The 54,467-nt window shown below is 68.0% G+C and carries 55 protein-coding genes and 1 other RNA gene (2 of these 56 cut by a window edge); 35 read left to right on the plus strand and 21 right to left on the minus strand.

The annotated features are described in order from the left end of the window. From J2W22_RS04680 to J2W22_RS04730, 11 genes are all read left to right on the plus strand, one after another. Window positions 1–373 carry the 3' portion of a PaaI family thioesterase gene (locus J2W22_RS04680; RefSeq protein WP_307117988.1) on the plus strand. The gene continues 53 nt to the left of window position 1, outside the view, so 373 of the gene's 426 nt are visible here — the last part of the coding sequence; its start codon lies off the left edge, out of view; it ends in the stop codon at window positions 371–373. Further along, a complete protein-coding gene (gene rbfA, locus J2W22_RS04685) occupies window positions 370–771 on the plus strand; it encodes a 30S ribosome-binding factor RbfA (RefSeq protein ID WP_307117098.1) in 402 nt (133 codons plus the stop codon). The genes J2W22_RS04680 and rbfA overlap by 4 nt, the downstream gene beginning before the upstream one ends. 30 nt (window positions 772–801) lie before the next feature. Further along, entirely contained in the window at window positions 802–1,485 is a 684-nt protein-coding gene (locus J2W22_RS04690; protein WP_307117099.1) for a hypothetical protein, read from the plus strand. A gap of 18 nt (window positions 1,486–1,503) precedes the next feature. Further along, window positions 1,504–2,079: a thymidine kinase gene (locus tag J2W22_RS04695; RefSeq protein WP_307117100.1), complete on the plus strand. Its 576-nt coding sequence runs from the start codon at window positions 1,504–1,506 to the stop codon at window positions 2,077–2,079. 69 nt (window positions 2,080–2,148) lie between these two features. After that, complete coding sequence (locus J2W22_RS04700; RefSeq protein ID WP_307117101.1) at window positions 2,149–2,556, plus strand: DUF6491 family protein; 408 nt, start codon at window positions 2,149–2,151, stop codon at window positions 2,554–2,556. 39 nt (window positions 2,557–2,595) lie between these two features. Then, the gene (gene truB / locus J2W22_RS04705; RefSeq protein WP_307117102.1) at window positions 2,596–3,606 is read left to right on the plus strand and encodes a tRNA pseudouridine(55) synthase TruB; all 1,011 of its coding nucleotides are present in this window, start codon (window positions 2,596–2,598) and stop codon (window positions 3,604–3,606) included. Window positions 3,607–3,626: 20 nt separating this feature from the next. After that, entirely contained in the window at window positions 3,627–3,896 is a 270-nt protein-coding gene (gene rpsO / locus J2W22_RS04710) for a 30S ribosomal protein S15 (protein ID WP_116839282.1), read from the plus strand. 174 nt (window positions 3,897–4,070) lie between these two features. Further along, window positions 4,071–6,452, plus strand: a complete 2,382-nt coding sequence (pnp, locus tag J2W22_RS04715; protein WP_307117103.1) for a polyribonucleotide nucleotidyltransferase — start codon at window positions 4,071–4,073, stop codon at window positions 6,450–6,452. A gap of 212 nt (window positions 6,453–6,664) precedes the next feature. Further along, a complete protein-coding gene (locus tag J2W22_RS04720) occupies window positions 6,665–7,246 on the plus strand; it encodes an outer membrane beta-barrel protein (protein ID WP_307117104.1) in 582 nt (193 codons plus the stop codon). Between the two features lie 186 nt (window positions 7,247–7,432). After that, window positions 7,433–8,983, plus strand: coding sequence for an outer membrane protein assembly factor BamB family protein (locus tag J2W22_RS04725; RefSeq protein ID WP_307117105.1), 1,551 nt, complete (start codon window positions 7,433–7,435; stop codon window positions 8,981–8,983). Window positions 8,984–9,119: 136 nt separating this feature from the next. After that, on the plus strand, window positions 9,120–10,130 hold the full coding sequence (locus J2W22_RS04730) for a sensor histidine kinase (protein WP_307117106.1): 1,011 nt from the start codon (window positions 9,120–9,122) through the stop codon (window positions 10,128–10,130). Here J2W22_RS04730 and J2W22_RS04735 read toward each other — a convergent pair. Beyond that, on the minus strand, window positions 10,127–11,023 hold the full coding sequence (locus J2W22_RS04735; RefSeq protein WP_307117107.1) for a LysR family transcriptional regulator: 897 nt from the start codon (window positions 11,021–11,023) through the stop codon (window positions 10,127–10,129). The genes J2W22_RS04730 and J2W22_RS04735 overlap by 4 nt on opposite strands. A gap of 106 nt (window positions 11,024–11,129) precedes the next feature. On the opposite strand from J2W22_RS04735, the gene J2W22_RS04740 reads away from it, so the two are divergent. Both J2W22_RS04740 and J2W22_RS04745 read left to right on the plus strand, forming a co-directional pair. Beyond that, complete coding sequence (locus tag J2W22_RS04740) at window positions 11,130–12,119, plus strand: aldo/keto reductase (protein WP_307117108.1); 990 nt, start codon at window positions 11,130–11,132, stop codon at window positions 12,117–12,119. A gap of 38 nt (window positions 12,120–12,157) precedes the next feature. Further along, a complete protein-coding gene (locus J2W22_RS04745) occupies window positions 12,158–13,225 on the plus strand; it encodes an NAD(P)-dependent alcohol dehydrogenase (protein WP_307117109.1) in 1,068 nt (355 codons plus the stop codon). A gap of 305 nt (window positions 13,226–13,530) precedes the next feature. On the opposite strand, the gene ssrA is transcribed toward J2W22_RS04745, so the two are convergent. After that, window positions 13,531–13,873: a transfer-messenger RNA gene (ssrA, locus tag J2W22_RS04750) on the minus strand. 61 nt (window positions 13,874–13,934) lie between these two features. On the opposite strand from ssrA, the gene J2W22_RS04755 reads away from it, so the two are divergent. Continuing rightward, window positions 13,935–14,366: an RrF2 family transcriptional regulator gene (locus tag J2W22_RS04755; RefSeq protein WP_183999403.1), complete on the plus strand. Its 432-nt coding sequence runs from the start codon at window positions 13,935–13,937 to the stop codon at window positions 14,364–14,366. A 144-nt stretch (window positions 14,367–14,510) separates the two neighbouring features. Here J2W22_RS04755 and mscL read toward each other — a convergent pair whose 3' ends face one another. Continuing rightward, window positions 14,511–14,942: a large conductance mechanosensitive channel protein MscL gene (mscL, locus tag J2W22_RS04760; protein WP_307117110.1), complete on the minus strand. Its 432-nt coding sequence runs from the start codon at window positions 14,940–14,942 to the stop codon at window positions 14,511–14,513. A gap of 158 nt (window positions 14,943–15,100) precedes the next feature. Here mscL and J2W22_RS04765 point away from each other — a divergent pair, with 158 nt between their 5' ends. The 5 genes from J2W22_RS04765 (at window position 15,101) to J2W22_RS04785 (ending at window position 18,245) form a co-directional block, all read left to right on the plus strand. Continuing rightward, window positions 15,101–15,682 carry a LemA family protein gene (locus tag J2W22_RS04765; RefSeq protein WP_307117989.1) on the plus strand — a complete coding sequence of 194 codons (582 nt, stop codon included), beginning with the start codon at window positions 15,101–15,103 and terminating at the stop codon, window positions 15,680–15,682. Window positions 15,683–15,789: 107 nt separating this feature from the next. After that, window positions 15,790–16,176, plus strand: coding sequence for a TPM domain-containing protein (locus J2W22_RS04770; RefSeq protein WP_307117111.1), 387 nt, complete (start codon window positions 15,790–15,792; stop codon window positions 16,174–16,176). Next, a complete protein-coding gene (locus J2W22_RS04775) occupies window positions 16,173–17,045 on the plus strand; it encodes a TPM domain-containing protein (RefSeq protein ID WP_307117112.1) in 873 nt (290 codons plus the stop codon). The genes J2W22_RS04770 and J2W22_RS04775 overlap by 4 nt, the downstream gene beginning before the upstream one ends. Window position 17,046: 1 nt before the next feature. Continuing rightward, on the plus strand, window positions 17,047–17,718 hold the full coding sequence (locus J2W22_RS04780) for a TPM domain-containing protein (RefSeq protein WP_307117113.1): 672 nt from the start codon (window positions 17,047–17,049) through the stop codon (window positions 17,716–17,718). A gap of 5 nt (window positions 17,719–17,723) precedes the next feature. Further along, entirely contained in the window at window positions 17,724–18,245 is a 522-nt protein-coding gene (locus J2W22_RS04785) for an NUDIX hydrolase (protein WP_307117114.1), read from the plus strand. Between the two features lie 103 nt (window positions 18,246–18,348). On the opposite strand, the gene J2W22_RS04790 is transcribed toward J2W22_RS04785, so the two are convergent. Together J2W22_RS04790 and hrpB are read right to left on the minus strand one after the other, a co-directional pair. Then, window positions 18,349–18,633, minus strand: a complete 285-nt coding sequence (locus J2W22_RS04790; protein ID WP_307117115.1) for an NADH dehydrogenase ubiquinone Fe-S protein 4 — start codon at window positions 18,631–18,633, stop codon at window positions 18,349–18,351. An 11-nt stretch (window positions 18,634–18,644) separates the two neighbouring features. Next, window positions 18,645–21,086 carry an ATP-dependent helicase HrpB gene (gene hrpB / locus J2W22_RS04795; RefSeq protein WP_307117116.1) on the minus strand — a complete coding sequence of 814 codons (2,442 nt, stop codon included), beginning with the start codon at window positions 21,084–21,086 and terminating at the stop codon, window positions 18,645–18,647. A 60-nt stretch (window positions 21,087–21,146) separates the two neighbouring features. Between hrpB and J2W22_RS04800 the strand changes: the two genes are divergently transcribed. After that, the gene (locus J2W22_RS04800) at window positions 21,147–21,365 is read left to right on the plus strand and encodes a hypothetical protein (RefSeq protein ID WP_180143588.1); all 219 of its coding nucleotides are present in this window, start codon (window positions 21,147–21,149) and stop codon (window positions 21,363–21,365) included. 3 nt (window positions 21,366–21,368) lie between these two features. Here J2W22_RS04800 and J2W22_RS04805 read toward each other — a convergent pair whose 3' ends face one another. Further along, window positions 21,369–22,382 (minus strand): polyprenyl synthetase family protein, encoded by a 1,014-nt coding sequence (locus J2W22_RS04805; RefSeq protein ID WP_183999413.1) that lies wholly within the window; start codon window positions 22,380–22,382, stop codon window positions 21,369–21,371. A 78-nt stretch (window positions 22,383–22,460) separates the two neighbouring features. On the opposite strand from J2W22_RS04805, the gene J2W22_RS04810 reads away from it, so the two are divergent. From J2W22_RS04810 to J2W22_RS04830, 5 genes are all read left to right on the plus strand, one after another. After that, window positions 22,461–22,745, plus strand: coding sequence for a chorismate mutase (locus tag J2W22_RS04810; RefSeq protein ID WP_307117117.1), 285 nt, complete (start codon window positions 22,461–22,463; stop codon window positions 22,743–22,745). Then, the gene (locus tag J2W22_RS04815; protein ID WP_307117118.1) at window positions 22,742–23,449 is read left to right on the plus strand and encodes a hypothetical protein; all 708 of its coding nucleotides are present in this window, start codon (window positions 22,742–22,744) and stop codon (window positions 23,447–23,449) included. Before J2W22_RS04810 ends, J2W22_RS04815 begins: the two co-directional genes overlap by 4 nt. Before the next feature lie 10 nt (window positions 23,450–23,459). Beyond that, window positions 23,460–24,581: a glycoside hydrolase family 130 protein gene (locus tag J2W22_RS04820; protein WP_307117119.1), complete on the plus strand. Its 1,122-nt coding sequence runs from the start codon at window positions 23,460–23,462 to the stop codon at window positions 24,579–24,581. A 145-nt stretch (window positions 24,582–24,726) separates the two neighbouring features. Next, complete coding sequence (locus J2W22_RS04825; protein ID WP_307117120.1) at window positions 24,727–26,298, plus strand: alpha-amylase family glycosyl hydrolase; 1,572 nt, start codon at window positions 24,727–24,729, stop codon at window positions 26,296–26,298. Further along, window positions 26,295–27,302: a glycosyltransferase family 4 protein gene (locus tag J2W22_RS04830; RefSeq protein WP_307117121.1), complete on the plus strand. Its 1,008-nt coding sequence runs from the start codon at window positions 26,295–26,297 to the stop codon at window positions 27,300–27,302. The genes J2W22_RS04825 and J2W22_RS04830 overlap by 4 nt, the downstream gene beginning before the upstream one ends. A 336-nt stretch (window positions 27,303–27,638) precedes the next feature. Here J2W22_RS04830 and J2W22_RS04835 read toward each other — a convergent pair whose 3' ends face one another. The 6 genes from J2W22_RS04835 to J2W22_RS04860 all read right to left on the minus strand — a co-directional run bounded on the left by J2W22_RS04835 (window position 27,639) and on the right by J2W22_RS04860 (window position 34,804). Next, on the minus strand, window positions 27,639–28,622 hold the full coding sequence (locus J2W22_RS04835) for a D-cysteine desulfhydrase family protein (RefSeq protein ID WP_307117122.1): 984 nt from the start codon (window positions 28,620–28,622) through the stop codon (window positions 27,639–27,641). A 132-nt stretch (window positions 28,623–28,754) separates the two neighbouring features. After that, entirely contained in the window at window positions 28,755–29,231 is a 477-nt protein-coding gene (locus tag J2W22_RS04840) for a hypothetical protein (RefSeq protein ID WP_307117123.1), read from the minus strand. Between the two features lie 99 nt (window positions 29,232–29,330). Further along, window positions 29,331–32,738 carry a chromosome segregation protein SMC gene (gene smc / locus J2W22_RS04845; RefSeq protein ID WP_307117124.1) on the minus strand — a complete coding sequence of 1,136 codons (3,408 nt, stop codon included), beginning with the start codon at window positions 32,736–32,738 and terminating at the stop codon, window positions 29,331–29,333. 29 nt (window positions 32,739–32,767) lie between these two features. Next, on the minus strand, window positions 32,768–33,526 hold the full coding sequence (locus J2W22_RS04850; protein ID WP_307117125.1) for a DsbA family protein: 759 nt from the start codon (window positions 33,524–33,526) through the stop codon (window positions 32,768–32,770). Window positions 33,527–33,548: 22 nt separating this feature from the next. Continuing rightward, window positions 33,549–34,271, minus strand: a complete 723-nt coding sequence (locus J2W22_RS04855) for a thioredoxin domain-containing protein (protein WP_307117126.1) — start codon at window positions 34,269–34,271, stop codon at window positions 33,549–33,551. After that, on the minus strand, window positions 34,271–34,804 hold the full coding sequence (locus J2W22_RS04860; RefSeq protein WP_307117127.1) for a DUF721 domain-containing protein: 534 nt from the start codon (window positions 34,802–34,804) through the stop codon (window positions 34,271–34,273). The genes J2W22_RS04855 and J2W22_RS04860 overlap by 1 nt, the downstream gene beginning before the upstream one ends. A 27-nt stretch (window positions 34,805–34,831) precedes the next feature. On the opposite strand from J2W22_RS04860, the gene J2W22_RS04865 reads away from it, so the two are divergent. From J2W22_RS04865 to nudC, 3 genes are read left to right on the plus strand one after another with little or no spacing between them, the layout of a single operon-like run. Then, window positions 34,832–35,887: an A/G-specific adenine glycosylase gene (locus J2W22_RS04865; protein ID WP_307117128.1), complete on the plus strand. Its 1,056-nt coding sequence runs from the start codon at window positions 34,832–34,834 to the stop codon at window positions 35,885–35,887. Further along, a complete protein-coding gene (locus J2W22_RS04870) occupies window positions 35,875–37,158 on the plus strand; it encodes a serine hydrolase domain-containing protein (protein WP_307117129.1) in 1,284 nt (427 codons plus the stop codon). The genes J2W22_RS04865 and J2W22_RS04870 overlap by 13 nt, the downstream gene beginning before the upstream one ends. A gap of 11 nt (window positions 37,159–37,169) precedes the next feature. Continuing rightward, entirely contained in the window at window positions 37,170–38,042 is an 873-nt protein-coding gene (nudC, locus tag J2W22_RS04875) for an NAD(+) diphosphatase (protein ID WP_307117130.1), read from the plus strand. On the opposite strand, the gene J2W22_RS04880 is transcribed toward nudC, so the two are convergent. The 3 genes from J2W22_RS04880 to J2W22_RS04890 form a co-directional block, all read right to left on the minus strand. Continuing rightward, window positions 38,039–38,542 carry a hypothetical protein gene (locus J2W22_RS04880; RefSeq protein ID WP_307117131.1) on the minus strand — a complete coding sequence of 168 codons (504 nt, stop codon included), beginning with the start codon at window positions 38,540–38,542 and terminating at the stop codon, window positions 38,039–38,041. The two genes, nudC and J2W22_RS04880, sit on opposite strands and share 4 nt — an antisense overlap. 14 nt (window positions 38,543–38,556) lie before the next feature. Beyond that, window positions 38,557–38,835 carry a helix-turn-helix transcriptional regulator gene (locus tag J2W22_RS04885; RefSeq protein ID WP_307117132.1) on the minus strand — a complete coding sequence of 93 codons (279 nt, stop codon included), beginning with the start codon at window positions 38,833–38,835 and terminating at the stop codon, window positions 38,557–38,559. An 84-nt stretch (window positions 38,836–38,919) separates the two neighbouring features. Continuing rightward, window positions 38,920–39,810, minus strand: coding sequence for a prephenate dehydratase (locus J2W22_RS04890; protein WP_307117133.1), 891 nt, complete (start codon window positions 39,808–39,810; stop codon window positions 38,920–38,922). Window positions 39,811–39,912: 102 nt separating this feature from the next. On the opposite strand from J2W22_RS04890, the gene J2W22_RS04895 reads away from it, so the two are divergent. From J2W22_RS04895 to J2W22_RS04910, 4 genes are all read left to right on the plus strand, one after another. Beyond that, window positions 39,913–40,584 carry a c-type cytochrome gene (locus J2W22_RS04895; RefSeq protein WP_307117134.1) on the plus strand — a complete coding sequence of 224 codons (672 nt, stop codon included), beginning with the start codon at window positions 39,913–39,915 and terminating at the stop codon, window positions 40,582–40,584. Between the two features lie 76 nt (window positions 40,585–40,660). Continuing rightward, window positions 40,661–41,578: a hypothetical protein gene (locus J2W22_RS04900; RefSeq protein WP_307117135.1), complete on the plus strand. Its 918-nt coding sequence runs from the start codon at window positions 40,661–40,663 to the stop codon at window positions 41,576–41,578. Window positions 41,579–41,680: 102 nt separating this feature from the next. Continuing rightward, window positions 41,681–42,766, plus strand: coding sequence for an HD-GYP domain-containing protein (locus J2W22_RS04905; protein ID WP_307117136.1), 1,086 nt, complete (start codon window positions 41,681–41,683; stop codon window positions 42,764–42,766). A gap of 13 nt (window positions 42,767–42,779) precedes the next feature. Further along, on the plus strand, window positions 42,780–43,175 hold the full coding sequence (locus tag J2W22_RS04910) for a nuclear transport factor 2 family protein (RefSeq protein WP_307117137.1): 396 nt from the start codon (window positions 42,780–42,782) through the stop codon (window positions 43,173–43,175). On the opposite strand, the gene J2W22_RS04915 is transcribed toward J2W22_RS04910, so the two are convergent. Both J2W22_RS04915 and J2W22_RS04920 read right to left on the minus strand, forming a co-directional pair. Next, complete coding sequence (locus J2W22_RS04915; RefSeq protein WP_307117138.1) at window positions 43,162–44,088, minus strand: LOG family protein; 927 nt, start codon at window positions 44,086–44,088, stop codon at window positions 43,162–43,164. The genes J2W22_RS04910 and J2W22_RS04915 overlap by 14 nt on opposite strands. 36 nt (window positions 44,089–44,124) lie before the next feature. Then, window positions 44,125–44,799 (minus strand): extensin family protein, encoded by a 675-nt coding sequence (locus J2W22_RS04920; RefSeq protein WP_307117139.1) that lies wholly within the window; start codon window positions 44,797–44,799, stop codon window positions 44,125–44,127. Between the two features lie 159 nt (window positions 44,800–44,958). On the opposite strand from J2W22_RS04920, the gene J2W22_RS04925 reads away from it, so the two are divergent. From J2W22_RS04925 to J2W22_RS04935, 3 genes are all read left to right on the plus strand, one after another. Continuing rightward, entirely contained in the window at window positions 44,959–46,119 is a 1,161-nt protein-coding gene (locus J2W22_RS04925; RefSeq protein WP_307117140.1) for a phosphoserine transaminase, read from the plus strand. A gap of 110 nt (window positions 46,120–46,229) precedes the next feature. Next, window positions 46,230–47,807: a phosphoglycerate dehydrogenase gene (gene serA / locus J2W22_RS04930; protein ID WP_307117141.1), complete on the plus strand. Its 1,578-nt coding sequence runs from the start codon at window positions 46,230–46,232 to the stop codon at window positions 47,805–47,807. Between the two features lie 112 nt (window positions 47,808–47,919). Beyond that, complete coding sequence (locus tag J2W22_RS04935; RefSeq protein ID WP_307117142.1) at window positions 47,920–49,020, plus strand: ATP phosphoribosyltransferase regulatory subunit; 1,101 nt, start codon at window positions 47,920–47,922, stop codon at window positions 49,018–49,020. An 84-nt stretch (window positions 49,021–49,104) separates the two neighbouring features. Here the strand turns inward: J2W22_RS04935 and J2W22_RS04940 are convergent, their stop codons facing one another. The 4 genes from J2W22_RS04940 to J2W22_RS04955 form a co-directional block, all read right to left on the minus strand. Then, window positions 49,105–49,470, minus strand: a complete 366-nt coding sequence (locus J2W22_RS04940; RefSeq protein ID WP_307117143.1) for a hypothetical protein — start codon at window positions 49,468–49,470, stop codon at window positions 49,105–49,107. A gap of 220 nt (window positions 49,471–49,690) precedes the next feature. Then, a complete protein-coding gene (locus tag J2W22_RS04945) occupies window positions 49,691–51,124 on the minus strand; it encodes a mannitol dehydrogenase family protein (RefSeq protein ID WP_307117144.1) in 1,434 nt (477 codons plus the stop codon). 74 nt (window positions 51,125–51,198) lie between these two features. Continuing rightward, the gene (locus J2W22_RS04950; protein ID WP_307117145.1) at window positions 51,199–52,221 is read right to left on the minus strand and encodes an aspartyl protease family protein; all 1,023 of its coding nucleotides are present in this window, start codon (window positions 52,219–52,221) and stop codon (window positions 51,199–51,201) included. A gap of 77 nt (window positions 52,222–52,298) precedes the next feature. Continuing rightward, on the minus strand, window positions 52,299–54,467 hold the 3' portion of the coding sequence (locus J2W22_RS04955; protein ID WP_307117146.1) for a ligase-associated DNA damage response DEXH box helicase. 249 nt of this gene lie beyond the right edge of the window; 2,169 of the gene's 2,418 nt are visible here — the last part of the coding sequence; the start codon falls outside the window, past its right edge; its stop codon occupies window positions 52,299–52,301.

Consider the following 54,467-nt stretch of genomic DNA (forward strand, 5'->3'; position numbering starts at 1 on the left):
TTGGGAGATGAAGGGGTTCGACGCGGAAGCGCGGACGATCGAGATCGGCTTCCAACTCGACGATCGCTTCCTCAATCCCGCCGGCACGGTGCAGGGCGGGTTCCTGGCGGCGATGCTCGACGATACGCAGGGGCCCTGCCTGTTCGCGGCGAGCGAAGGCACGGTATATGCGCCGACGATCGACTTCCATGTCGTCTGCCTGAAGCCGGCATTGCCCGGGCGCTTCACCGGCAGGGGCAGGGTGGTGAGCCTGGGCAAGACGATCGCCGTCACCGAGGCGGAATTGTTCGACGAAGGCGGCAACATGGTCGCCCGCGGCACCTTCACGGGCCGCGTGATGCAGGGCGCGATGGCGCGCCGGGGTGAGAAATGAAGACCACGACCACCACCGAGGAACGCTCCGTCCGCGTGCTGCGCGTCGGCGAGCAGGTGCGCCACATCCTGAGCGAGATCCTGCAGCGCGGCGAAGTGCATGACGATGTGCTGGCCAAGCACCTGGTGTCGATCACCGAAGTGCGCATGTCGCCCGACCTGCGCCACGCCACCGTCTTCGTGAAGCCGCTGCTCGGCAAGGACGAGGAAGTGGTGATCAAGGCGCTGCGCACCAACACCGCCTATCTCCAGCGCGAAGTCGCCGCCCGGGTGAAGATGAAATATGCCGCCAAGCTCAAGTTCCTGGCGGACGAGAGCTTCGACGAGGGCAGCCATATCGACAAGCTGCTCCGCTCGCCGGAAGTGGCGCGCGACCTGGGTGATACCGACGAGGATTGATTCCGTCGCCAGGCGGCGCATGATCGCATCATGCGCGTGCTGATCCTCTGCCTCCTCACTTGTGCCTTCTGGGTGCTGCCGGCGCATGCCCAGGTCGGCGCGCTCCAGACTGCCTGCAAGCTCGGCGGGCAGGGCAGGGCGGGTTATCAGTTCGTTGCGACCTGTCCCGGCCGGGCCCGCTCGCCGGACGGGCGCTTCGCCGTGGTCCAGCGCGCCTATCGGGATCGGCAGCCGCCGATCGAACTGCGTGACGCGAATAACCGGCTGGTCGCCACCTTGCCCAGCCTCAGCGACGACATGCCGTTCACCGTCCATTGGGCGCCCAATTCGCGTTGGTTCTTCGTCAATCACCATGTCGGCTCGTTCATGGACGTGCTGCGCATCTTCGAGATCGCGGACGGCAAGCCGATCGAGCGCCCCGCGCTGGTTCGGTCTGCGGTAAAGATCGCGTCGCGGCGCTATCCCTGCCTGCGTCCGGACATGATTCTGCCCAGTGGCACCCGCTGGACGCGGGGCGGCGGCGCGATCGTGCTGGTGACGATCAGCCGCGCCGATGCATGCAGCGCGGAGTACGCGAGAAGGCCCGGCAGCTGGCAACCGCTCTGGATGATCGGCGATGTACGGACCGGAAGGGTGGAAGCGCGCTCGATTCAGGTGGAGCGCAGCGATACCGGCCTGCGCGAACCGCGCGGGGGGCTTTACTCGCGGCGCTGACCCTCGGAAGAAGCGGCCATGGCCAAGCTCTATTTCTACTATGCCTCGATGAACGCGGGCAAATCGACCACGTTGCTGCAGGCCGATTTCAACTATCGCGAGCGCGGCATGCGCACCTTGCTGTTCACCGCCGGCATCCATGACCGCGGCGGCAAGGGCGTGATCGATTCGCGGCTCGGCATCAGCGCGGTCGCGACGCCCTTCGAGGAAGCGACCGACCTGCGCCGCATCGCCGAGGACGAGCATTACAAGTCGCCGCTCGCCTGCATCCTGGTCGACGAGGCGCAGTTCCTTTCCGCGAGCCAGGTCCGTCAGCTCGCCCATCTGGCGGACGAAGTGGGCATCCCGGTACTCTGCTACGGCCTGCGTACCGATTTCCAGGGCGCGCTGTTTCCCGGCTCGGCCGAGCTGCTCGCGCTCGCCGACTCGCTGGTCGAGATCAAGTCGGTCTGCGAATGCGGGCGCAAGGCGATCATGAACCTGCGCGTCGATGGCGAGGGCAATGCCGTGCGCCAGGGCGAGCAGCGCGAAGTCGGCGGGAACGAGCGCTATGTCGCCTTGTGCCGCCGGCATTTCATGCAGCGTACAGCCTGAGTACAGCCGCAAGTATTATACAAGGCGGCAAGGGAGTGCCCCACATCGGTCTCCGGAAGGAGATGAACCATGTTCCGCAAGACTATCCTCGCCTGCGCGCTGCCCGCGCTATTCCTCGCCACCGCTGCCTCGGCGCAGCAAGCGGGGCCGACGCCCGGCCCCAAGTCGGGCGAGCAGGCGACGATCCCGTTCTTCACCCAGAGCGACATCCGCACCTTCGAGCCCACCGGCTATGGCGACGGCGTCTATGTCCAGGATTCCCGGCGCAACTGGTATTATGTCTCGTTCTTCGGCCGCTGCGACAACCTGCCCTGGTCGATCGGCGTCGGCTTCAAGACTTTTCCGGGTGCCGCGCAGATCGATCGCGGCGACACGATCTTCGCCGGGCGCGAGCGCTGCCAGATCGCCAACATCGTCCATAGCGGCCCGCCGCCGGTGAAGCCGAAAAAGGCGAAGAAGGCCAAGCCGGCCGCCTGATGCTGGCCCTGTGCCCGCGGCTCCGCTAGGGCGCCGCGGATGCACGGCTGGATCATCCTCGACAAACCCCTGGGCCTGGGCTCGACGCAAGGCGTGAGCGCGGTCAAGCGCGCGCTGCGCGACGGCAAGTACGGCAAGTTCAAGGTCGGTCATGGCGGCACGCTCGACCCGCTGGCCACGGGCGTGCTGCCGATCGCGCTGGGCGAGGCGACCAAGCTGGCGGGGCGGATGCTCGACAGCGACAAGGTGTATGATTTCACGATCGCCTTCGGGACGCAGACCGATACGCTCGATCTCGAGGGCAAGGTGGTCGCCACCTCGGAGGTGCGCCCCACGCTTGCCCAGCTGGAGGCGGTGCTGCCGCGCTTCACCGGACCGATCGAGCAGGTGCCGCCCGCCTATTCGGCGCTCAAGGTCGATGGCGAGCGCGCCTATGACCTCGCCCGGGCCGGGGAAGAGGTGACGCTGGCGAGCCGCGCGGTCACGATCCATTCCCTTCAATTCCTCCCCGAGCTTGTCTCGGGGAGGGGGACCATCGGCGAAGCCGATGGTGGAGGGGCTGGTACAGCCGGTGCTGACGCACCGCCCCTCCACCACGCCGCTGAAGCGGCGCGGTCCCCCTCCCCGAGCGAGCTCGGGGAGGAATTGGATGCGGTCACCCTTCGCGCCCATGTCTCCAAGGGCACCTATATCCGCTCCCTCGCGCGCGACATCGCGCTGGCGCTCGGCAGCGTCGGCCATGTCACGATGCTGCGCCGGGTGAAGGCCGGTCCCTTCACCCTGGATTCCGCGATTTCGCTGGACAAACTGGACGAAGCCGCTAAGGGCCGCTCCCTTGAACAACTTCTCCTGCCACTGAGGGCGGGGCTGGACGACATCCCGGCTCTATCCCTCACCCCCGACCAGGCAGGGCTGCTCCGACAGGGGCAGGTTCTGGCCGGGATTGCCAAGGAAGACGGCCAATATTTCGCGTGCCTGGGGGACACCCCGATCGCGCTGGTGGAGGCTCTATCCGGTCAAATCCGGGTCGTCCGCGGCTTCAATCTTTAAGCGATGTCGAAGGAAAGACCATGTCGATCACTGCAGAGCGCAAGGAAGCGCTGATCAAGGAACACGCCCGCGGCGGCACCGACACCGGCAGCCCGGAAGTGCAGATCGCGATCCTCTCGGAGCGCATCGCCAACCTGACCGAGCACTTCAAGACGCACGCCAAGGACAACCATTCGCGTCGCGGCCTGCTCATGCTGGTCAACAAGCGCCGTAGCCTCCTCGACTATCTGAAGAAGAAGGACGAGGGTCGCTACACCGACCTCATCGCGAAGCTCGGTCTTCGCAAGTAACCGGAAAGGCGGCCTTCGGGTCGCCTTTTTGTCATCCCGGCAGGCTAGTGCCGGCGTCAGGCTCCCACGCAGCGGAGCAGACGGGGGATCGGCAATCCGGCCAGTCCCACGAGCCACGTACGGCTCTCTCCATAGGCCCCCGCTGCATCGGGCAGCGGGTGTGAAGGAAAAACAATGTTCGACAAGAAGACTGTATCGATCGAGTGGGGCGGCAAGACGCTGACTCTCGAAACGGGCAAGGTTGCCCGCCAGGCCGACGGCGCGGTGATCGCGACCCTCGGCGAGACCGTGGTGCTCTGCGCCGTGACGGCCGCGAAGAGCGTGAAGGAAGGCCAGGACTTCTTCCCGCTGACCGTCCACTATCAGGAAAAGTTCAGCGCTGCCGGCCGCATCCCCGGCGGCTTCTTCAAGCGTGAGCGTGGCGCGACTGAGAAGGAGACCCTGGTCTCGCGTCTCATCGACCGCCCGATCCGCCCGCTGTTCCCGGAAGGCTTCTACAACGAGATCAACGCCATCGCTCAGGTGCTGAGCTATGACGGCGAGAACGAGCCCGACATCCTCTCGATGGTCGCCGCCTCGGCCGCGCTCACCATCTCGGGCGTGCCCTTCATGGGCCCGATCGGCGCGGCCCGCGTCGGCTATGTCAATGGCGAGTATGTCCTGAACCCGACCGATGCCCAGGTTGCCGAGGGCGAGCTCGATCTCGTCGTCGCCGCTACCTATGACGCGGTGATGATGGTCGAATCGGAAGCCAAGGAGCTTTCGGAAGAGATCATGCTCGGCGCCGTGCTGTTCGCGCACGACGCCTGCCGCGAAGTCGTCAAGGCGATCGTCAAGCTCGCCGAGCAGGCTGCCAAGGATCCGTGGGAAGTCGCGTCGTCGGACGACAACGCCAAGCTCAAAGCCTCGATCAAGAAGCTGATCGGCAAGGACATCACCGCCGCCTACAAGCTGACCGACAAGTCGGCCCGCTCGAACGCGCTCAACGAAGCGCGCGCGAAGGCGAAGGCGCAGTTCGCCGCCGACGGCCTGACCCCGCAGGAAGTCATGGCCGGCATCAAGCTGACCAAGAAGCTGGAAGCCGAGATCGTCCGCACTGCCATCCTCAAGGACGGCAAGCGCATCGACGGCCGCACCACCACGCAGATCCGCCCGATCGAGGCGGAGACGCACTTCCTTCCGCGTGCGCACGGCTCGGCTCTGTTCACCCGCGGCGAGACCCAGACGATCGCGACCGCGACGCTCGGCACCAAGGACGCCGAGCAGATGATCGACGGCCTGGGTGGCCTGTCGTACCAGAACTTCATGCTGCACTATAACTTCCCGCCCTATTCGGTCGGCGAAGTCGGCCGCTTCGGTGCGCCGGGCCGCCGCGAAGTCGGTCACGGCAAGCTGGCATGGCGCGCGCTGCACCCGGTGCTGCCGTCGAAGGAGGACTTCCCCTACACGATCCGCCTGACCAGCGACATCACCGAGTCGAACGGCTCGTCGTCGATGGCGTCGGTCTGCGGCGGCAGCCTCGCGATGATGGACGCCGGCGTGCCGATCAAGCGTCCGGTCTCGGGCATCGCCATGGGCCTGATCCTCGAAGGCAAGGACTTCGCGATCCTGTCGGACATCCTGGGTGACGAAGATCACCTCGGCGACATGGACTTCAAGGTGGCGGGCACGTCCGAAGGCATCACCACGATGCAGATGGACATCAAGATCGCCGGCATCACCAAGGAGATCTTCGAGGCGGCGCTGAACCAGGCCAAGGAAGGCCGTGCGCACATCCTCGGCGAGATGAACAAGGCGCTGTCGGCCACCCGCAGCGAACTGTCGGCGCATGCACCGCGCATCGAGACGATCACGATCGACAAGTCGAAGATCCGTGACGTCATCGGCACCGGCGGCAAGGTGATCCGCGAGATCGTCGCCACCACCGGCGCCAAGGTCGACATCGACGACGAGGGCGTGATCAAGATCAGCTCGTCGGACCTGACCCAGATCGAAGCCGCCAAGAACTGGATCCTCGGCATCGTCGAGGAAGCCGAAGTCGGCAAGATCTACACCGGCAAAGTCGTCAACCTCGTCGATTTCGGTGCCTTCGTGAACTTCATGGGCGGCAAGGACGGTCTCGTCCACGTCTCGGAGATCAAGAACGAGCGCGTCGAGAAGGTCTCGGACGTCCTGAGCGAAGGCCAGGAAGTCAAGGTCAAGGTCCTCGAGATCGATCCGCGCGGCAAGGTCCGCCTGTCGATGCGCGTCGTCGACCAGGAGACCGGTGCCGAACTCGAAGACACCCGCCCGGCCCGCGAGCCGCGCGAGGGTGGCGATCGTGGCCCGCGCGGTGACCGTGGCGACCGTCGTCGCGACGGCGGCCGTGGCGGCGACCGTGACCGTGGTCCGCGCCGCGAGGGCGGTGACCGCGGCGATCGTGGTCCGCGCGGCGAAGGCGGCGATCGCGGCCCGCGCAGCGGCGACCGTGGCCCGCGCCGCGAGCGCTCGGAGTCGAAGGACGAGGGCGGCGAGGACATCGGCCTGCCGGCGTTCCTCACCGGCAGCGACGACTGATCGCCAGCAGTAAATCTGCGAAATGATGAAGGGGCTCGGGAAACCGGGCCCCTTTTTCATTTCGGGGCAAGACGAAAATTCATCCTGGTACAGATGCATGAAAAATTCACTGGACCGGCGAGTTGCGCATTTCTATCCGACGAAAATCGCCTGCTTTCAAAGGAGAGGGGCGATCAGTTCTTGCGTTGGCTAGGAACTTAAAGGGGGACTTCATGAACAAGTTTTTCGCGGCTGCGGCTGCCACGCTTCTGCTCGCGCCGATTTCGGCTTTCGCGCAGGACGAGGCGCCCGCGCATGACTTTGCCGGCCCGCGCGTCGAGGCACGTCTCGGCTATGAGACGCCGACGGTCAGCGACGGCAGCGGCGGCATCTGGAAGATCGGCAGCGCCGTTTCCTATGGCGGCGAGATCGGCGTCGATGTGCGCGCGGGCAAGAACGTCGTGGTCGGCCCCTATGCCAATTACGAATTCTCGAGCGTCTCGCTGTGCGACGGCGGCATCTGCCTCGAAGAGACCGGCAACCTCAGCGTCGGCGGCCGCCTGGGCGTGGTCGTCGGTGCCAAGTCGCTGGTCTATGTAAAGGCCGGCTATGCGAGCATGACGATCAAGGGCACCCTGGGTGGCCAGTCGGAATCGGAGAGCAAGGGCGGCGTGCAGGGCTCGATCGGCTTCGAGTTCGGCCTCGGGAAGAAGGCCTATGCCTTCCTCGACGCCAGCTATGCCGATTACGGCAAGTTCTACGCCATCAACCTGCAGCGCCGTCAGGTCGCGGGTGGCATCGGCATCCGCTTCTGATCGACCGGCTCGATTGAATGCGAGGGGGCGTCCGGCGACGGGCGCCCCTTTTCCGGAAGGGCTCGGGCGATGGCACCATTTCGGCGCTTCTTCCCCGTTTGTCAGTGGCTTGTCCGGGCTTGTTAAGCATGTCAGTGGCGTGTCGTGCCCGCAGTGGGGAAACGGCGCGGGCAAAAAGGGGGTTCTATGCGCAAGTCGATGGGATTCGGCGGACTGTTGCTGCTCGCCGCCTGTTCGGGAGGGGCCGATTCCAGCGGGGGCAGCGTCTCGGGACCGCCGCCGCTGCCGACGCTGAGCGTCACGCTCGACCGCACCGCGCAGAGCCAGGCTGCCAGCGAGACCGACAGCCGGGCGAGCTTCTCCTTCGTCGCTACCTATAGCGGCAGCACCGACGCGGCGATCTATCCCCAGCTGAGCTTCGACGGCATGGTGCTTGCCCAGACCGGCAGCACCGTGCAGTCGGGCAAGAGCTATACCGTCTCGCTCCAGAGCCTGGCCGATCTCGGCGCCGAGCCGCGCTCGGGCGACGTCACCTTCCGCCTCTGCCGCGACACGGCCTGTACGGAGGTCTATCCCGGCTCGACCCAGACCTTCCGCTACACGCTGGACGTGAAGCTGCTCGACTGGGAGATGTTCCAGCGCAACGCGGCGCACACTGCCTATGTCCATGCCAGCTTCGATCCGGCCAGGATCGCCAAGCTGTGGGACAAGACCTTCACCGATACCGGCACGTTCAGCCCGGTGGCGACCAGGGGCGACACCGTGTTCGTCACACGCAGGGCGGTGAACACCAGCGTCTATGCGCTGGACGGCGGGACGGGTACGCAGCGCTGGGCCTATGATATCGGTCCGGTCTACAGCGCGGGCGGGCCGACGGTGACCGGCGACCAGCTGCAGATCGTCTCGATGATCTCGTCCTCGGGCAGCAACCGTATCGTCACGCTCGACACAAATGGCCAGTTCGTCCGCAATTCGCTGTTCGCAGCGCAATGGTCGACCTTTGCCCAGCCGACGGCGATCGGGCGGGAGCTCTATCTCGCCTCGGGCTATTACGGGAACGTGGTCTATGGCTATGACCTCGACAGCGGCGCTTCGCGCTGGACGGCGAACGGCGTGTCCGGAAGGGTCTGGGACGGCGCGGTGACCGCTGCCGACAGCCAGTATGTCTATTATTATTCGGGCAGCCTCGACGTCTTCCGCCGATCGGACGGCAGTCTGGTCAAGAGCATCGCCGATCCCTTCTGGGTCTGGAACGGCTATAGCTATGCCGGCGGCCCGATCCTCGGCTCGAACAAGAATGCCATCGCCTATTCGGGCAGTGGCATGGGCACCTATCCGGTCTCCTTCCCGCTGGTGAACTATGATGTCGAAGGCGGCAAGGTCGCGTGGCGCACGGCTGCGAGCTACAGCATCGCGCCCGCGCTGGCGAAGGGGCTGCTGTTCGCCGCGAGCAACGCCCAGGGCCAGCTCGACGCGATCGGCGAGGATGACGGCAAGGTCCGCTGGTCCTGGCCGCTGCCCGTGGGCGAGCAGTTCCAGGGCAACATCATCGTGACCGACAATCTCGTCTTCTTCTCGACCACGGCAAGGGTCTATGCGGTCTCGCTCACCGGCGCGCATGCGACGGCCTGGTCCGCGCCGACGCCGGGCGCGCTCGCCATCGCAGCAGGCGGTCGCCTGATCGTCACGCCAGTCGACTCGACCAAGCCGACCATCACCAGCTATTCGCTGCGGTAAGGCGAAGGGGGCGGGATACCTGTCCCCTTTTCCCTGCGCACCGTCGGGACAGCTGGCCGATAGCCACGGGGTTTAACACCGATTATCGTGTCGGGACCGGGGCTGTGCTATCTGGAGAGGTGCGGGGGTTGGGGCGATGACACGGGCCCATGGCGATGTGCGGTGGCTGGAAAGCCTGCCGATCCTGCGGGACCGGCCATGGCTGCAGCTTGGCCTGACGCTGGCGATCACCGGCGTGGCGCTGCTGCTCCGGCTCGCGATTGGGCCCTTCCTGCCGCCCGGCCTGCCCTATGCGACCTTCTTCCCCGCGGTGATCGTCATCGCCTTCCTGTTCGGCGCGCGGCCGGGGCTGCTCGCCGCGGTGCTGGGCGGGATCCTGGGCTGGGTGCTCTTCATCCGCGATCCGTTCGATGCGCCCGTGCCCGGCATGGCGCCTTCGCTGCTGCTCTACGTCACCGCCGACGCGCTGATCCTGCTGCTCTTCCACTGGATGCAGACGGCGACCGCCAGCCTGGTCGAGCAGCGCGAACGCAACCACAAGCTGGCCGAGACGCGCACGCTGCTGTTCCACGAGCTGCAGCACCGCGTGTCGAACAACCTCCAGGTCGCCGCCGGGCTGCTCGCGTTGCAGAAGCGCCATGTCGAGGATCCCGAAGCCCAGGCCGCGCTCGACGAGGCGGTGCGGCGGATCGGGACGATCGGGCGGATCAGCCGCCAGCTCTACCGCTCCGATGGCCGGGCGCGGGACATGCGCGCGCTGCTCGCGCCGCTGATCGAGAATGTGATCGAGGCCAATGGCAAGCCGGTCGAAGTGGCGATCGAGGACCGCGACGCGCTCCAGCTCGCGCCCGATGCGGCGGTGCCGGTAGCACTGATCGTCGCCGAGGCCGTGGCCAATGCTATCGAGCATGGCTTTGCCGAACGCGAGGACGGCCGCGTCGCGATCCGCTGCGTGAAGCTGGAAGCCGGCTTCGTCATCGAGATCGAGGATGACGGGCAGGGACTGCGCGAGGCGTTCGACATCACCCGCCATGCCAGCCTGGGGCTGCACATCGCCGCGACGCTGGCGGGCCAGCTCGGTGGCCGCTTCGAGATGGAGGCACTGCCTGGCGGCGCGCTCGCCCGGCTGACCGCGCCGGACGGCTAGGGCGCGCGGTAGCGCAGCGCCTCGACGATCGCCGCAAAGGCCGGGGTCGGCTGGCGGCGGCTGGGATAGAAGAGGTGATAGCCCTCGAAGGGCGGCGACCATTCCTCGAGCACAGCCTCGAGCGTGCCGTCCTCCAGCTGCGCGCGGATCAGGTCGACCATCAGATAGGCGATGCCGAACCCGTCGAGCGCGGCGTCGCGGCACTGGTAGATGGTGTTGAAGGTCAGCTGCCCGTCGACCCGCACCCGCTGCGCCCGGCCGTTCCGCTCGAACTCCCAGGCATAGAGGCCGCCATAGGTGGGCAGGCGCAGGTTGATGCAGCAATGCTCGGCCAGGTCCTGCGGCACGCGCGGGCGGCCGCGCCGGGCGAAATAGTCAGGTGTCGCCACTGCCAGCATCCGCACCGGCGGGCCGATCGGCACCGCGATCATGTCCTTGTCGATGCTCTCGCCCAGCCGCACGCCGGCGTCGAACTTCTCGGCGACGATGTCGGTCAGCCGGTAATCGGCCTCGATCTCCACCTTGATGTCGGGATGCTCGGCCAGCACGCCGCGCAGCCGGGGCCACAGCACCGTGCGGAGCGAATATTCGTCGGCGGTGATGCGGATATTGCCTGCCGGGCGCTCGCGCAGGTCGTTGAGCGCGGCGACGTGGGTCTCGATCTCGTCGAGATGGAAGGCGACCGAGCGCAGCATCCGCTCGCCCGCCTCGGTGGGGGTGACGCTGCGCGTGGTGCGGTTGAGCAGGCGGACGCCCAGCCGCTCCTCCAGCGCGCGCATGCAATGGCTGAGTGCCGAGGGGGTGATGCCCAGCCGCGCCGCTGCCCGGGTGAAGCTCTTCTCGCGCGCCACCGCGACAAAGGCGGAGAGGTCCGCCAGATCCTGTCGGTTCATTGCTGAAAGTTACTCACAAACGCGTTCAGATTACAGCCCCTAATCGGGCGTCGGATCCGGCCTATCTCTTCTGCGCACGGGGCATTCCCATCTCAGGAAGACAGATATGCAGAAGCGCATTCTCGGCAGCGGGCTGGAAGTCTCGGCCATCGGCTATGGCTGCATGGGCCTGGACTTCGCCTATGGCAGCAAGCTGAGCCCGGACGAGGCCAATGCCCTGCTCCGCGCCGCGGTCGAGCGCGGGGTTACCTTTTTCGACACCGCCGAAGTCTATGGCCCCTTCACCAATGAAGGCCTGGTCGGCGCGGCGCTGCGCCCGGTGCGTGACCAGGTGGTGATCGCCACCAAGTTCGGCTTCAACATCCTGGACGGCGTCCAGCAACCAGGGCTGAACAGCCGGCCCGAGCATATCCGCGCGGTCGCCCACGCCTCGCTCCAGCGGCTCGGCATCGAGCAGATCGATCTGTTCTACCAGCACCGCGTCGACCCCGACGTGCCGATCGAGGAGGTCGCCGGCACGGTGCGCGCGCTGATCGCGGAGGGCAAGGTCAAGCATTTCGGCCTGTCCGAGCCGAGCGCCGATACCGCGCGCCGCGCCCATGCCGTCCAGCCGGTCACGGCGATCCAGAACGAATATTCGCTGTGGACGCGCGGCGTCGAGACCAACGGCATCTTTGAGGTCTGCGAGGAGCTGGGCATCGGCCTGGTGCCCTACAGCCCGCTCGGGCGCGGCTTCCTCACCGGCGCGATGAGCCAGGATACCGGCTTTGCGGCGGGGGACTTCCGCAGCAAGCTGCCGCGCTTCACGCCCGAGGCGATGGCGAAGAACCAGGCGCTGGTCGACCTGCTCAAGCGCATCGCCGCGGACAAGCAGGGCACGCCGGCCCAGGTCGCGCTTGCCTGGATCCTCGCCCAGAAGCCCTGGATCGTGCCGATCCCCGGGACCACCAAGCTCCACCGGCTGGAGGAGAATCTCGGTGCGGCGGACCTCATACTCACCCCCGAGGACCTCGCCGGCATCGCCGCCGCGCTCGCCGAGATCGATGTCGAGGGCGAGCGCTATCCCGAGCAGCTGATGTCCACCGTCGGCCGCTGACCTTCCCTTCCCAACCTTCCAAGCAAACAGGGACCAACATGACCACCCAAGCCAAGGCCTATGCCGCCCAGTCGGCCACGACCCCGCTCGCCCCCTTCACCTTCGAGCGCCGCGACCTGCTGCCCGACGACGTCTCGATCGACATCCTGTTCTGCGGCGTCTGCCATTCGGACCTGCACACCGCGCGCAGCGAATGGGACGGCACGCTCTTCCCCTGCGTCCCCGGCCACGAGATCGTCGGCCGTGTCACCGCGGTGGGCGGTGACGTCACCAGGTTCGCGGTGGGCGACCTGGTCGGCGTCGGCTGCATGGTCGACAGCTGCGGCCATTGCCCGTCCTGCGACGCCGGCGAGGAGCAATATTGCGAGACCACCGGCCTGGTCGGCACCTATAACGGCCCGGACACGGTGCTCGGCGGCCACACCTTTGGCGGCTATTCGGACCATATCGTCGTCAAGGAGAGCTTCGTCCTGAAGGTCGGCCATGACGAGAAGGACCTGGCGGCGGTCGCGCCCCTGCTCTGCGCCGGCATCACCACCTATTCGCCGCTGCGCCACTGGAATGCGGGCCCGGGCAAGAAGGTCGGTGTGGTCGGCATCGGCGGCCTGGGCCATATGGGCATCAAGATCGCCGCGGCGATGGGCGCGCATGTCGTCGCCTTCACCACCTCGCCTTCCAAGATCGAGGACGCGAAGAAGCTCGGCGCGCACGAAGTGATCGTCTCGCGCGATGCCGATCAGATGGCGGCGCACGCCAACAGCTTCGACTTCATCCTCGATACCGTGGCGGCGAGCCATGACCTCGATGCGCTGACCGGCCTGCTCAAGCGCGACGGCACGCTCACCCTGGTCGGCGTGCCCGAGCATGCCCATCCCTCGCCCAACGTCGCGAACCTGGTGTTCAAGCGCCGCTCGATCGCCGGCTCGCTGATCGGCGGCATCGCCGAGACGCAGGAGATGCTCGATTTCTGCAACACGCACGGCATCACCGCGGACATCGAGATGATCCGCATGGACGAGATCGAGACGGCTTATGACCGGATGGTGAAGAGCGACGTGAAGTACCGCTTCGTCATCGACATGGCGTCACTGAAGCAGGAAGGCTGAGGGCGCCAGGCGGCGTCCTCCCCCGGGGCCGGCGCGTCGCCGCCGGCTGCCGGCCACCGGCGCCGTGGCTTCCCTGCGGGGAAGCCGCGGCGGCCGCGCACCTTCGGCGACCATCGTCGAGGCGATCATCCCGAAGGCGATGAGTGCGGTCACTTTACGGGCTTGCCGGTCCATGCCGGCAGAAAAGCGCATCGCGGCTGCCCGCGACATTCGGGGGATCGCCGCTCCGGGTTCGCCCTTGCGGGATACCGCTTAAGTAGAAGGGGAAGTGGGGAGCTTCTGTTGCCCGGTGCTCCCCGTACCGCTGGATTCCCCTTCTGTTGCCCGGTGGGGTCCAACCGCGCATTTTAGAGTAACCTTAAGCCGTTAGGCCTTGGGGTTACGCCGCAATAGCGAGTGCTTCGTTATCGTTGGCACTTGTGTAATGGACCGTCACAGTGGCCCACGCTGAGAGATAGATAGCGCTTTTCAACACACGTCGATCCTAGTTCGGCCCCGTCAACAACTGCCTTAAGCAGGTAGCTGGTGGTGGAGCCGCCGGGTACCGCCCCCGGGTCCGCTGCGCCTATTGCACGCCTTCGTTTATCCCCATAGCCGACCGAGGCCGGCAGGACCCATATAGGGGCGGAATCGATTAATGAAAAGGTCAGGTGAAGATAGCTAAGGCCTTCACAGTGCCGCAAACACTTGGCATGGACATTTTCGAACCATGTTGACCCAGCGTTCCCGCTACGCCCTTCGCGCGATGCTTTTCCTGGCCGGCCAGCCAGCGGCAGGCGCGCCCACGCCGATGAACCGCATCGCCGCCGAGGCGAACGTGCCTCGTAAGTTCCTCGAGCTGATCCTCGCCGACCTGCGCGAAGCCGGTTTCCTCAGTTCGACGCGCGGCAAGGCCGGCGGCTATCGCCTGGCGCGGCCCAAGCACCTCATCTCGCTCGGCGAGATCATCCGGGTGATCGAGGGGCCGCTGGCGTTGGTCCCCTGTGTCAGCCGTACCGCCTATCGCCCGTGCAACGACTGCAAGGACGAGGCGAGTTGCGCCATCCGCCACGCGATGGCGCGGGTGCGCGACGAGACCGCCCGCATCCTCGACGGCACCAGCCTTGCGGATGCCACCGCCGAGGATCTCGCCGCGGCCTGAGGGCCGGGCAAGCTGCTTGCAATGTAGGATTTTCTCTGGCGTGGTCGTCGCATGACGTCCGCCAGCCCTTTGCCGCGTTTTCAGCCGGCAAAGGGAGGCGCGGGCAAAGTGAAACGATTTGCCGCGACTCCCTTCACTTATGTCTCAGGCGGCGTTCTTCTTCTTCAGCTCGTCGCGGATCTCGCGCAGCAGCGTCACGTCGGCCGGCTCGGCAGGTGCGGCTTCGTCCGCCTTGGGGATCACGCGGTTCACCGCGCGCACCAGCAGGAAGATGATGAAGGCGACGATCACGAAGTTCACCGCCGCGGTGATGAAGGCGCCATAGCCGAACAGCGGCACGCCGGCCTTTTTGAGCGCGGCATAGTCCGTCGATCCGGCCAGCGCGGCGGGGATCGGACCCAGCGCGATGAAGTAGCTCGAGAAATCGAGCCCGCCGAAGACCTTGCCGATCAGCGGCATCAGCAGATCGTCGGTGAGCGAGCTGACGATCTTGCTGAACGCCGCGCCGATGATCACCGCCACGGCCAGGTCGAGCACGTTGCCGCGCGAAATGAACGCCTTGAATTCCTTGAACATCCCAGGGTCTCCCACCAGTTGCCGCCCGGGCGCGGCATCGCCGCCATGATGCACCGATGCGGCGCCTGCGCAAAGCCGCGCTGTCCGATTTCGCTTTCGGAGCCCGGTGTTGCGATTGTATAAGACACTTCGAACCAGATCCGGAGGATCATGACGTGATGAAGTTTCGTGCTCTTGTTGCCCTTGCCGCCGCTGCCATGCTCGCCGGCTGCGGGATCAACAGCGTGCCCACGGCGGAAGAAAATGCGAAGGCGCGCTGGGCCGATGTGCAGACCAACTATCAGCGCCGCGCCGACCTGATCCCGAATCTGGTCGCGACGGTGAAGGGTGCCGCCGGCTCGGAGGAGAAGATTCTCACCGAGGTGACCAATGCGCGCGCGCAGGCGACGCAGGTGAAGGTCACCGGCGACGATCTCACCGATCCGGCCAAGATGTCGGCGTTCAACCAGGCGCAGAACGGCCTGTCGCTCTCGCTGCAGCGCCTGCAGGAAGCCTATCCGCAGCTGCAGAGCCAGGGCAATTTCAAGACGCTGATGGACCAGCTCGAAGGCACCGAGAACCGCATCGCGATCTCGATCCGCGACTATAATGCCGCGGTCCAGGCCTATAACACCCGCATCCGCACCTTCCCCGACGCGATCGGCGCCAAGATCTTCTACGGCGCCAAGCCGATGACGCCGTTCGAGGCCAAGGCGGGCGCGGAGAATGCCCCGACCGTCAGCTTCGGGAACAGCAACTGATCCTGAGGGCGCTCCTCCTCTGCGGAGCGCTCGCGGCCTGCTCGTCCGCGGCGCCGGCCCAGCAGAACCGGGCCGCCGGGCATGAGTTCCCGGCGGCTGGCGGGCGCGTGGTCGACGGCGCGAACGTGCTGCCGGCCGATGTCAAGGCCGCGCTCGAGACGCGGCTGGCCGAGGTCGAGCGGCAGTCGAAGCACCAGTTCGTGGTGGTGACGGTGAAGAGCCTGGAGGGCGAGAACGTGGAGGCGTACAGTCTCAGGCTGTTCAACCGCTGGGGTATCGGCCGCAAGGGCGTGAACGACGGCGTCGGCCTGCTCGTCGCGCCCGATGACCGCAAGGTCCGCATCGAAGTCGGTGGCGGGCTTGGCAAGGCGCTCACCGATGCCGAAACGGGTGCGATCATCGAGAAGGACATAGTGCCGCGCTTCAAGACCGGCGACATGCCCGGGGGCATCACCGCCGGCAGCGAAGCCATCATCCGCGAGATCACTCAATGACCGTGTTGCGTAGCCTGCTCGCCTTCCTGCTGCTCCTGATGCCGCTTTCGGCGCAGGCGCAGTCGCAGCCCAATTTCCCCAAGCGTGATCGCGAGCCCGTGGTGGATGCGGCGGGGCTGCTCAATCCGCAGCAAAAGGCCGAGATCACCGCGCTGGCCGAGGACATCAACAAGACGACGACCCGTCAGTTCGTCGTCGCGACCATCCCCGACCTGCAGGGTTATGACATCGCCGATTACGGCTATCAGCTCGGCCGCGCCTGGGGGATCGGGCAGAAGGACGCCAATAACGGCATCCTCCTCATCGTCGCGCCCAAGGAGCGCAAGGTGCGGATCGAGGTCGGCTATGGGCTTGAGCCGATCATGACCGACGGGCTCTCCAGCCAGATCATCAACGAGAAGATCATCCCTCGCTTCAAGGCCGGCGACATGCCGGGCGGCATCGTTGCCGGCGCGCAGGCGATCGCCGAGCAGATGAAATTGCCTCTGGAGGCCGCCGAGCAGCGTGCCCAGCAGCAACAGACCCAGGTGACCCAGAAGCGCCAGAAGAGCCATGGCGGCTTCCCGATCGGCCTGGTCTTCTGGGGCATCATCTTCCTGTTCGTGATCCTGCCGATGCTCGGCGCCGGGTTCGGCCGGCGCAAGCGGCGCGGGCCATGGGACCGCCGCTATCGCAGCGACGACAGCGGCGCGCTGCCGATCATCCTCTGGTCGATCGCCAACGAGATCGGCCGCGAGGCGAGCCGCGGCGGCAGCAGCAGCTGGGGCGGCGGAGGCGGGAGCGACTGGGGTGGTGGCGGCGGAGGTGGCGGAGGCTTCTCCGGCGGCGGCGGATCGTTCGGGGGCGGCGGCGCCTCGGGGAGCTGGTGAGATGCGATTGACCGATCAGGACCGCGCCGCCGTCACGGCTGCCGTCACCGCCGCCGAGCTCACTACCAATGGCGAGATCGTCACGGTCGTCGCCGGGCGCTCGGATCCCTATCACGACGTCGCGCTGCACTGGGCGGTGCTGGCGATGCTGCTCGTCCTGGCGCTGCTCGCCTGGCAGCCCTGGCCGGCCGAATGGCTCCATTCGCGCTTCATCGACAGCTGGGCGCAGGTCGTGCCCGCACGCTGGTACCTCACCATCGCGCTGGTGCTGATGGCGGCGACCTTCCTGGCCGTGCGCATCCTGCTCGCGCTCGATGCACTGCGGCTGTTCCTCACCCCGGGCGCGACCAAGACCCGGCGGGTACATCGCCGGGCGATCGAGCTGTTCCGCGCCGCTGCCGAGAAGCGCACCCGCGAATCGACCGGCGTGCTGGTCTATCTCAGCCTCGCCGAGCACCGCGCCGAGATCATCGCCGATGCCGCGATCCATTCGAAGGTCACCGCCGATGTCTGGGGCGCGGCGATGGCCGCGCTGATCGGCGGGGTGAAGCGCGGCGAGGCGGGCGAGGGCATGGCCGAGGCGGTGCGCCGGATCGGCCTGGTCCTGGCCGAGCATTTCCCACGCAGCGAGGACGATGTGAACGAACTTCCCGACCGGGTGATCGAATTGTGAACGACATGGACGAAGAGATTGCCTGGGCCGGCAAGTGGATCACCGCCAAGCGGCGGGGGAAGTGGGAATATGTCTCGCGCGCCCGCAATATCCGCGCCGCGGTGATCGTCGCGATCGACGACGAGGATCATGTCCTGCTCGTCGACCAGTACCGGGTGCCGCTCGGCAAGCGCTGTCTGGAGCTGCCCGCCGGGCTGATCGGCGACGAGGCCGGGCGCGAGAATGACAGCCCGTTCGAAGCCGCGCGCCGCGAGCTGATCGAGGAGACCGGCTATGACAGCGCCGCGATCGAGGATCTCGGCGAATATCATTCCTCGCCCGGCCTGGTCAGCGAGAGCTTCACCCTGGTCCGCGCGCGCGGACTGACCAAGGTCGGCGAGGGCGGCGGACTGGAGGACGAGGACATCATCGTCCACCGCGTGCCCCGTGCCGGGCTTCCCGCCTTCGTCGCGGCAAAGCGCGCCGAGGGGCTGGCGATCGACGTGAAGCTGTTGCTGCTGCTTTCGGGGGCGCTGCTGGGAGATTGAAGCCCTCGTTCCCCGGCGAAAGCCGGGGCCCAGGGTTTCTCATCCGAAGCGCTTGTGACTCTGGGCCCCGGCTTTCGCCGGGGAACAGAGGAGCTAGTGCCGCTTAGCGGAAATTGTCGGCGTAAGCCTGCAGCTTGAGCTTGCGCTCGGGCGCGGCGACCACATGGAAGGCGAGCCCCTCGCGCTCGGCATAGCCGGTGGCGGCCTCGAGCGTCGGGAAGCTCATGCGCAGCTGGTTGGTCGTCGCGTCGCCGCCGGCCCAGCCGGTCAGCGGATCGGCCTGTTGCTGGCGCACCGGCTCGAACTCGACGATCCAGCGATCGGTGCGGGCACGGCCCGACTGCATGGCGTTCTTGGGCTTCTGATAGATGCGAGCGGTCTTGGTCATGGTCAGTCCCTTTAACGCGGCCCGGCGCCCCTTGCATCTGCCTTTTTCGTCCGGAGCGTCGCCGATGCGGCGGCGGGATCCTCGGGCCAGGGATGGCGAGGGTAGCGCCCGCGCATCTCCTTGGCGACGGCGGCCCAGCTGCCCTTCCAGAAGCCGGGCAGGTCGCGCGTCGTCTGGATCGGTCGGCCGGCGGGGGAGGTGAGGCTGAGCACCAGCGGCGTGCCGTCGCCCAGCGTCGGATGCGTATCGAGCCCGTACAGCGCCTGCACCCGTACTTCGACCGTCGGCCCGCCCTCGGCCGCATAGTCGATCGCATAGGTCGAGCCCTCGGGGGTCTCGAAGCGGGCAGGGGCCAGCCGGTCGAGCGCCTTCTGCCCGTCCCAGCCGAGCAGATTGTTGAGCGCATTGGTCAGCCCCTCGACCGCATCGAGCCGCCGCTTGCCCGCGAGCAGTCCCGGCAACCAGTCGTCGAGCTCGGCGAGCAGCCTTGCGTCGGAGAGCGAATCATTGCCCGCATAGGCGGCACGGGTGCGCAGCGCGCTCGCGGTGTCGGACCAGGGCAACAGATCTAGGCCATGCTCGCGCACGCCCTCCAGCAGCGCCTTCTCGATCTCCGTCGGATCGGCCGCCGAATCGGGGCCGCTCGACAGGCGGATCGCGCCGAGCCGGCGTTCGCGGAGCGCTTCGATCCGGCCGGTGCCGGGATCGAAGCGGACGCTGCGGCGGGTCTCGATCCGGTCGGCGAACAGCGATTCGACTTCGCTCGGGTCGATCGGCGCGGCGGAAAGGATGCGCGCGCCGGCGGCCATGCCCTGCGTCTCGGCGACCGCCAGCCATTCGGCGCGGGCGAGCAAGGAGGTCGGGTCGAGCTTGAACCCGCGCCCGCCGGCCGAAGCCCAGGTCTCGCCGCTGGCGTCGCGGCGCTTGGCGATCCGGTCGGGAAAGGCGAGGGCGACGCAGGCGGCAAGCGCATTCTCCCTCTCCCCGCTGGCGGGGAGAGGGAGAATGCGGGCCCAGCGCTGCGCCAGCCGCCGGGCATTCTCCGCCCGGGGTCCGCGCTCGCTCCGCCAGCGGCGCAGGCGCAGCTCGAGGTCAGGGTCGTTGCCGCCCAGCCCGCGCTCGCCGAGCAGCACCGCGATCTCCGCTGCCGTCTTCGCCATGTCGCGCTCGCCTGCCCGCACCAGCATATGGCCGAGCCGTGGCGGCAGCGGCAGGCCGGCGATCGCCTTGCCATGCGCGGTCGGGCGGCCGTCCTGGTCGAGCGCCTCGAGCGTGCCCAGCCGCTTGCGCGCTTCGGAGACCGCGGCTTCGGGCGGCGGGTCGAGCCAGTTGAGGTCGCGCGGATCGCTCACGCCCCACAGCGCGCAGTCGAGCACCAGCGCCGAGAGATCGGCCTCCAATATCTCGGGCGGGTCGAAGCGCGGCAGGCCGGCGGTCGCCGCTTCCTCCCACAGCCGATAGGCGACGCCCGGCCCCTGGCGTGCGGCGCGGCCGGCGCGCTGGGTGACGGCGGCCTGGCTCGCCCGCTCGGTGACCAGCCGGGTCATCCCTGCCGCACGGTCGTAACGCGGCCGACGGGCGAGGCCCGAATCGACCACGATACGGATTCCCTCAAGGGTCAGCGAGGTTTCGGCGATCGAGGTGGCCAGAACGATCTTTCGCCGGCCCTGCGGATCGGGTGCGATCGCGGCGCGTTGGGCGGCGGGCTCCAGCGAGCCGTGCAACTTGTGGACTACCGCGCCCGGCACCTCGCCCAGCCGCTCGGCGGTGCGCTCGATCTCGGCGACGCCGGGCAGGAAGGCGAGCACCCCGCCCTCGGCATCGCGCAGCGCCGTGCGCAGGGCGGCGGTCATCGAATCCTCGATCCGCGCCTCGGCAGCGCGGCCGATATGGCGCAGCTCGAGCGGCCAGCTGCGGCCTTCGCTCTCGATCACCGGCGCGCCGCTCATCAGGTCGGAGAAGCGCGCGCCGTCGAGCGTCGCCGACATCGCCGCCAGCCGCAGGTCGGGCCGCAGCGCCGCCTGGGCGTCGAGCGCCAGCGCCAGTCCGAAATCGCTGTCGAGGCTGCGCTCATGGACTTCGTCGAACAGCACGGCGGAGACGCCGGCCAGCTCGGGATCGGCCTGGATGCGATTGACGAAGATGCCCTCGGTTACGACCGTCACGCGCGTCGCCGCCGAGCGCTTGCTGTCCATCCGGGTGGCGTAGCCGAAGGTCTGGCCGACATTCTCGCCGGCCAGCGCCGCCATCCGCTCGCCCGCCGCGCGCGCCGCCAGCCTGCGCGGGGAGAGCAGCAGCACTTCGCCGGTGCACCAGCCCTCGCCGAGCAGCGCGGGGGCCACCGCAGTGGTCTTGCCCGCGCCCGGCGGCGCGACCAGCACGGCGTTGCTTCCTGCCCGCAGCTGGCCCAGCAGATCGGGTAAAACGACATGGATCGGCAGCGAGTCACTCATTGCGCGCAACCAATTCCCCGAAGCCGGGTTTGGCGCAAGCAAAGCCTATGGAGTGAAGACATGGCGAGAACCCTGGCACAGTTCAGCATCACCCCCGACAGCGACGGCGACTACACGCTCCATCTCGAGGACGACGATGGCGAGACGCTGGAATTCACCGCCAGCTTCGAGCAGCTCGACCTGATCACCGAAGCGATCGAGGAAGTGCTCGACGAGGACGAGGAAGACGCGCTCACCGCGGATGACGACGATGATGACGAGCCGTCGGACGATGAGTGAGAGTCAGTAGGCGCGCGCTACCGCGAACTCTACTGCCTCGATCATCGCATCCTTGGCCGCGCCTGCCGCGAAGCCGCCCAGCGCGTCGATCGCGCGCTGGCCGTAATGGCGGGCGCGGGCAAGCGTGTCGTCGACCGAGCGGCTCGCCTGGACCAGGCGGATCGCCTCGGCGAAATCCTCGTCCGAATTGCGATGGCCGGTGATCGCCGCCTTCCAGAAGGCGCGGGCGCTCTCGTCGCCCCGGGCATAGGCGAGGATGACCGGCAGGGTCATCTTGCCTTCGCGGAAATCGTCGCCGGCGTCCTTGCCCATCGTGCCCGCGTCCGAGACGTAATCGATCGCGTCGTCGACCAGCTGGAAGGCGATGCCGAGGTTGCGGCCATAGGCGTCGAGCGCCAGCTCCTCGGCCTCCGAGCGCTCGGCCACCACTGCGGCGATGCGGCAGGCGGCGGCGAACAGCGCGGCGGTCTTGGCGCCGATGATGTCGAGATAGCGTTCCTCGCCCAGGTCGAGCCGGCGCACCGCGGTGAGCTGGTTGACTTCGCCCTCGGCGATCACGGCAGAGGCGTTGCTGAGGATGTGGAGCGCCTTCAGGCTCTCGCTCTCGACCATCAGCTCGAACGACTTGGAGAACAGGAAGTCCCCGACCAGCACGCTCGCCGGGTTGCCCCAGATGATGTTGGCGGTGCGGCGGCCGCGGCGCAGGTCCGAGCCGTCGACGACGTCGTCGTGGAGCAACGTGGCGGTGTGGATGAACTCCACCGCGGCGGCGAGCCGGTGGTGGCGGGTGCCGGGATAGCCGAGCAGCTTGGCGCTCGCGAGCGTGAGCATCGGGCGCATCCGCTTGCCGCCGCCGGCGATCAGGTGACCGGCCAGCTCGGGGATCAGCGGGATCTCGGACTTCATCCGATCGAGGATCACCGCGTTCACGAGGTTCATGTCGTGCGCGACCAGCGCCATCATCGGATCGAGCGAGGGGGCGGGGCCGCCGCCGAGGCGATGGAGGGTGGCGCTCATATGCGAAAGCCTCTGGCGGGTGCGGCGCACAAAGGCAAGGCTTGCGTGACGCTACGTCGGTGCGCAAAGAGGGCAGCCATGTCGGACGAGACCCTTACCCGCTACCGCCAGAGCATCGACAATATCGATGCTGCGCTCGTGTTCCTGCTCGCCGAGCGCTTCAAGGTGACGCAGGCGGTGGGGCGCTACAAGGCGGAGTCGGGCCTGCCGCCGGCCGATCCCGGCCGCGAGGACCGCCAGATCGCCCGGCTGCGCGAGCTGGCCAAGACGGCGGACCTCGATCCGGAATTCTCCGAGAAGTTCCTGCGCTTCATCATCGACGAAGTGATCCGCCACCACGAGCAGCTGCGGGACGAGAAATGAGGGCGCCCGCCGCCCTGCTGCTGCCGGCACTGATGCTGGCGGGGTGCGGCGGCAACCAGGCGCAGAAGCCCGCGCCGACTCCTAGCCCGAGCGTGACCGCCACGCCGATGGCCGATCCCGCCGCGCGCCTTGCCGCCGCGGTGAAGGCCGCCTGGCCCGAGGGCGTGAAGCAGGGGCCGGTCACCTTCGACGACAACAAGCTGATCGATACGGCGTTCGGCCCGGTACTGGTCAGCCACGGCCATGTGCCCGATGCCGCGCATGTCGATGCCGGCACGATCGCAGTGACCTATCTCGATGCCGACGGCACGGGCTTCCGGGTACGCAAGCGCTTCCCCAAGGCGGCGGAGAGCGGCAGCTTCGGCGACCTCGCCGAATGGTCGGTCAGCGACAAGTTCCTCGACCGGCCGGTGATCTATGTCGAGGGCGGCGGCACCTGGCAGGGTTACACGTGCAGCTACACCAGCCTGGTCGCGCTGGAGCCCGAGGGGCCGAAGGAAGTGGCGAGCTTCCAGTCCGTCTACGACAATGGTGGCGCGGTCGAGGACGACGCCCAGTCGGTCCGTGGCAGGATCGGGGCGATCCGAAAGGGTGTCGATTTCACCGTGAAATTCGAGGGAACCCGATCCTTCGCCGAGCGATACCTTTGGCGAGACGGCAAGTACCGGCGCGAAGGCGGGGAAAGCCAGGTTCCAACCTGCTGAGGGGACAGATGTGGCGGCGGACGATGATTTCCTGATCTTCCGCCCCGACGATGTCGACCTTTCCCGCTCGCCGCTGCGCAAGGGCGTGGACGCGCCGACTCATGTGCTTGGCGCCTTCAACCCCGGCTTCGCGCGGCTGCCGAACGGCAATCTGCTGCTGATGGTCCGCGTGGCCGAGGCGCTGCGCGATCCGGTCGAGGGCGACTGCGCCCGGGCGATTCGCTGGACGGCGGACGGCTATGTCCTCGATCGCCACCCGGTCGCCGGCATCGACATGGACGATCCGCGCCAGTTCGCGCTCAAGGACCGCAATCCGCGGCTGCTCGGTCTCACCTCGCTGTCCTGGCTGCTGCCGGTCGAGCTGAGCAGGGACGCGGGCAGGATCGTGAAGGTCCATTACGACAAGGCGATCCAGCCTTCGGCTTCGTTCATGGATTACGGTGTCGAGGATGCCCGGATCAGCCTGGTCGGCGGCAGCTGGTGGATGACCGTGTGCGGCGTCTCGGCAGAGCGGCACTGTACGGCGATGTACCATTCGGTGAACGGGCTCGACTACCGGCTGCTCGGCGTGGTGCTCGATCACCAGAACAAGGACATGATCCTGTTCGAGGGCAAGCCGGGCGGCAAGTACATGGCGCTCACCCGGCCGCTGGGCGAAGTCTATTTCGCCTATCCCGACGATTCGCCCTGGCTCGGCGGGCCTTCGATCAACATGGCCCAGTCGCCCGATGGTCTCCACTGGAAGCCGCTCGACACGCCAGGCATCCGCGCGCGCAAGGGCACGAGCTCGACCCAGCGGATCGGCGGCGGCAGCCAGCCGGTGCTGACGCCCGAGGGCTGGATGCTGATCTATCACGGCGTCGAGAAGCAGGGCGCGGTCGGCGTCTATCGCAGCTTCTGGGCGCTGCTCGACAAGGACGATCCGTCCAGGATCCTGCGGCTGGAGGACGAGACGCCCTTGCTCGAGGCCAATCCCGCGCTCACCGATCCGATCGCGCACCAGCTTTATCTGCCCACCCCCGTGGTGTTCACCACCGGCGTGGCGGATGCGGGCGACCATTATATCGTCGCGAGCGGCGAGGCGGATCTGGCGTGCCGGATCACTCGGGTTTCGAAGGAGCGGTTCCGGTGATGCCGGGCGACGCAAAATCCCCCTTCCGCTTGCGGGAGGGGTTAGGGGAGGGGGTGTGTCTTGCTCCCGTCGCTTCGCTGGAGGACATCCCCTCCCCCGACCCCTCCCGCAAGCGGAAGGGGAGCGCAGACGGAGGACGCGTGCCATGACCCAAAGCGACTGGTGGAAATCCGCCGTCATCTACCAGGTCTATCCGCGCTCCTTCCAGGATTCGAACGGCGACGGTATCGGCGACCTCAAGGGCATCGAGAACCGGCTCGACGACCTCAAGGCGCTCGGCATCGACGCGATCTGGATCTCGCCGATCTTCCCCAGCCCGATGGCCGACTTCGGCTATGACGTTGCCGATTATTGCGACGTCGACCCGCGCTTCGGCACGCTCGCCGACTTCGACGCCCTGCTTGCCGCGGCGCACGAACGCGGCATCCGGCTGCTGCTCGACCTGGTGCCCAACCACAGCTCCGACCAGCATCCCTGGTTCCAGGAGAGCCGCAGCGCCCGCGACGACCCCCGGCGCGACTGGTATATCTGGCGCGACGCGAAGCCCGACGGCTCGCCGCCCAACAACTGGATCAGCGATTTCGGCGGCTCGGCCTGGGAATGGGACGCGGCCACCGGCCAATATTATTACCATGCCTTTCTGAAGGAGCAGCCGGACCTCAACTGGCGCAACCCGGCGGTGCGCTCGGCGATGATGGACGTGCTGCGCTTCTGGTTCGCGCGCGGGATCGACGGGTTCCGGATCGACGTGCTGTGGCACATGGTCAAGCATGCCGAGCTGCCCGACAATCCGGTGAACGAGGACTGGGCGCCGGGCCAGCCCGATTACACCCGGGTCCACCAGCTCCACTCGACCGACCAGCCCGAAGTGCACGACATCGCCGGCGAGATGCGGGCGATCGCCGACACGTTCGGCGCACGCGTGCTGATCGGCGAGATCTACCTGCCGGTGCCGCAGCTGGTCGGCTATTATGGCACGGCGCAGAAGCCCGGCGTGCATTTGCCCTTCAACTTCCAGCTGATCGGCGCCGAATGGAACGCGCGCGGCCTCGCGAAGATGATCGCGGACTATGAAGCGGCGCTGCCCGAGACCGGCTGGCCCAACTGGGTGCTGGGCAATCACGACCGCCCCCGCATCGCCACGCGGGTCGGCCCGGAACAGGCGCGCGTCGCGATGATGCTGCTCCTGACGCTGCGCGGCACGCCGACGCTCTATTATGGCGACGAGATCGGCATGGAGGATGGCGCGATCCCGGCGGACATGGTCCAGGATCCGCGCGAGCTGCGCGATCCCGGCATCGGCCTGGGCCGCGATCCGGTGCGCACGCCGATGGCCTGGGACCAGTCGCCGAACGCCGGGTTCAGCGCCGCCGACCCCTGGCTGCCGCTCCATCCCGACTGGCTCGCGCGCAATGTCGAGGCGCAGCGCGGCGATCCCGGCTCGATGTGGCGGCTGACCCAGAAGCTGCTGTTCCTGCGCCACGAGCATCCGGCGCTGGCGCTGGGCGACTATCACCCGGTCGACAGCGGCGGCGAACTGCTCGCCTTCGAGCGGCGCCACGAGCATGACCGGCTGCTGGTCGTGCTCAACCTCGGCGACACGCCCCAGGGCTTCGCCATCCCCGAATGGGCGGAGGATTTCACCGTCCTCGCCTCGGCGCGCGGCGGGCACGACCCCGCGCTGCTCTCCCCCAACGAAGGCTATATCCTGGGATGAAGATCGCGATGCTGGCGCCGATCGCGTGGCGCACGCCGCCGCGGCACTATGGGCCGTGGGAACTGGTGACGAGCCTGCTGACCGAGGCCCTGGTCGCGCGCGGGATCGACGTGACGTTGTTCGCCACGCAGGATTCGATCACCGCGGGCACGCTCGGTGGCGTGGTGCCGGCGGGCTATGAGGAGGATCCCGGGATCGATGCGAAAGTGTGGGAATATGCCCATCTCGCGCATCTGTTCGAGCGGGCGGGGGAGTTCGACCTGATCCACAACCAGGCCGATTTCCCGGCGCATGCCTTTTCCCGGCTGGTCGACACCCCGATGGTGACGACGATCCACGGCTTCTCGTCCGAGCGGATCCTGCCGATGTACAAGCCGTTCGAGGAGCGGGTGCATTATGTCGCGATCAGTGCAGCGGACCGGCATCCCGCCTTGAAATACGCCGCGACGATCCATCACGGCATCCGCCTCGACGAATTCCCGTTCGAGGCGGATGGCGGGGAGGATTTGCTGTTCTTCGGCCGCATGCACCCGGACAAGGGCGCGGCCGAGGCGATCGAAGTCGCGCGCTCGACCGGGCGGCGCCTCAACCTCTACGGCATCATCCAGGACCAGGGCTATTTCGACCGCGAGGTCGCGCCCTTCCTCGACGAGCGTATCGTCTATCACGGGCCGGTCGGGGGCGCGGAACGGCTGCGCGCGCTCGGCAAGGCGCAGGTGCTGCTTCATCTGATCAATTTCGACGAGCCCTTCGGCCTGTCGGTGGTCGAGGCGATGGCCTGCGGGACGCCGGTGATCGCGATCGACCGGGGGAGCATGCCCGAGCTGATCACGCCGGAGACGGGGGTACTGGTCGAGTCGGTCGGCGGCGCGATCACCGCGCTGGGGCAGGTCGAGGGCATCGACCGGGCGGCGTGCCGGGCGCGGGTGGCAGAATGCTTCTCGGTCGAGGCGATGGCGGAGAACTATATCGAATTGTACCGGCGCATCCTCGGCCAAGCCTGAAGACTTTTCTTCGTTCCCCGGCGAAGGCCGGGGCCCAGTTGCAACGTCGTTCGTGAGTCTCCCGCGCCATCGAGAGTGCGCCGAGACTGGACCCCGGCCTTCGCCGGGGAACTGCTGGAGCCAAAACCGTCATCCCGGTGGAAGCCGGGACCTCAGGCGATGGCGCGGGTAAGGAACCGCACGAGATCCCGGCTTCCGCCGGGATGACGGCTTATTGGTCGGTGTGCACCCAAGCCTACAGCGTTCCCCGGCGAAAGCCGGGGCCCAGGGTTTTTCTGCTGCATCGCTTGTGGCCCTGGACCCCGGCTTTCGCCGGGGAACGGCAACTTCGATGCACTATGCAAAAGCCGGCTGATACGCGTAGAGCCCCGGCGTCCCGCCGGTCATCACGAAAAGCACATCCCCGCGCAGCGAACCCTCACGAAGCCCCGCCAGCACCCCGGCGAACGCCTTGCCGCTATAGACCGGGTCGATCAGCAGCCCCTCGGCCCGCGCCATCAGCCGGACGGCGGCGAGCATCGCCTCGGTCGGGATGCCATAGGCCTCCCCGCGCTGCGACCCGTCGATGCGGATATCCTCCGCGCCCAGCGGCGCACCGCCGATCAACGCCCGCGTCGCATTGGCCAGCGCAAGCGTGCCGCGCTCGGCCTCGGCCAGCTCGGCGAGCACGGTGAAGGAGAGGACGCGGCGCGGATCGTCGATCCCGGCGGCGAGCCCGGCATGGGTGCCATGGCTGCCATTGGCGACGATCACCGTTCCGAAGCGCAGCCCAAGCGCAGCTTCCTGCGCCTGAATCTCCCGCGCGCAGGAGACATAGCCCAGCGCGCCCACCGGCGAGGAGCCGCCCGAGCCGACGACATAGGGCCTGCGCCCCTCGGCCTTGAGTTCCTCGGCCCGGGCATGTGCCGCCGCGAGCGAATCCGTGCCGCGCGGCAAATGGTGCACCTTCGCCCCGAACAGCCCGTCGAGCAGCTGGTTGCCGTTGTGGAGATAGCTCGGGTCCTCGCGCTGCACCGTGTCGGTGAGCATCAGCTCGGCCTTGAGGCCCATCCGCGCCGCCGCCGCCGCGCTCAGCCGGGCGTGATTCGATTGCCGCGCGCCGGTGGTGACGAAGGTGTCGCAGCCCTGCTCGATCGCCGCGCCGAGCAGGAATTCGAGCTTGCGCAGCTTGTTGCCGCCGCCGCCCAGCCCCATCAGGTCGTCGCGCTTCACGAACAGCCGCGCGCCGCTCAGTTTCAAAGCCGCCTCGATCCGCTCCAGCCGCTGGATCGGGGTCGGCGCGTCGAACAGGGGAGTGCGGGGGAAGGCGTCGAGGGTCATGGAGTGTCCCAGCGGAGGGTCAGGATCGCAATTCCATACGCCTCATCGTCATCCCGGCGAAAGCCGGGATCTCAGGCGATGGCGGGAAAAGAGCCGCACGAGATCCCGGCTTTCGCCGGGATGACGGAGGGGCTACAGCGCCGGCTTGCACCCGCGTGTCTGGTACACGCCGCGCAGGAAGCCGCGCCGCGCAAAGCCGGCGTCCACCGCAGCATTGAGCTCGCGCTGCGCCGATGCCGCGCCGCTCACTTCGCGGACCAGCCCGCGGAACGGCACGATCAGTCCCGCCACCGTGTCGCCGGTGACCTTCACCTTGCGGCTCTTCTTGCGATCCACCCCCTGGACGAAATCGGGCCCGAGCGCCTCGCCCAGATCGTCGAACGCATCGGCGATCTGCGTGCATTTCGACAGGCCGGACAGGCTGTAGGGCGAAGCGGCGGCCTTTTGCAGCACGGGCGGGATCTTCGTCTTCACCGCGCCGACGTCCCTGGCCGGCTGCTCGGCGATGTCGCCGGCGCGCTCGGCGGTCGATTGCTGCTTGTCCTGGGCAAAAGCGGGGCTGGTCACCAGCATCGCGCCGGCAAGGCCGATCCAGAAGCTCGATCGCATGCACTTCCTCCTGTTGCCGTCCCGGTTGAGATAGGGTGCGTCTGCGCAACAACCAACCTGGCTGCTCCCTGGCGAAAGGGTGCGCGGAGCGATGCGCGGCTATTCCGCCGCCAACAGGCTCTCCGCCCCGCCCAGGTCGACCGAGACCAGCCGGCTGACCCCGCGCTCGACCATGGTCACGCCGAACAGCCGGTGCATGCGGCTCATCGTCGCGGCATTGTGGGTGACGATCAGGTAGCGGGTCGCGGTCTCCTCGGTCATCCGCTCGAGCAGGTCGCAGAACCGGTCGATGTTCGCGTCGTCGAGCGGCGCATCGACTTCGTCGAGCACGCAGATCGGCGCCGGGTTGGTCAGGAACAGCGCGAAGATCAGCGCGACGGCCGTGAGCGCCTGCTCGCCGCCCGAGAGCAGGGTCAGCGACTGGAGCTTCTTGCCCGGCGGCTGGGCCATGATCTCGAGACCTGCCTCCAGCGGATCGTCCGAATCGATCAGCTCGAGATGCGCCGCGCCGCCGTTGAACAGGGTCGAGAACAGCCGGCGGAAATGCTGGTCGACCGCCTCGAACGCACTGAGCAGCCGCTGGCGGCCTTCCCGGTTCAGGGTCCCGATCGAGCCGCGCAGCTGGTTGACCGCCTGGGCAAGCTCGTCGCGCTCGGCGGCGTTGCTGGTGAAGGCGGCCTCCAGCTCGGCCAGCTCGGTCTCGGCGACCAGGTTCACCGGCCCGATCCGCTCGCGCTCGGCATTGAGCTTCTCATGGCCCGTCGATTCCTCCTCGGGCGCACGCACCGTCGCTTCGTCGAAGCCGGCTTTCTGGGGGAGGAGGGGCGGCGGGCATTCGAAGCGCTCGCCCGAGATGCGGCCCATCTCGATCCGGCGCATCTCCTGGTTCTCGGCCCGTGCTGCCGCGCCGGCGCGTTCCTCGCGCGCCTGGGCCAGGATCTCGTTGGCGCCGCGCACCGCGCCTTCGGTCTCGCGCACCGCGATCTCGGCCTCGCGCTCGGCGGCCTGGGCGGCGGCGCTTTCGATCCGCGCCTTCTCGGTCGCCGCTTCGGCCTCGGCGAGCTGAGCGGCGAGCGCCGCGGGCTTGCCGGCAAGCGCCTCGCTCTCCTCGGCGAGCTGGAGCCCGCGCTTCTCCATCTCGTTCGCCCGCCGTGCCGCATCGCCGGCGCGCGATTTCCAGCTCTTCGCCTCGGCCCCCGCCGCGGCATGGCGTTCGCGTGTCGCGGCGATCTCGCGCTCGAGCGTGCCGCGCTCGGCGCGGGCCGAGGCAGCGGCGGCGCGCTTGCCCTCGGCATCGGTGGAGAGCGACGCCACCCGGGCGCGCGTCTCGGTGCCGTCGGGCAGCGCCGCCTTGGCAGCCTCGGCGCGGTTCAGCTCGGTCGCCGCCTCGTCCTGCTCGGCAGCGATCCGGCGGATGCGCACGTCGAGATCGGCGCGCTGCGAATCGAGCCGCTCCAGCTGCGCGGTGGCGCGGTCCTCGGCCCGGCCCGCCTCGCGCCCGGCATTCTCGGCATGCTCCAGCACCCGGCGGCAATCGACGGCGGCGCGGCGCGCCTCGGCGATGTTGTCCTCGATCCGCATCAGCTCGGCATCGGCACTCTCGACCGCGCGCACCGCCGCCGGCCGCGCCTTCTCGATCGCCGCGAGCCGGTTGACCCGCACCAGCCGCTCCGCTGCTGCAGCACCACCCGATTTGGCGACATAGCCGTCCCAGCGCCGCAGCACGCCCGCCAGCGTCACCAGCCGCTGGCCGACCGCAAGCGGTTGCCCGTCATCGCTTTCCGCCACCAGCACCTGCGCCAGCCGCCGCGACAGACCCGCGGGCGCCTGGACATGTTGCCCCAGCGGCGAAGTGCCCGAAGGCGCGCCGGGGTCACCCTTTTGCGGCTCGGCGCCCGCCCAATAGCGCTCGGCGCTGGTGTCGAGCCCGGCCTCCAGATCGTCGCCCAAGGCCGCCGCCAGCGCGCGCTCATAGCCGGCATCGACCTTGAGCTTGTCGAGCAGCCGGTCCTTGTCCGAAGGCCGTGTCGCCTTGGCCAGCGCCGCGGCCTCGCTGTCGAGCTGGGCGAGCTCGGCATGGGCGGTGGCGCGCTTGGCCTGGGCATGGTTGCGCGCCTCGATCGCGCTGCGCTCCTCGGCATCGGCGCGGGCCAGCCCGGTGCGGGCGCTCTCCGCCTGGCGGATCGCCTGGGCACGCGCCTCGGCGGCGCGCAGTTTCTCGGCCTTCAAAGGCTCGGGATCGGGCAATGCCTTCAGCTCGGCATCGATCCGCGCCCGGTCGCGCTCGGAGCGCTCGACCCGAGTACGCGCGGCGGCCAGCGCCGCCTCGGCGACCCGCGCCTCGGCCGCCTCGGTCGCCTGCGCCGCCAGCGCCTGGGCGAGCGCGACCTCGGCATCGCGCGCGGCACGTTCCGCGTCCGCAAGCGCGGCATCGAGATGCGGCATCCGCGCCGTCGTCTCGGCGATGCGCCGGTCGAGCGTCTTCCCTTCCTCGTCGAGCCGGGCCAGCGCCTCGGCGGCGTCGCGGGCGAGCGCGCCTTCGCGGCCGCGATCCTCCTCCAGCCGGCGCGTCGCGTCCTGCAATTCCTGGATGCGCCGCTCGACCGCCGCCTTGTCGGCGCGCAGCGTGGCGAGCCCGTGCATCGCCTCGGTCGCCCTGTCGCGCACGCTCAGCGCCTCGGCGCGCAAGGTAGCGAGCTTCTCGGCCGCATCCTGCTGCACCGCCACCGCCGAATCATGCGCCCGGGTCCGCTCGGCGACCAGGGCCTCGGCCGCCGCCGCTTCCTTCTTGGCCGCATCCGCCGCGCTCGCCGCGTCGCGCCAGCGGGCGAAGATCATCCGCGCCTCGGCGACGCGGATCCGGTCGGAGAGCTCGCGGTAGCGCTCGGCCTGGCGCGCCTGGCGCTTGAGCTGCGCCGCGCGATTCTCCTGGTCGCCGATCACTTCGTCGAGCCGGGTGAGGTTGGCCTCGGTCGCGCGCAGGCGTTGCTCGGCATCCTTGCGGCGCACGTGCAGGCCGGAGATGCCCGCGGCTTCTTCCAGCATCGCCCGGCGCTCGCCCGGCTTGGCCATGATGATCGCGCTGATCCGCCCCTGGCTGACCAGCGCGGGGGAGTGGGCGCCCGTCGCCGCATCGGCGAACATCAGCGCCACGTCCTTGGCGCGCACGTCGCGCCCGTTGATCCGATAGGCGGAGCCGGCGCCGCGCTCGATCCGGCGGACGACTTCCAGCTCGTCGTCCTCGCCGACCTGGTCGGCCTGGATGGTGACTTCGGCGAAGTCGCGCGAGGGGCGGGTGGCGGTGCCGGCGAAGATCACGTCTTCCATGCCGGCGCCGCGCATCGACTTGGCGCTGGTCTCGCCCATCACCCAGCGCAGCGCTTCGAGCAGGTTGGACTTGCCGCACCCATTGGGGCCGACGATCCCCGTCAGCCCCGGCTCGATGCGGAGGTCAGCCGGGTCGACGAAGCTCTTGAAGCCCGTCAGCCGCAGCCGCTTGATCTGCACCCTGGCTTACCCCCGCCGCGTCATGGGCGTCAGCGCGCGCCCGCTGCCTTGAGCAGCGGCTCGAGCTGCTCCCAGGAGCCGGCATCGACCTTCTTGCCGTTGATGAAGAAGCTCGGGGTGCCGCTCACGCCATAGACCGTGGCGGCATCGGCATTGACCTTGGCGATCGCGTCGATCTTCTTCTGGTCGGCCAGGCACGCGCGGGCCTTGGCTTCGGGCACGCCGCGCTGCTTCATGAAGTCGATCATGCCGAGCGCCTCGGCAAAGCCCACCGCGGCCTGCGGCGCCGCCTGGCCCTGGAGCTGCTGGACCAGCTGCGGGTTGGTCTTCACCAGCTGCTCGGTGCGGCTGAGGAACTGCTCCTGGTTCTCGAAATACTGGTCGAGCATGCTGAAGAAGCTCTCGTCCGGCACGCACTGGTTGAGCAGCGCCGCGGCAAGGTCGGGCGCGCCGTGGATCAGGAAGTCGCGGAATTCCCAGCTGACCTTGCCGGTGGAGATATAGTTCTTGCGCAGCGGCTCGGGCGCGGTGCGGCCGAACAGCCCGCAATAGGGGCAGTTGCGCGAGCCATATTCGACCAGCTTGATCGGGGCGTTCGGATTGCCCTGGAGATAGCCGCCATCCTTGGTCTTGGTGATCGTGTCGACCCAGGCCTTGCCGGCGGGCGCGGTGACCGACGCGACCGGCGCGGCGCTCACCGCCGCGCTGCTGTTGCCCTTGTCGTCGCCGCCGCACGAAGCGAGCGCGAACAGCGCGGGGATCAGGGCCAGGGCCAATTTGATACGCATGGGGTCTTTCTCTCCAGAAAAGTCAGGCGCCGTTCGCCCAGAGCTCGGGCAGCAACCGGTCCCAGGTGAACGCACTTACCTTGCGGGCATTGACGATGAAAGTGGGCGTGCTCTGCACCTGGTAGACCTTCACCGCATCGGCATTGGTCTGCGAGATGCGGGCGATCAGCTTGGGATCGGCCAGGCACTTGCGCGCCTGGGCCTCGGGCAGGCCCTGGGTCTTCATGAAGGCGATCATGCCGGTCGCCTCGGCGAAGCGCGTCGCCATCTGGCCCGCCGGCAGCTTCTGCCAGGCCTCGACCTGCTGGGGCTGGTTCTTCAGCGCGGCCTCCAGCTTCTCCTCGAACTGGTGCTGGTTGGCGAACAGCGCATCGAGCACCGGGAAGAAGCGGGCGGTGGGCACGCACTGGTTGAGCAGCGCCGCGGCCAGGTCGGGCGGGCCGTGGATCAGATAGTCGCGGAACTCGTAGCTCACCTTGCCGCTGGCGATATAGTCGCTGCGCAGCGGCGGCACGCCCTCGGCGGCGAAGCGCCCGCAGGTCGGGCAGCCGCGCGAGCCATATTCGACCAGCTTGACCGGCGCGTCCGGATTGCCCTGGCGGAAGCCGCCCTGCGGGGTGATGGCGACGGTGGCGGTCCAGTTGGGCGCCGCTGCGGGTTTGGCCGGAGCCTTCGCCTGCTGCGCCGAGGCGCCGCCAGCCAGGGCCAGCGCAAGCGCGCCGGCGATCATGAAATAGGTTCGCATCAGTCGATCCGGCCGATCTTGGGTTTCTCGTCGCTCGCCGCGACGCCGGCGGCCAGTGCCTCGAGCACGGCCTTCAATTCGGGATCGGCGATGCCGCGCAGGCTGTCGCCCATCGCCTCGCTCAGCGGCTTGAGGCTGGGCGGCGGCGCGGCCTTTGCCGGCGCCTTCACCTGGCCGTGGCGGATGGCGATCCTCGCCACCGCCGGATAGCCGAAGAAGCGGTTCACCCGGTCCATGATCTCGGGCGCGACATGCTGCATCGTCGGCGCGAAGGCGCCCGAGACGATCAGGCTCAGCACGCCCTGCTCGCGCTTGCCCTGGGGGAACTTGATCGATTCGGGGATCGAGACCCGGGCATAGCGCTCGCCGACGATCTCGGCCCAGCGGCTGACGATCGAATGCTGGACGAAGCCGAACTTGCGGAAGCTCGCCGCGCCGACATCGGGCAGCAGCTCGGAGACCGAGCGGGCGCGGAGCGCACGCGGCGGTATCGGGGCCGGCTGGCGGGTCGTGGCACGTGGGGGTTTCGTCATTTCCGCCAACCCATGCCATAGGGCCCTGTGCCCGACAACGCCTCTCGCGCAATCGCCGCTGCGCTGCTCCACTGGTATGACCGCAATGCCCGCGACCTGCCCTGGCGCGCGCGGCCCGGCGCCAACGCGCCCGACCCCTATCGCGTCTGGCTGTCCGAGGTGATGCTGCAGCAGACCCAGGTCGCCAGCGTCATCCCCTATTTCGACAAATTCACTTCGCGCTGGCCGAGCGTGGAGGCGCTCGCCGCGTCGCAGGATGCCGATCTGATGGCCGCCTGGGCAGGGCTCGGCTATTATGCCCGCGCCCGCAACCTGCTCGCCTGCGCCCGCGAAGTGGCGCGGCGCGGGGCGTTCCCGGACACCGAATCGGGCCTGCGCGAGCTGCCGGGCGTGGGCGGCTATACCGCCGCGGCGATCGCCGCGATCGCCTTCGGCCGGCGCGCGGTGGTGGTCGATGCCAATGTCGAGCGCGTCGTCTCGCGGCTGTTCGCCGTCGAGGAATCGCTGCCGGGGGCGAAGGCGAAGATCTATGCGCTCACCGATTCGGTGACGCCGGAGCTGCGCTCGGGCGACTTCGCCCAGGCGATGATGGACCTCGGCAGCGGCATCTGCACCGCCCGCTCGCCGAAATGCCTGCTCTGCCCTCTCAGGGAGCATTGCGCCGGTTTCGCGGGCGGGGCGCCCGAGCGCTATCCCATCAAGGCCGCCAAACCGCCCAAGCCGCAGCGCTTCGGCACGATGTTCTGGCTCGAGCGGGACGGCGCGGTGCTGCTCGTCCGCCGTCCGGACAAGGGGCTGCTGGGGGGCATGCGCGCACTGCCCACCGGCCCCTGGGCCGATTCGGCGCCGGGCCTCGCCGGTGCCCCTGCCGATGCCGCGTGGCGCACGCTCGATGACAGCGTCAGCCACGGCTTCACCCATTTCAACCTCGATGTCGCACTTGCAGCTGCAACATTGTCGTCGCATGCAGGCGCCGCCGTGGAAGGCGAGTGGTGGCCGATAGCCGATCTCGAATCGGCCGGACTGCCCACGGTCTTCGCCAAGGCGATGCGAGTTTTCAGGAGACGGTTATGCGCGGAGTGATCGGTTTCGGCTTTGGCATCGCGGCGCTGGCCGCGCCGGCTTTCGCGCAGACCGCTCCCAAGCCTCCTGCCGCGCCCAGTGTCTCCGCCGAGACCGCGCTGGCCAAGCGCTATGTCGCCGAAGGCAAGGTGCCCGGCATCGTCATCCTCGCCGGCCGCCCCGATGGCAGCATCTCCGTGGTCAGCGAAGGTCGCGTCGCCGACGAGCCGACCGCGCACAAGGCGGATGTCGACAGCCTGTGGCGCGTCTATTCGATGACCAAGCCGATCACCGGCATCGCCGCGATGATCCTGGTCGAGCAGGGCAAGCTCAGGCTCGACCAGCCGATCAGCGACTTCATCCCGGCTTTCAAGAACATGAAGGTGCTGGTCGATCCGTCCAAGGACCTGACCACCCGCCCGGCGACGACGCCGATCACCGTGCGCCACCTGCTCACCCACACCGCGGGCCTCGGCTACAACATCATCACCAAGGGGCCGCTGCTCGACGAATACAACAAGCTCGGCATCAACCCGGCCCAGGTGAACGCCCAGATGGAAGCCCAGATGGCGCAGCTGCGCCCGGACAGCCTGGAGGAATTCGCCAACCGCACCGCCTCGCTCCCGCTGATCGCCGAGCCGGGCACCAAGTGGAGCTATTCGATCGGCCTCGATGTGCTCGGCCGGGTGATCGAAGTGGCGAGCGGCATGCCCTTCGACCAGTTCGTCAACACGCGCATCTTCGCACCTCTCAAGATGCAGCAGAGCTACTGGACGGTGCCGGCGGACAAGCTCGGCAATTTCTCCAGCAACTATGTCTTCATGGGCACCACCCGCGTCGTCGCCGATCCGGCGGCAAGCTCGATCTACCTGAAGAAGCCCGAATTCCCCTATGGCGGCGCAGGCCTCGTCATGTCGGCGCGCGACTATGACCGGTTCCTCCACATGCTGCTGAACGGGGGCACGCTCGACGGCGTCCGTATCCTCAAGCCCGAAACCGTTGCAGTCGCGATGTCGAACCTGCTGCCCGCCTGCGCCGACACCTCGATCCTCAACGAAACCGCGAAGGACACCGGCGCGCAGATGGGCTTCGGTGCTGGCGGCTCGGTCTATCTGAACGACGTGGCCGGTGGCCCCGGCAAGGGCACGTTCGGCTGGGGCGGTGCCGCGGGCACGATCGCCTGGGTCGATCCGGTCCACAAGGTGCGCGGCGTCGGCATGATCAACCTGTTCGGCGACACGCCGCTCAAGCGCGAAGTGTCCAAGGCGATCTACGCCGATATCGCCAAGTGAATCCGGGCCCAGTGCTGACGCCCGGTTTCACCGGCAACACGCTCGACCGTGCCGACCGTGTCCGCCACCAGCCCGAGCTGCTCGAGGCGGCGCTGACCGACCCGGCCGCGCGGCTGCTAGTGCTCGACGGGCTCGATCCGGTGCTCGACGAGCAGGGCCGGCTGACCTGGACTAGCCTGGCCGAGGCGCAGGGGGCGCTGCTCTTCCTCGGCTATGACCAGGGCGCGCCGCGCTTCGTCTCGGCCCTGCCCGACGACATGCCCGTGCCGATGGGCCGCTCGCCGGCGATGTTCGCACTGCTCGATCGCTTCGCCGCGCCCGATGCCGCCAACTATGCCGCGGCGCGCAGCCTGGTCTTCTGGCACGGCCGCCACCGTTTCTGCGCCAATTGCGGCTCGTTGACCGATATCTCGCATGCCGGCTGGGGGCGTCACTGCCCGAATTGCGGCGCCGAGCATTTCCCGCGGGTCGAGCCTGTGGTCATCATGCTCGCGGAAAGTGGCGACGCTGCGCTGCTCGGCCGCCAGCCGAGCTGGCCTCCGGGCCGCTATTCGGCGCTGGCCGGTTTCCTTGAGGTGGGCGAAGCGATCGAGGAAGCGGTGCGTCGCGAAACGTCCGAGGAGTCCGGTATCCGCATCGGCGCGGTCCGCTATGTCGCCAGCCAGCCCTGGCCCTTCCCGGCGTCGCTGATGGTCGCCTGTATCGGCGAGGCGCTGAACGAGGACATCGCGATCGACGCCAACGAGCTGGAGGATGCCCGCTGGTTCACCCGTGACGAGGTCCGCCAGGCCCTGGCCCGCGATCCCGCCGCGCCGTTCCTCGCGCCGCCGCCCTATGCGATCGCCCACACGCTGCTGCGCGCCTGGGCGGAGGAGGGCGCCTAGTCCTCCGCCACTGGCTGGGTCGTCCAGCTCGCGTGGAGCGTTGGCACGGTCAAATAGAGCACGAACAGCATATAGGTGAAGTTGGCCAGCTGCCCGATCAGCACGTCGCGGCTCCAGTTGCCGATCAGCGTCAGCCCAAGCGTCAGCCACAGGCCGACAAAGGCCGTGAACGCCACCGTCGCGAAGCCGGCGAGGAAGGCGCGCTGGCGCAGCTGGCGGTCGAATTCGTCGGCCTTGGGCGTGCCCCAGGCCTTGATCGGTCCGAAGATCGGCAGGAACACGCCGAGCGCAAACCCGACCGAGATCGCGGCATAGCCGAGCTGCGTCGCGTCGGGCCGCGCCAGCCCCCAGATCCACCCGCCGATCGCGAGGGCCAGTGCGAACATCGGGATCCAGCGGAAATGCCGCCGCCGCACCTCGTGCCGGGCCAGTGCGGGGATGCCGGTGCGCTCGGACGCGGCGTCGAGCTTGGAGAACAGGCGCTCGTTGAACTTGGACATGGCGGCCTCCGGCATCATTCGGCGGCGCGGCGCAGGGCGGCCGCTACCGATTCGAAGGGGGTGAAGGAGAAGACGAGCTCGACCGGCAGGTCGAATGCCTGCGCGATCTTCATGCCGAGCTCGAGGCTGGGGCTGTAGTCGCCGCGCTCGAGATAGCCGATCGTCTGGGGGTTCACCCCCACCGTCTCGGCCAGCTCGCGCCGGCTCATCCCGCGTTCGGCGCGGAACAGGGCAATTCGGTTGTGGATCTGCGGCAATGTGGCGACTCGGATGACGATATGTTGTCTATACACAACGATTCGTCACCCGAGTCAAGCAGGCGCGCGGTCCCGCCGGGAATCGCGTCCCGGCGCCAACTTACGGCCTTTCGGTGTCCGCTACGCTCGCTCGCGCGCCTGCTTGTAGGTGCCGAGCACGCGCATCCACTTGGTGTGGAACTTCAACTCCTCCAGCGCCCGCGCCACCGGCGCCTCGTCGGGGCTGCCGACGATGTCGGTGTAGAATTCGGTCGCCGCGAAGCTGCCGCCGCGCTGGTAGCTCTCCAGCTTGGTCATGTTGACCCCGTTGGTCGCGAAGCCGCCCAGCGCCTTGTACAGCGCGGCGGGCACGTTCTTCACCTCGAAGACGAAGGTGGTCATGAACGGGCCTTCCTCCTCGGCCGCCAGCGGCTCGCGCGCCAGGATCACGAAGCGGGTCATGTTGTGCTCGGCATCGGCGATGTCCTCGCCCAGCATCCTCAGGCCATAGAGCTCGGCCGCGCCCGGGGGGGCCAGCGCGGCGACCGCGGGATCGGCGTCCTCGGCCACCATCGCGGCGGCGCCGGCGGTGTCGGGATAGGCGAGCGGCGAGATGCCCTGCGCCTTCAGCCAGTGGCGGCACTGGCCGAGCGCCTGGGGGTGGCTCATCGCCTGTTTGACGCCTTCGATCGGGCCCAGGCCCATCAGCCCGTAGCGGATCGGCAGGAAATGCTCGCCGATGATCGACAGCCCCGATTCGGGCAGCAGGAAATGGATGTCGGCGACGCGGCCGTGCAGCGAATTCTCGATCGGGATCATCGCGCAGCCGGCCCGGCCTTCCTTCACCGCGTCGATCGCGTCCTCGAAAGAAAAGCAGGGGAGCGGCAGCCCGTCGGGAAAGCATTCGCGCACCGCGATATGCGAATTGGCGCCCGGCGCGCCCTGGAAGGCGACGGCGCGTACGGGGGTCCTTGCGGCCGCCTCGGTCATCTCCGCGACGAGCTTTCTCGCCGGGCTCGCGAAATTCTCCATAATGCGCGGGCGCTAGCTGCCGAACCTCGCAGCCGCAAGCCCCGCTTGCTTTCGCTGCAAGGGCGGCTTTAAAGAAGCGCAACATATCCGCAGGGGCATTTCATGGACAATCGCTTCAATACGATCGCGGGATGGGCACTTGCGGGGGGGATTGCTGCGCTCGGACTCTCGATCGCCAGCGGAATGTACTTCCATGCCGAGCGCCCCGAGCACATGGGCTATGTGATCGAAGGTGTCGAGGAAGCCAGCGAAGGCGGCGCCGCAGTGGTCGCGCCGATCGCGACGCGCCTGGCCAGCGCCGATCTCGCCAAGGGCGAGGCGTCGTTCAAGAAGTGCATGGCCTGCCACACGATCAACCAGGGCGGCGCCAACGGCATCGGTCCGAACCTCTATGGCACGATGGGTGAGGGCATTGCCCAAGGCAAGGCCGGCTTCGCCTTCTCCGATGCGCTCAAGGCCGTCGGCGGCAGCTGGGACTTCGACAAGATGGACGCGTGGCTGACCAACCCGCGCAAGTTCGCCACCGGCACCAAGATGACCTTCGCGGGCATCCCGGACGCCCAGGAGCGCGCCAACGTCATCGCCTATCTCAACGCCCAGGGCTCGAACCTGCCGCTGCCGGCAGCTCCGGCCGCTGGAGCGGCCCCGGTCGAGGGCAATGCCACCGACGATCATGCCGCGGGCGGCAATCTCTCGAACCAGGCGACTCCGGCCGAGGGCGCGCCCTCGACGGACCCCGCCGCCAAGGCGCAGGCCGAGAAGAAGGGCGTCTGAGGACGCGTTTCCGCCGACCGAATCACCAGGGCGCCGCGGGTCATTCCGCGGCGCTTTTGGTTTGGCGCCCCCAGCAATGAGGCAGATGCCGGCGGCCGAATCGCGCCGGTTCTCGACCCGGCTGGTCGCGCGCCAGGTCTCGGAGCTGCTGCTCGCGCGCAGCCGGCGCGGGCTGGCGCTCGTGCCGCAGGAGCGGCTGGCCGGCTTCGTCTTCGAAGTGGTGCTGGGCGGCAGCATCGCCCACCATCCCTATCGCGATGCCGCTTCTAGCCGCTGGATCGGCGTCGAGGATGCGGCCACGCTCGGTCGGCCGGTCAACGCCACCGCCATCGCCCATTCGATGCGCCTGCCGCACACCACGGTGCGGCGCCGGGCGGCCGAGCTGGTCGAGGAAGGGCTACTGGTCCGCGGCGCCAGCGGCTTCAGCGTCGCGCCCGGCTTTTTCGAAGGCGATGTGCTCGCCCGCCTCGCGGCCGAGGATGCCGCCGATCTGATGCGCATGCTGGGGATCCTCGCCGAGGCGGGCTATGATCCCGCCATCGCGGCGCTGGATGCCGGCGCCGCGGCCTTGCCGGCCGGCGTGGTCGAGCGGCTGATCCTCGCCTTCAGCCTGCGCGCCTTGGAGACGCTGACCGAGCTCTATGGTGATGTGACCGCCGGCACGATCGTCGCCGCGATCACCGCGATCAATGTCCGCCGCGTCACCGAGGATGCCCAGCTCGCCCAGCTCTACGCGGCCGAGGACATGCCGCCGCCCGACGATCTGCGCGCGCCGGTGTCGTTGCGCGCGCTCGCCCGAGCGATCGACCTGCCGTTCGAGACCGTCCGTCGCCGCGTCTCTGCGCTGGTCGCTGCGGAGCTCGTCGCCTGGAAGGATGGCGGGGTGTTCGTGCCGATGCGGGTGATGCTGGACGATCGCCATGTCGCCAACAACCGGCGCATCACCCTGCATTTCGATCAGATGCTCGCCACGCTCGCAGCTCTGGCGGGCTAGCGCCTTTGACCCATTTTGGCAGGCCGTTCGATTGCTTCCACGGCCTCCGGTAAACTACGTAAAATCCGACAAATAAAGCCGCATGGCCAGGGGGTTGGGCGCATGGGGAATTTACCGTCTTCGGACGGATTGAATGCCGGCGAGTGGCGCGATCTCGGCAGTGTGGAAGCGCCGGCCGCCGGCCCTGCGCCTGTGGCCCGGCGGCTCTCCGCGACCAGGCTCCACCTCAATGCCCGGCCCGCCAGCTTGGCGGTGGAGCGCGAGCGGGCCCGCGAGATCGTCGGCCTGGTGAAGGACAGCGTCACCGCGACCTTCTCGGACATCCGGTTCGGCCGGAAGATCCAGGCCGCTAACCTCGCGCCAATGGTCTCGGCGATCGCCGCCTCGGTGGCGCGCAGCCCAACCGCCCTGCCCAGCGTCACCCGCATCAAGCTGCATGACGAATATACCTATCTCCATTCGGTCGCGGTCTGCGGGCTGATGATCGCACTCGGCAACAAGCTGCGGCTGAGCCCCGAACTCACCCAGGAGATCGGCCTGGCCGGGCTGCTCCACGATATCGGCAAGGCGCGGATCGACGCAGACCTGCTCAACAAGCCCGGCCCGCTCGACCTCGACGAATATGGCCGGGTCCAGGCGCATACGCTGCGCGGCTATGAGCTGCTGCGCGATTCGGGGATCGAATCGGAAATAGCGCTCGACGTCTGCCTGCATCATCACGAGCGGATCGACGGCAGCGGCTACCCTTCCGGCATCTCGCAGGAGACGCTGAGCATCCATGCCCGGATGGCGGCAGTGTGCGACGTGTTCGATGCGGTGACCTCGAACCGGGCGTACAAGCGCAGCTGGTCGCCCGGCGCGGCGCTCGACTGGATGATGGGGACGACCGGCCATTTCGACCCGCGCGTGCTGCGGGCGTTTCGCGGGCTGCTCGGCGTGTTTCCGGTCGGCGCGCTGGTGCTTCTCGAGAGCCAGCGCCTCGCGGTGGTGATTGACGAGCCGGCCGAGTCGCCGACCACGCCCGACGTCGCCGTCTTCCTCTGCGCGGCCACGAAGCGCGAACTGGCGCCGGTGCGGGTGAGCACCCGCTCCGATCCGATCATCGGGCTGGAAGTGGCATCGAAATGGGCGCTCGACGATTTCGAGGCGAAGCGCGAACGGCTGCTGGACGAATTCGGCCCCGCCTAGCTAGGGGAAGGCCATGGCCTCGCAACTCGGTCCCGAACTCGCCATCCGCCTGCGCCGCGCTGCGTTCAACCGCGCGCTGGCCGAGGCCGACCTCGCCGCGATCGGGCCGATCCTCGCGCAGGATGTTGTGCTGGTCGCGGGCACCGATTCGGCGCTGATATCGGGGCGCAAGGCGCAGCTGCTCGCCTGGAAGCGCGAGTTCGCCGTCAAGGACCGCAGCATCTACACCCGCACGCCCGAGACGATCCTCGCCTCGCCGGTCGAGCCGATCGCCTTCGAGCATGGCGCCTGGCAGGGCGTGTCGGCGGCGAGCGGGGCGGTGCAGGCCTCGGGGACCTACACCGCTAAATGGCGCAAGCTCGGCACCGACTGGATGATCGAGGCCGAGCTCTACCTCACTCTGGCTTGATCACCGTCTCCGGCTTGTCGATCCCCGGGCGCGGCCGCGCGATCACCGTGTGGTCCTTGTCCTTCCAGAAGTCCTGGACGATCTGCCAGCCCTCTTCCGCGGTCTCGCAGAAGTGGAACAGGTCGAGATCCTTGGGCGAGATCACGCCTTCGTCGCACAGCGCCTCGAAATTGACGACGCGGTTCCAGAATTCCTTGCCGTAGAAGATCACCGGGATCGGCTCGATCTTGCCGGTCTGGATCAGCGTCAGCAGCTCGAACGATTCGTCGAACGTGCCGAAGCCGCCCGGGAACACCGCCACCGCGCGCGCGTGCAGCAGGAAGTGCATCTTGCGCAGCGCGAAATAGTGGAACTGCATCGACAGGCCGGGGGTGACGTACGGGTTCGGCGCCTGCTCGTGGGGGAGCAGGATGTTGAGCCCGATCGTGTCCGCGCCCACGTCGCGCGCACCACGATTCGCCGCTTCCATGATCGACGGGCCGCCGCCCGAGGTCACCACGAAGTGGCGATTCCCCGCCTCGTCGAGCGGGAAGTTGGAGGCGAGGCGGCCCAGCTCGCGGGCGACGTCGTAATATTTGGACTTCTCGACCAGCCGTCCGGCGATCTTCTTCTGCTGCGGCGTCTCGGCCAGCTCAAGCAGCGCGCCGGCTTTCTCCGGCTCGGGGATGCGCGCCGATCCATAGATGACGAAGGTCGACTTGATGTGCGCCTCGTCGAGCAGCAGCTGCGGCTTGAGCAGCTCCAGCTGGAAGCGGACCGGGCGAAGGTCGTCGCGCAGCAGGAAGTCCATGTCCTGGAAGGCGAGGCGGTAGGCGGGATGCTCGGTCTGGGGCGTGCCGCTGTGCGTGTTGGCGTGTTCCACTTCCTGCTGGGCAGGGCGGAAGACGCGGCTCGGAACTTTCGTATCGCTCATTTAGACCCGCTTAGGCCGATCGCGGGCGCCCTGCAATCAGCGACAAAACGGCCCCCGCCCCATGTCGAGGTGCAGGTGGTTGTAGTGCGCCGCATTGTAATCGGGGCTCAGCACCGTCGCGAAGCGCTTGCAGGCCGATCCGTGGATCGTGTCGAGAAAGGCGCGGACCTGCTGGTCTCCCGTCCGCCAGTCGCGCTCGATCGTGATCCGGCGCCCATCGGCGAGGATGAATCCCGACACGTCCACCGCATTGGCCAGGCCATGCTCGGACATGCGCTGCGCCGATGCCGCGCCATTGCCGATGATCCCGCGGCACGAATAGGTGCCATAGGTCTCGACCTTGACCAGGTCGCTGCCCAGCATCTGCCGCGCCGCGGGAACCACCGCGAAGCGCACCCAGGCGGTGAAGCTGCGTGCCAGCCCGCATTTCATCGACTTGAGCCCGGTCACCGGCACGCCGATGTCGAGCAGCTGCACCGCCCCGGTGACCACGCAGCCGCTGCCGAAATCGCGGTCGGGCAGGGCGGAGTAGCGCACCCTTTCACGGGAGAGATCGGCGAAGCATTGCTGCGTCTCGCGCGGGGTCGGGCCGTTCAGGGTTATCGGTCCACCCGGCCGCTCGCGAATCGGTGTCGGGGCAGGACGATCGTCACCCCCGCCGAACATGCAGCCGGCAAGGATCAGGGGCAGGAACAGGCCGAAAACGCGCATGGTACGTATCCTAGCAGCATCGTCGTACGACATGGTTAACGTCAGAAATGTGCGCAGAGCGCGCATTTTGCGCAATTGACTTTCACGGGCTCGCCGCTAGGGCCGTCGGCGGGCCACGCGGTCCCAACGCCGCGCGCGCTCTCTGTAAGGAGAGACTACATGACTGATTCGACTGCCGCCGACGCCACCCTTGCGCCTGTCGCAAAGCCCGCCACCAAGCCGGCGCGTCCCTATTTCTCCTCCGGTCCCTGTGCCAAGCCTCCGGGCTGGTCGCCCGAGAAGCTCGCCACCGAGTCGCTCGGCCGCTCGCACCGCTCGAAGATCGGCAAGACCCGCCTGCAGTACTGCATCGACCTGATGCGCGAGGCGCTCCGTCTGCCCGACACCCACCGCATCGGCATCGTGCCGGGCTCGGACACCGGCGCCTTCGAAATGGCGATGTGGACGATGCTCGGCGCCCGCGGCGTGACCACGCTTGCCTGGGAATCGTTCGGTGAAGGTTGGGTCACCGATGCGGTCAAGCAGCTCAAGCTCGAGCCGAATGTCGTCCGCGCCGATTACGGCCAGCTGCCCGATCTCGACAGCCTCGACTGGTCGACCGACGTGCTGTTCACCTGGAACGGCACCACGTCGGGCGTGCGTGTGCCGGACGGCGAGTGGATCCCGGCGAACCGCGAGGGCCTGACCTTCGCCGACGCCACCTCGGCGGTGTTCGCCTACGACCTGCCCTGGGAGAAGATCGACGTCGCCACCTTCTCCTGGCAGAAGGTGCTGGGCGGTGAAGGCGCGCACGGCGTGCTGATCCTCGGCCCGCGCGCGGTCGAGCGCCTCACCGAATACACCCCGTCCTGGCCGCTGCCCAAGGTGTTCCGCCTCGTCTCGAAGGGCGCGCTCGCCGAGGGCGTGTTCAAGGGCGAGACGATCAACACCCCCTCGATGCTCGCCGTCGAGGACGCGATCTTCGCGCTCGAATGGGCCCGCGGTCTCGGCGGCCTCGAAGGGCTGATCGCCCGTTCGGACGCCAATGCCGCCGCGCTCGACAAGATCGTCGCGGCACGGCCTTGGCTCGGCCATCTCGCCGAGCTGCATGGCATCCGCTCGAAGACCAGCGTGTGCCTCACCGTGGCCGGCGCCGACGAAGCCTTCATCAAGAAGCTCGCCGGCCTGCTCGAGAAGGAAGGCGCGGCGTACGACGTCGCCGGCTATCGTGATGCCCCGCCGGGCCTGCGCATCTGGTGCGGCGCCACCGTCGACTCCGCCGATATCGAGGCGCTCGGCCCTTGGCTCGACTGGGCCTACGCCACCGCCCGCGCTTCCTGATCCTGTGCCGTGCTCCTGCGAAAGCAGGAGCCCAGGATCACACACGACTTCCATAGAAACTCTGGGCTCCTGCTTTCGCAGGAGCACCGGCTCTCCGAAGGAGCACCCAAATGCCCAAGGTACTGATTTCCGACAAAATGGACCCCAAGGCCGCCGAGATCTTCCGCGCGCGCGGCGTCGAGGTCGACGAGATCACCGGCAAGACCCCCGAAGAATTGAAGGCGATCATCGGCCAGTATGACGGCCTTGCCATCCGCTCGTCGACCAAGGCGACCAAGGAAATCCTCGAAGCCGCGACCAACTTGAAGGTCATCGGGCGCGCCGGCATCGGCGTCGACAATGTCGATATCCCCGCCGCCTCGGCGCTCGGCATCGTCGTGATGAACACGCCGTTCGGCAACTCGATCACCACCGCCGAGCATGCCATCGCGCTGATGTTCGCGCTCGCCCGCCAGCTGCCCGAGGCCGACGCGTCGACCCAGGCCGGCAAGTGGGAGAAGAACCGCTTCATGGGCGTCGAGCTGACCGGCAAGACGCTCGGCCTGATCGGCGCCGGCAATATCGGCTCGATCGTCGCCGACCGTGCCCAGGGCCTCAAGATGAAGGTCGTCGCCTTCGATCCGTTCCTCACCCCCGAGCGCGCGATCGAGATGGGCGTGGAGAAGGTGTCGCTCGACGACCTGCTGCTGCGCGCCGACTTCATCACGCTGCACACCCCGCTCACCGACCAGACCCGCAACATCCTGTCGGCCGAGAACCTCGCCAAGACCAAGCGCGGCGTGCGCATCATCAACTGCGCGCGCGGCGGCCTGATCGACGAGGCGGCGCTCAAGCAGGGCCTCGAATCGGGCCATATCGCCGGCGCCGCGCTCGACGTGTTCCAGGTCGAGCCCGCCAAGGAGCATCCGCTGTTCGGCACGCCCAACTTCGTCTCGACCCCGCACCTCGGCGCCTCGACCACCGAAGCGCAGGTCAATGTCGCGATCCAGGTCGCCGAGCAGATGGCCGATTTCCTTGTCTCGGGCGGCGTCACCAACGCGCTCAACATGCCGAGCCTCTCGGCCGAGGAAGCCCCGCGCCTCAAGCCGTACATGGCGCTGGCGGAGAAGCTCGGCAGCCTGGTCGGCCAGCTCGCGCATGGTGAGCTTCGCAACATCGCGATCGAGAGCGAAGGCGCCGCCGCCGAGCTCAACCAGAAGCCGATCGTCGGCGCGGTGCTCGCCGGGCTGATGCGCGTCCATTCAGACACGGTGAACATGGTCAACGCGCCGTTCCTCGCCAAGGAGCGCGGGCTCGACGTGCGGGAAGTCCGCCACGACCGCGAGGGCGATTACCACACGCTGGTCCGCGTCACCGTCGGCACCGCCCAGGGCGATCGCTCGGTCGCCGGCACGCTGTTCGGCAACGCCGCGCCGCGCCTGGTCGAGCTGTTCGGCATCAAGGTCGAGGCCGATCTCGCCGGCCATATGCTCTACATCGTCAATGAGGACGCGCCGGGCTTCATCGGCCGGCTCGGCACCACCTTGGGCGAGGCGGGCGTCAACATCGGCACCTTCCACCTCGGCCGCCGCGAAGCGGGTGGCGAAGCCATCCTGCTGCTCTCGGTCGACGACGTGGTCAGCGAGGAACTCCTCGCCAAGGTCCGCGCCCTCCCGGGCGTGAAGACCGCGATGGCGCTGACGTTCTGACGACACAAATCCCGTCATCCCGGCGAAAGCCGGGATCTCAGGCGATGGCGCCGTGCCCGCCGCACGAGATCCCGACTTCCGTCGGGATGACGGAATGTTCTAGGGGGACGGGATGAGCGGCTTACTTCCCGAAGGCTTTCACGATCGCCTCCCCCCCGCGGCCGATGCCGCGACCCGGCTCGAATCCCGCGTGCTCGGCGTTGCGCGCGCCTATGGCTATGAGCAGGTCGATCCGCCGCTCGCCGAATTCGCCGACGAGCTGAGCGCCCGCCTCAAGGCCGCGGGCGGGTTGCGCGACGCGGTGCGCTTCGTCGATCCGGTGTCGCAGCGCACGCTGGCGATCCGCCCCGACATAACCGCCCAGGTCGGGCGTATCGCCGCCACCCGCATGGGCCACCACCCGCGCCCGGTGCGCCTCTCCTATGCCGGCCCGGTGATCAAGCTCTCAGCCTCCGAGCTCGATCCACTGCGCGCCACCCGCCAGATCGGCGCCGAGCTGATCGGCCTAGACACCGTCGCCGCCGCCACCGAAGTGGTGCGCGTTGCGATCGAGGCGCTGCAGGCGGGTGGAGTCGAAGGCATCGCGCTCGACTTCACGCTGCCCGATCTGGTGGATTGCCTGGCCGATGGCAGCCTGACGCCCGCCCAGCTCGCGACGCTGCGCGACCGCCTCGACGCCAAGGACGCCGCCGGGGTCGCCGCGATCGATCCACGCTACCTGCCGCTGATCGAAGCCGCCGGCCCGTTCGACGCTGCGATCGAGCGGCTGCGCGCGATCGATGCCGGCAAGGCGCTCGCCACAAGGCTCGACGGCCTTGCCGAGATCGCCGCCAGCATCCGGGGCCAGGCCGCGCTCACCCTCGATCCCACCGAGCGCCACGGCTTCGAATATCAGAGCTGGCTCGGCTTCTCGCTCTTCGCCCGCGGGGTGCGCGGCGAGATCGGCCGCGGCGGCACCTATACGATCCTGCACGGCAATGGCCGCGAGGAAGCCGCGGTCGGCTTCTCGCTCTATGCCGATCCGATCCTCTATGCCGGCATCGGCGCCGGCGATCGCCGCCGGCTGTTCCTGCCCTTCGGCACCCCCGCCGGCATCGGCGCGAAGCTGCGCGAAGAGGGCTGGGTGACGGTCGCCGCGCTCGAGGAAGACGATACGCCCGAGGCGCAGCTGTGCACCCATCTGCTGCGCGACGGGGCGCCGGCGGTAATTTGATCCTGATCTCTCTACACGGCCTGACAAACGCAGCGCTGCGGAGCCGAGGCTCGCAGCGCCGCGCTCGTTTCCAGCGGTTAGATTCTATCCATCATTGCAAAGGCGCGATTTCGCGGTGCAATTGTCCCCGAACGGATTGTAGCCGGGAAGATCGATAAGGAACATTCCGCCGCCGCCGCCGCCCGAGCCGCCACCGCCGCCGATGGGCTCGCCCGAACCAGGAAGTCCGCTGCCGTCGCTGCCGCCGCTAACTTGATAGTCGTAATATGCCAAGGCAGCGTAGTAGCATTGTTCGTAGCTTGGATATGCCAAGTCAGCCCATCTGTTATTGTCGCACTGCTGCGATGCATAAGTAGCTGAATCTGGATAATCCGGCTTGGCCAAGGCTGTTGTGGGGATTGAGGAGAAAGACACGATTGCGAGCATCGCCGAGGTAATTGATTTCCTCATTATATCATCTCCAGATTGCGCCCATCTTATTGACTGATGCCATAAGCATTGGGGTGTGATGATACATGCGTAAATATCGTCGTCGTGCAAAGTATATTTGTAATATTTGGCTGAGATTATAAGCCATTATGAAGCATTGTTGCTTGCTTCGTGTGCTTGGCGATCTGCCCGGACGATTGTCCGCAGGCAGACCAAGTAGGGAGCGCGATTCCCTGCGGGGTCAGCGCGCCAGCAGCTCCATCGCTCGGCCGTCGAGGAATGCCGGCACGGCCGCCGTCAATGCGTCGCGGAAGCGCGCATCCTCGGCCAGCTGGGCCGGGAACACCTCCCGCAGCGCCAGCGCCGCACTCGCCGGATCGGCACTTGAAGCAGCACCGGACAGCAGCTCGGCCAGCGGATCGGTGATCTTGTCGCCAGCCTCGGTCTTGCGGCGCAGGAAGGCGATCCACGCCGCTACCGGCACCGCCAGCCGCGCCACGTCTTCGCCCGCCGCCAACCGGTCGCGGACCGTGTCGAGCAGGCGATAGGGCAGCTTCTGCGAGCCGTCCCAGGCGATCTGGCTGAGCAGATGGCGGATCGCCGGGTTGCGGAACCGGTCGAACACCGCGTCGGCATAGCCCTGCACGTCGAGGCCTCCGACCGGCTTGAGCGAACCGGCGATATCCTCGTGCATCAGCCGGCTGGCAAAGCCGCCCAGCGCCGGATCGCTCACCGCCTCGAACACCGTCTCATGGCCCAGCGCCAGCCCGATATAGGCTAGGCTCGAATGCGCGCCGTTGAGGATGCGCAGCTTGGCCTGCTCATAGCCCTGGACGTCGTTGGTCAGCGTGACGCCCGCGGCGGCGAGATCGGGGCCGTCGGCCAGCTCGAAGCGCTGCAGCACCCATTGGGTGAAGCGCTCGCGCTGCACTGCCGCTTTGTCTTCGACGCCGAGCTCATCCGCGATCTTGGCGAGGAAGGCCGGGTCGCTCGCCGGGGTGATCGAATCGACCATCGAATCGGGGAAGGCGACCTCGCCTTCGATCCAGTCGGCCAGCCCGGCGTCCCATTCGCGGGCCAGCGCAACGCAGGCCGCGCGAAGCTTGCCGCCATTGCCGGTCATGTTGTCGCAGCACAGCATCGCAAAGGGTGCGGCACCCGCGGCGCGGCGCTCGGCTAGGCCCGAGACGATCCAGCCGATCACGCTCGCCGGCTCGGCGGGGCGAGCGCGGTCATGGACGATGTCGGCGTGGTTGAAATCAAGGGTGCCGTCGGCGGCGAGGCAATAACCCTTCTCGGTCACCGTGCTGGTGGCCAGCTTCACCGCCGGGTCGGCGAGCAAGGTGCGGAGCCGGGCGCCTTCGCCGGGGCCGATCGCGTCCGCATGGGCGGCGATGATGCGGGTCGCGGGCTCGCGGTCGATCACGGCCAGCGTGTAGAGCCCGTCCTGCGCCCTGAGCGCATCCACCGTGCCGGCGCTGCGCAGCGAGATCGCGGCGATGCCCCAGCGCGGATCGCTGTCCAGTACCCGGTCGAAATAGGCGGCCTGGTGGGCGCGGTGGAAGGCGCCGGGGCCGAAATGGACCACGCCGGTGCGGATGGCGGCGGGATCGTGTCCGGGCCGCGCAACGGCGGCGGGAAGCGAGGCGAGGGCGGCGCGCGAAAGACTGGTCATGCCCCCGGTGTCAACGCGTCCGTGCGGGCAAAGTCAATGGCCCGGCGTTGCATCCAGCGGGAAGGGCGTAGCAGTCAGTAGCTATGCGCTCCAGCGGGATTGGATCCCGGGATTCGCGAGCCGGTATAGCGCCGCTGCGAAACCGCACCCTCAGGCATCAGGAAACGGACCTGCCGGTTGGGGAAGTCGATATCGACCCGGCGAAAGGCGCGCAGCGCGTCCATGCCGAGCAACAGTGCCGGGCGCTTGGTAAGGCCGAAGCGCTCGAACGGCGTCACATCGGCAAAGGCGACCGGCATGGCGCCGAAGCGCACCTTGCCGACCAGGATGTCGGGCACCTGGGTATAGTCGGCGGCTGTCTGGGCGCCGGTCACGCTGGTCAGCTGGATTCGCTGCGGCTTGGGCGCATTGCGGCCCACCCGCTTGCGCAGCGCGCTGTTGCCCATCGTTACCTGGCTGCCCGTGTCGAGCACCACCTGGATGCGCGTCGTGCCGTAATAGGCGTCGGTCACGATCAATTGGCCGAACACGTTCTTGGCGGTGACGATGATCTCGTCGGGATCGCGCCGGGTGACGGTCTTGCGCTTCACGCTGGGGCGAACCGCCATAGTGCCGTTCTCAAAGTCGATCGTCACCTGGTGGTTACGCAGCGTGTCGATGCCAAGCAGGCCGAGCGCCCCAAGGTTGCGCGCCTCCAGCGCGGGGGCGACGATCGTGTGTTGCTCGCCGATCGACTTGATGCTCAGCCCGGGCACCACCACCGTGTTGACCGTATCGCGCCCGGTCATCGAGGTGATGATCACCGGGGTAGAGGTGCCGAGCCGCAGCGAACCGGCCAGCTCGCGGGCGATGACGGTACGCTCCGCGCCGGTGTCGATGATGAAGTTGTAGGGCCCCTTGTCGCCCACCGCGACGGGGACGGTGAGGCGCTTGTCGATCTCGCCCAGCGCGAGCAGGGTCGCCTCGACATCCTCCGGCTTGGGCACGGTCAGCTCGGGATCCTGGGCACGGACCACGGGCGGCGGGGCGTGCTCGCTCGGGTTCTGGGTGAGGTCACGCGCTCCGGCGGTTGCGGCCAGCGGGAGCAGGAGAAGCACTGCAAGCCTTTTCATGGATGTGAAGATACACCTTCACATGCTGCGCAGCAATATTTCTGGAATGTTTCTGTCCCAGTCTAGTCGAGCCGCATCGCTTCGGCGGCGATGTCCTCGGCTTCCATCAGCAGCGCGTCCTCGGTCATGCCCTGCGCGACATTCTCGCGGCCGATCATGATGAGCACCGGCACCGCCATCGGCGAGACGCGGGGCAGGTCGACATGCAGCATCGTGTCGGCCGCAGTGTCGAGCAGATGGCCGAGGCGCCCGACATCGGTCATCCGGGCCCGGGCATCGGCCCAGGCGGCGCGCAGGAGGAGGTGATCGGGCTCGTACTTGCGCAGCACGTCGTAGATCAGGTCGGTGGAGAAGGTGACCTGGCGCCCGGTCTTCTTCTTGCCCGGATGCTGCCGCTCGACCAGCCCGCCGATGATCGCCACTTCGCGGAAGGCGCGCTTGAGCAGTGCCGAGCTTTGCACCCATTCGACGAACTCATGCTCGAGGATGTCGGGCGAGAAGAGCGCGGCGGGATCAGCGATCTTCTCGAGCCCGTAGACGGCGAGGGCATAGTCGTTGGCGACGAAGCCCAGCGGCTTGAGCCCCAGCGCCTCCATCCGCCGGGTGATCAGCATGCCCAGCGACTGGTGCGCGTTCCAGCCCTCGAAGCTGTAGGCGACCATGTGGTGCTTGCCTTCGTGCGGGAAGGTCTCGACCAGCAGCTGCCCCGGGGCAGGAATGGCGGAACGCCGCTCCTGCACCTCCAGCCATTCGCGGACATCGTCGGGGAAGCGGCGCCACTGGCTGCGGTCGTGGAGGAAATGGCGGACGCGCTCGGCCAGGGTCGCGGTGATCGCCAGCCGGGCGCCCATATAGGAGACGTAGCGCGCCGGCTTGGCGGTGGCGCGGACGATCAGGTCGGTCAGCTCGACGCGTTCCACCTCCACCGCCATGCCGGCGAAGACGAAGGCATCGCCGGGCGAGAGCTGGGTGCCGAACGCCTCCTCGACCTTGCCGAGCCGGCGGCCATTCTTGAAGCGGACCTCCATCATCGGCGATTCGACGATGATCCCGGCATTGAGCCGATGCTGCGCAACAAAGGCCGGGGTGGTCACCCGCCACAGCCCGTCCTTACCCTTGGTCAGCCGCTTGAACTTGTCATAGGCGCGTAGGGCATAGCCGCCATCGGCGATGAAGCTCAGCACTCGGTCGAACACCTCGTCCGCCAACGCCGAATAGGGCAATGCTGCGCGGATCTCGTGCAGCAACTGGTCGCGGTCGAACGGCGCGGCGCAGGCGCAGGCCATGACGTGCTGGGCCAGCACATCGAGTGCGCCGGGGCGGAAGACATCTGGATCGAGTTCGCCATGCTCGACGGCATCGAGCGCGGCGCGTGCCTCGAGATATTCGAAGCGGTTGCCGGGGACGAGCACCGCTTCCGAGGGCTCGTCGAGGCGGTGGTTGGCGCGGCCGATGCGCTGGAGCAGGCGCGAGGAGCCCTTGGGCGCGCCCATCTGGATCACGCAATCGACATCGCCCCAATCGACGCCGAGATCGAGGCTGGCAGTGGCGACCAGCGCGCGCAGCTGCCCATCGGCCATCGCCTGTTCGGCCCGCTGTCGTGCCTCCAGGCTCAGGCTGCCATGATGCACGCCGATCGGCAGCTTGAGCTCGTTGACCTTCCACAGCTGCTGGAAGACCAGCTCGGCCAGGCCGCGAGTGTTGCAGAAGACGATCGTCGTCTTGTGCGTCTCGATCTCGGCCATCACCTGGGGGATGGCATAGACGCCCGAATGGCCGGCCCAGGGCACCCGGTCCTCGGGGAGCAGGATGGCGATATTGGGCTCCGCGCCCTTCTCGCCCTGCACCAGGGTGACCGCGTCGATGTCGCCATGCGGCGCGAGCCAAGCGCGGTAGCCGTCGGGATCCGCCACCGTCGCCGAGAGCGCAACGCGGCGCAGATGCGGGGCGAGGTGCTGTAGCCGGGCCATGGCCAGGGCGAGCAGGTCGCCGCGCTTGCCGGTGGCAAAGGCATGGACCTCGTCGATCACCACGGTCTTCAGCCCCTCGAACATCGTCAGGCTGTCCTCATAGGACAGCAGCAGGCTGAGCGACTCGGGCGTGGTCAGCAGGATCTGCGGCGGCCGGGCGCGCTGGCGGACCTTCTTCTCCCAGGGCGTGTCGCCGGTGCGCGTCTCGACGCGGATCGGGGCGCCCATCTCGTCGATCGGGGTGAGCAGGTTGCGCTGCAC

Origin of the sequence: Sphingomonas kyeonggiensis, assembly GCF_030812785.1 — a bacterium.
In the GTDB taxonomy this organism is placed as follows: Bacteria; Pseudomonadota; Alphaproteobacteria; order Sphingomonadales; family Sphingomonadaceae; genus Sphingomonas; species Sphingomonas kyeonggiensis_B.

Bases quoted from the DNA above. Each gene is read 5' to 3' on its own strand.
- J2W22_RS04730 (WP_307117106.1), top strand. From the start codon at position 9,120: ATGACACGGGCCCATGGCGATGTGCGGTGGCTGGAAAGCCTGCCGATC.
- J2W22_RS04880 (WP_307117131.1), bottom strand. From the start codon at position 38,542: ATGTCCAAGTTCAACGAGCGCCTGTTCTCCAAGCTCGACGCCGCGTCC.
- J2W22_RS04790 (WP_307117115.1), bottom strand. From the start codon at position 18,633: ATGACCAAGACCGCTCGCATCTATCAGAAGCCCAAGAACGCCATGCAG.
- J2W22_RS04850 (WP_307117125.1), bottom strand. From the start codon at position 33,526: ATGCGTATCAAATTGGCCCTGGCCCTGATCCCCGCGCTGTTCGCGCTC.
- J2W22_RS04785 (WP_307117114.1), top strand. From the start codon at position 17,724: ATGGACGAAGAGATTGCCTGGGCCGGCAAGTGGATCACCGCCAAGCGG.
- mscL (WP_307117110.1), bottom strand. From the start codon at position 14,942: ATGTTCAAGGAATTCAAGGCGTTCATTTCGCGCGGCAACGTGCTCGAC.
- J2W22_RS04830 (WP_307117121.1), top strand. From the start codon at position 26,295: ATGAAGATCGCGATGCTGGCGCCGATCGCGTGGCGCACGCCGCCGCGG.
- J2W22_RS04695 (WP_307117100.1), top strand. From the start codon at position 1,504: ATGGCCAAGCTCTATTTCTACTATGCCTCGATGAACGCGGGCAAATCG.
- J2W22_RS04700 (WP_307117101.1), top strand. From the start codon at position 2,149: ATGTTCCGCAAGACTATCCTCGCCTGCGCGCTGCCCGCGCTATTCCTC.
- J2W22_RS04690 (WP_307117099.1), top strand. From the start codon at position 802: ATGCGCGTGCTGATCCTCTGCCTCCTCACTTGTGCCTTCTGGGTGCTG.
- serA (WP_307117141.1), top strand. From the start codon at position 46,230: ATGCCCAAGGTACTGATTTCCGACAAAATGGACCCCAAGGCCGCCGAG.
- J2W22_RS04935 (WP_307117142.1), top strand. From the start codon at position 47,920: ATGAGCGGCTTACTTCCCGAAGGCTTTCACGATCGCCTCCCCCCCGCG.
- J2W22_RS04735 (WP_307117107.1), bottom strand. From the start codon at position 11,023: ATGAACCGACAGGATCTGGCGGACCTCTCCGCCTTTGTCGCGGTGGCG.
- rpsO (WP_116839282.1), top strand. From the start codon at position 3,627: ATGTCGATCACTGCAGAGCGCAAGGAAGCGCTGATCAAGGAACACGCC.
- J2W22_RS04755 (WP_183999403.1), top strand. From the start codon at position 13,935: ATGTTGACCCAGCGTTCCCGCTACGCCCTTCGCGCGATGCTTTTCCTG.
- J2W22_RS04780 (WP_307117113.1), top strand. From the start codon at position 17,047: ATGCGATTGACCGATCAGGACCGCGCCGCCGTCACGGCTGCCGTCACC.
- J2W22_RS04825 (WP_307117120.1), top strand. From the start codon at position 24,727: ATGACCCAAAGCGACTGGTGGAAATCCGCCGTCATCTACCAGGTCTAT.
- J2W22_RS04855 (WP_307117126.1), bottom strand. From the start codon at position 34,271: ATGCGAACCTATTTCATGATCGCCGGCGCGCTTGCGCTGGCCCTGGCT.
- J2W22_RS04815 (WP_307117118.1), top strand. From the start codon at position 22,742: ATGAGGGCGCCCGCCGCCCTGCTGCTGCCGGCACTGATGCTGGCGGGG.
- J2W22_RS04805 (WP_183999413.1), bottom strand. From the start codon at position 22,382: ATGAGCGCCACCCTCCATCGCCTCGGCGGCGGCCCCGCCCCCTCGCTC.
- J2W22_RS04895 (WP_307117134.1), top strand. From the start codon at position 39,913: ATGGACAATCGCTTCAATACGATCGCGGGATGGGCACTTGCGGGGGGG.
- J2W22_RS04920 (WP_307117139.1), bottom strand. From the start codon at position 44,799: ATGCGCGTTTTCGGCCTGTTCCTGCCCCTGATCCTTGCCGGCTGCATG.
- J2W22_RS04800 (WP_180143588.1), top strand. From the start codon at position 21,147: ATGGCGAGAACCCTGGCACAGTTCAGCATCACCCCCGACAGCGACGGC.
- J2W22_RS04835 (WP_307117122.1), bottom strand. From the start codon at position 28,622: ATGACCCTCGACGCCTTCCCCCGCACTCCCCTGTTCGACGCGCCGACC.
- J2W22_RS04765 (WP_307117989.1), top strand. From the start codon at position 15,101: ATGAAGTTTCGTGCTCTTGTTGCCCTTGCCGCCGCTGCCATGCTCGCC.
- pnp (WP_307117103.1), top strand. From the start codon at position 4,071: ATGTTCGACAAGAAGACTGTATCGATCGAGTGGGGCGGCAAGACGCTG.
- J2W22_RS04900 (WP_307117135.1), top strand. From the start codon at position 40,661: ATGAGGCAGATGCCGGCGGCCGAATCGCGCCGGTTCTCGACCCGGCTG.
- truB (WP_307117102.1), top strand. From the start codon at position 2,596: ATGCACGGCTGGATCATCCTCGACAAACCCCTGGGCCTGGGCTCGACG.
- J2W22_RS04910 (WP_307117137.1), top strand. From the start codon at position 42,780: ATGGCCTCGCAACTCGGTCCCGAACTCGCCATCCGCCTGCGCCGCGCT.
- J2W22_RS04870 (WP_307117129.1), top strand. From the start codon at position 35,875: ATGCGCGGAGTGATCGGTTTCGGCTTTGGCATCGCGGCGCTGGCCGCG.
- J2W22_RS04810 (WP_307117117.1), top strand. From the start codon at position 22,461: ATGTCGGACGAGACCCTTACCCGCTACCGCCAGAGCATCGACAATATC.
- J2W22_RS04775 (WP_307117112.1), top strand. From the start codon at position 16,173: ATGACCGTGTTGCGTAGCCTGCTCGCCTTCCTGCTGCTCCTGATGCCG.
- J2W22_RS04860 (WP_307117127.1), bottom strand. From the start codon at position 34,804: ATGACGAAACCCCCACGTGCCACGACCCGCCAGCCGGCCCCGATACCG.
- J2W22_RS04745 (WP_307117109.1), top strand. From the start codon at position 12,158: ATGACCACCCAAGCCAAGGCCTATGCCGCCCAGTCGGCCACGACCCCG.
- J2W22_RS04740 (WP_307117108.1), top strand. From the start codon at position 11,130: ATGCAGAAGCGCATTCTCGGCAGCGGGCTGGAAGTCTCGGCCATCGGC.
- J2W22_RS04840 (WP_307117123.1), bottom strand. From the start codon at position 29,231: ATGCGATCGAGCTTCTGGATCGGCCTTGCCGGCGCGATGCTGGTGACC.
- J2W22_RS04720 (WP_307117104.1), top strand. From the start codon at position 6,665: ATGAACAAGTTTTTCGCGGCTGCGGCTGCCACGCTTCTGCTCGCGCCG.
- J2W22_RS04945 (WP_307117144.1), bottom strand. From the start codon at position 51,124: ATGACCAGTCTTTCGCGCGCCGCCCTCGCCTCGCTTCCCGCCGCCGTT.
- hrpB (WP_307117116.1), bottom strand. From the start codon at position 21,086: ATGAGTGACTCGCTGCCGATCCATGTCGTTTTACCCGATCTGCTGGGC.
- J2W22_RS04940 (WP_307117143.1), bottom strand. From the start codon at position 49,470: ATGAGGAAATCAATTACCTCGGCGATGCTCGCAATCGTGTCTTTCTCC.
- J2W22_RS04890 (WP_307117133.1), bottom strand. From the start codon at position 39,810: ATGGAGAATTTCGCGAGCCCGGCGAGAAAGCTCGTCGCGGAGATGACC.
- J2W22_RS04905 (WP_307117136.1), top strand. From the start codon at position 41,681: ATGGGGAATTTACCGTCTTCGGACGGATTGAATGCCGGCGAGTGGCGC.
- rbfA (WP_307117098.1), top strand. From the start codon at position 370: ATGAAGACCACGACCACCACCGAGGAACGCTCCGTCCGCGTGCTGCGC.
- J2W22_RS04925 (WP_307117140.1), top strand. From the start codon at position 44,959: ATGACTGATTCGACTGCCGCCGACGCCACCCTTGCGCCTGTCGCAAAG.
- J2W22_RS04915 (WP_307117138.1), bottom strand. From the start codon at position 44,088: ATGAGCGATACGAAAGTTCCGAGCCGCGTCTTCCGCCCTGCCCAGCAG.
- J2W22_RS04725 (WP_307117105.1), top strand. From the start codon at position 7,433: ATGCGCAAGTCGATGGGATTCGGCGGACTGTTGCTGCTCGCCGCCTGT.